A 54,440-nucleotide genomic window follows, 5' to 3' on the forward strand; every position below is an offset into this window, starting at 1 on the left:
GGGCGAGCAGCAAGACTATCCATATGCGCCTGCAGGCGGGCTGCATCGGCAATCTGGTCGACGTTGAAGGCGTGCTGCTGCAAGCCGGGAATGGGCGGGCAGTTCAGACGACTACCGGCGGCCAGCACCAGGCGGTCGTAGTACAGCGTCTGCTCAGCGGAATCGGTACCCGTGCCCACCACCTGCACCTGCTGGTTGGCGACATCGATGTGTTCGACGCGGCCGGCAAGATAGCGCACGCCAACGGCATCGAAGATCGCCCGCAGCGGTGCCGTCATGCGCTCCGGCCCCTTTTCGTAGAGGCGCGGGCGCACATGCAGCTCCGGCGACGGCGCAACCAGCATGATCTCCACATCACGGCGCGCCGCCTGGTCGAGAAGACGGGCGGCGGCGAGCGCGCTCCACATGCCGGCAAAGCCGGCGCCGATGACAAGAATGCGCTGGGACACGGAGGGAAATCCTTCAGGGAATGGGGTTCAGGCGCCCGCCTGAGCGATCGGCATGGGCGTGAGTGATGTGCTGCGTGTGCGCACCACATAACGCGGATCATATTAGTCCGCGTTATGTAGTGCAAGCACCTGACAGCGGCGCGGTTCAGGCCAGCGTCGCCCTACCGCCCCTCCTTTTCCTGCTACAACGCCAATGAAATCAAAGATCTGCGTGAAGCTCCGCTGGGTTGCGGCGGGTAACTCAGGCCCCTATAGTCCGCGTTATATTCTTTATGGACCGGTCCTATGGCCCACATCGGAACGGGCGTCGAGTACGCCCTGCACTGCCTGCTCTGGCTGGTCCCGCCGCTGGAGCAGCGGCCGAGCAGCCGCGACCTGGCCGAGCTTCAGGGCGTGCCTGCGGCCTTCATGGCAAAGATCTTCCCCAAGCTGGAGAAGGCCGGCATCGTCGAGTCCACTGGTGGTATCCGTGGCGGCTACCAGTTGGCGCGTGCGCCCGAAGACATCAGCGTGCTGGATGTGGTCGATGCCGTTGAGGGACAGAAGGCACTGTTCGACTGCCAGGAAATCCGTGGGCGCTGCGCGCTGTTTGATGGTGCCCCACCCCGATGGGCCAACCGTGGCGTGTGCGGCATCCACGCGGTGATGATCAATGCGCAGAAGGCCATGCGCAAAGAACTGGCGCGTTCCAGCCTGGCCTCGATTGCCGAGGGTGTGCAGGGCAAGGGGCGCCCCGCGAGCTTCGCAGGGGATGTGCAGGAGTGGTTTGCGGACCGTCAGGTAGCACGCGAGGAAGCACGCATCACCGGCATGCGTTCGCGCGTGGCGGCGCAGGATGATGATTGATCTTTGCGAGCACTGCCGCGCATAACGAAAAACGCTCCCTTTCGGGAGCGTTTTTCTTGAATCTGGAGCGGGAAACGAGACTCGAACTCGCGACCTCAACCTTGGCAAGGTTGCGCTCTACCAACTGAGCTATTCCCGCTTGGGAGGCGAAATTTTACCTATTCCAAGGATGGCGTCAAGCGCTTTTTTAGGGTCTGCGAGGCACCTTGCATTGCGTATCCACGCCATGCGTGGATAGGCGCATCGATGGGGTCAGAGCCCTTTCCTGCGGAAAGGGATCCGACCCCGGGGCTCAGTTGCCCAGCTTCTTCTGACGCGCACGCTCGCGCGCAGCGCGCTCGTCATCGCGCAGGCTCGGCCAGGCGGCGTGCAGGTATTGCAGGCCCGACCACAGGGTCAGCACGGCAGCAATGGCCAGGGTCCAGTCACCGATGTGGAACACCGGCCAGCCCATCCAGATGTCCTGCACCGGCACGTTCGGCGCCACCGAGTACAGCAGGCACAACAGTGCGACCATCTGCGCGGTGGTCTTGACCTTGCCGATCATCGCCACGCGCACCTTGGCGCGCTGGCCCAGCTCGGCCATCCACTCGCGCAGCGCCGATACCGCAATCTCACGGCCGACGATGACCGCTGCCCAGAACGCCATCCACGGCGTTGGATGGCCCTGCACGATCAGGAACAGCGCCACTGCCACCATCAGCTTGTCCGCGACCGGGTCGAGGAAGGCACCGAAGGCCGACTCCAGCTGGTAACGGCGTGCGATCCAGCCATCGAGCCAGTCGGTGATCGCGGCCAGGCCGAAGATCGCCGCCGAAGCGAAGTTGGTCCAGGTGTAGGGCAGGTAGAACACCAGCACCAGCACCGGGATCATCACGATCCGCAACAACGTCAGCCAGGTGGGCAGGGTCAACTTCATGCTTGCGTGCTTCTCTCTCTACTCGGCCGCATCAGGCGTGGCCAACCCGTGCAGGTTAGCGTAGATACGTGCCGCGAGGGCGTCATTGATGCCTTCCACCTTGGCGATTTCCGCTTCACCAGCGGCTTTCAGGCCGACCAGGCCGCCGAAATGCTTGAGCAGGCTGGCGCGGCGGCGCGGCCCGATACCGGGAATGTCCTCCAGCTTGCTGGTCATCCGCGCCTTCTGGCGGCGGCCGCGGTGGCCGGTGATGGCGAAGCGGTGCGCCTCGTCGCGCACCTGCTGGATGAACTGCAGCGCCGGATTGGCCGCTCCCGGGCGCAGTTCGCGACCGTCGGGCATCACCAGTGCTTCGTGGCCGGCGCGGCGCTCCACGCCCTTGGCCACGCCCACCAGCAGCACGCCTTCCACGCCCAGGTCGGCCAGCGCGGCCTGCGCCTGCGCCAGCTGGCCGGCGCCACCATCGATCAGCAGCACGTCCGGCAGCACGCCCTGCTCTTCCACTGCACGGCGGAAGCGGCGGTCGATGGCCTGGCGCATGGCGGCGTAATCGTCGCCCGGCTCGATGCCGCTGATGTTGAAGCGGCGGTACTGCGCACGCACCGGGCCGGCGGCGTCGAATACCACGCACGACGCCACGGTCGCCTCGCCCAGCGTATGACTGATGTCGAAGCATTCGACCCGCTTGACCGGCTCTGCCAGACCCAGCATGTCGCGCAAGGCATCGCTGCGCGCGTGCTGCGCGTTGCGGCTGTTGAGTTCGGTGGCCAGGGTCAGCTGCGCGTTGCGGCTGGCCAGCTCCACGTAGCCGGCGCGCTCGCCGCGCACGTTCCACTTCAGCTGCACCTTTCGCTCGGCCGAGGCTGAGAGCGCGGCGACCAGCAGGTCGGCGTCGGGAATCTCTCGGTCCAGCAGGATCTCGCGCGGCGGTTCGAATTCGATGTAGTACTGCGAGACGAACGCGGCCAACACCTCTTCCGGGCTCTCTTCGCCATTGGTGCGCGGGAAGAACGGGCGGGTACCGAGATTGCGGCCATCACGAAAGGCCAGCAGCAGCACGCAGGCCTGCGAGCCCTGCATGGCCACGGCCAGCACGTCCAGGTCGGCGGCACGGCCATCCACGTACTGGCGGGTCTGCATGCTGCGCAGCGAAGAAATCAAGTCGCGCAGGCGCGCGGCCTGCTCGAACTCCAGCGCCTCGCTGGCGGCCTGCATCTGCTCGCCCAGTTCGCGGGTCAGCTCGTCGCTCTTGCCTTCCAGGAACAGCGCGGCGCGGCGCACCAATTCGGCGTACTCCGGCGCCGGCACCAGCTCCACGCACGGCGCACTGCAGCGGCCGATCTGGTACTGCAGGCACGGCCGCGAGCGGTTGCGGAACACGCTGTCCTCGCAGCTGCGCAGCTTGAACAGCTTGTGCATCAGGTTCAGCGTTTCGCGCACGGCGGTAACGCCGGGATACGGACCGAAGTAGCGTCCGGGAATGGCGCGCGGACCGCGATGCAGCGCGATGCGCGGCCAGTCCTCTCGGGTCAGCAGCACGTGCGGATAGGTCTTGTCGTCGCGCAACGAGACGTTGTAACGCGGCGACAGCGATTTGATCAGCTGGTTTTCCAGCAGCAACGCCTCGGCTTCCGAGCGCGTCACGGTCACGTCCATGCGCGTGATCTGCGAGATCATCGACATGATCCGCGCGTTCTTCGGGCTGCCGTTGAAGTAGCTGCCGACACGGTTGCGCAGTGCGCGCGCCTTGCCGACGTACAACAAAGTGTCGTCGGCGGCGTACATGCGGTACACGCCGGGGGCGGTGCTGAGCTGGGCCGCGAAGGCCTTGCCGTCGAAGACCGGAGCGGATACGTCGGTCATTCGCTGATCGGGACTTCGCTGAGCACGCCGCTGTCGGGGTCGAAACGCAGCACGGCGTGGGCATCGGTCTCGGCGATCCACACCGCGCCCGCACCGGCTGCCAGACCTGCCGGACCATGCAGGCGGCGCGGCAGCGGCTGGGTGGTCAGTTCACCACCGCCCAGGCGCAGGGTGCGCAGGCGGCCGTTGCCGGTATCGGCAATCCACAGCAGCGGCGCATCCGGGCTCAGTGCCATCGCCTGCGGAAACTGCAGGCTGGCCTGGGTGCGCGGGCCGTCCTCATTGCCGAAGCGCCAAGGCCCCTGCCCGACCAGCGTCTGCACCAGGTCGCCACGCAGCTGCAGCGCACGGATCGAGGAACCCAACGCGTCGGCCACGTACAGCACCTGCTGCACCACGGCCAGTGCGGTGGGCTGGGCAAAGGCAGCCAGGTGGCCGCTGCCATCGCGTTCGTCGATGGAACCGCTGCCGGCGCGCCACTGCAGGCTGCGCTGGCCCAGGTGGTAGCTCCAGATGCGGTTGTCACCGGCCATGGCGATATGCAGCTGGTTGTCGGCGATGGCCAGGCCGACCGGATGATCCAGCGACACCTGCCTGGCCTGTGCGACCGGACCTTCCACCGGTGCACCGGGACGGCCGTTGCCACACAGGGTATCGACGATCCCGGTCAACAGGTTGATGCGGCGCACGGCATGGTTGCCGGTGTCGGCGACGTACAGCGAATCGCGCTCCAGCACCAGCGCCTGCGGGCGGTGGAAGGCCGCCTCGGCGAGGTTGCCATCCATGAAATCGGCGGTGCCCAGCCCGAACTGGCGCAGGATGCGGCCACCGTGGCTGCATTCGAGGATGCGGTGATGGCCGCTGTCGGCGATGTACAGGCGTTCGGTGCTGACCGCCAGGCCGAGCGGGAAGCGCAGCGCGTGGCGCGGCTCCGGATGCAGTTCGCTGCCACCGCGCGGCGGCGCCGACGGCGCGCCCTCGCACAGCGCGTTCAAGGCACGCTCCAGTTCGCCGGGTGCGCCCTGCCCGACCAGCCGTTGTTGCTCGCGCCCCTGCGCATCCAGCAGCACGATGGTCGGCCAGGCGGTGACGCCGAAGCGGCGCCAGCCATCCCAGTCGGCATCAAGCAGCACCGGCATCGTCAGCCCCTGGCGACGCAGCAGCTTCAGTGCGGCGCCGGCCTCACGTTCGAAATCGAAGCGCGGCACCTGCAGCACCAGCGGCTGCAGCTTGCCGGGGTGGCGCGACAGCCATTGGCCGAACTCGGCCAGGCGTTGCGCGCTCCAGGCGGAGGCGGCGTTGACGAACAACAGCGCCACCGGCCGACCGCGCAGTTCGGTCAGGGTGCAGGGGGTGGCATTGAGCCAGGTGGCGAACTCGGGCAGGTCCGGGACGGGCTGGACGTTCATGGCCCGATTATGCCGGAGTCGGCGTCATGCAACAGTCGTGCCACTGCTCGTTTTGCAGCATCGTCGACCAATGTCCAGACCTGTTCGAAATGCTCACTGCCGCCGGTGTACGGGTCCGGGATCGCACCCCTGCCTTGCCCGCCGGACCACGGCAGGTACAGCGCCAGGCGTTCTCGCTGGGCGGGGGTGGCCAAGCGACCGGCATCCCGCAGGTTGGCCTCATCGGCACACAGGATCCAGTCGAAGCGGTCGAAATCCGCGACCTGCAGCTGGCGCGCGCGCAGGCCGCCGATGTCCACGCCATGCCCGGCCGCGCAGGCGATCGCGCGCCGGTCCGGTGGCTCGCCCACATGCCAGTCGCCGGTGCCGGCCGAATCGACCTGCACCCGACCAGCCAGCGGCGACGCGTCCAGGCAGGCGCGCAGCGCACCTTCGGCCATCGGCGAACGGCAGATGTTGCCGAGGCAGACGACCAGCAGCTTCATCGTGCGGCCATTGCCTGCAGCAGCACTTCGGCGCGCTCCAGGTCCTCAGGGGTGTCGATGCCGGGCGGGAACGGTTCCGGCGAGATCGCCACGCTGATCGGGAAGCCCGCTTCCAGCACGCGCAGCTGTTCCAGCGATTCGACCTGCTCCAGCTGGCCCGGTGGCATCGCCGCGAACTGCTGCAGGAAGCCGGCGCGATAGCCGTAGATGCCGATATGGCGCAACCAGTTGTGCCCGGCCGGCAGCGTGTCGCGGCTGCGTGCGAAGCCATCGCGGTGCCAGGCGATCGGCGCACGGCTGAAGTACATGGCCTCGTTGCGCACGTTGCGCACCAGCTTCACCACGTTCGGATCGAACAGGGTGTGCGCATCTTCGACGGTTGTGGCCAGGGTCGACATCGGCGCATTGCCACCGACCAGTGCCTCGGCCACCGCACGAATGCCGGCCGCCGGCGCGAACGGTTCATCGCCCTGCAGGTTGACCACAACGGTGTCGTCGGCCCAGCCGGCAATGCGCGCGCATTCGGCCAGGCGGTCGGTGCCGGACGCATGCGAGGCGGCGGTCATCGCCACCTTCACATCGGCCAGCCCGGACAACGCGTCGGCGATGCGTTGATCGTCGGTGGCGACCCATACCTCGCCAGCCCCGGCCTGCAGCGCGCGGCGTGCCACGTGCAGCACCAGCGGCTCACCGCCCAGCAGGCGCAGCGGCTTGCCCGGCAGCCGCGAGGCGGCATAGCGGGCCGGAATGGCGACGACGAATTCGGTCATGCGGGCGGTACTCGGCAGGCTCGTTACAACGGGAATGCGGCCGGCGGCGCGTGAATACAAGCGCCGCTGCGCCACTCAGTTCGGTCGCAGCTTGTCCAGGCGGTCGGTCAGCGCCACCCAGAACGCGGCAGGCAGCTCGGCGCGCAGCGGAACGGCGTAGTGCCAGTCGTTGCCGAACGCACGGCACTTCACCGCGTCCTTTTCGGTCATCAGCACCGGCAGCTGGCTGCCGAAGGACAGGTCCTGCGGCTGGTACGCCTGATGATCAGCAAAAGCATGCGGCACCACGCCGATGCCACGCGCACGCAGCATGTCGAAGAAGCGCTGCGGATGCGCGATACCGGCCACGGCGTGCACGCGCTGGCCCTTGAAGTACGCCAGCGGGCGCGCACGGCCACCGGCCAGTGGCTGCGCGCTGTCGATGTGCAGCGCCATCGGCCATTGGCCGAAGCCACAGGCCTGCGCCGCGCTTTCTTCGTCGGCCTGGCCGAGATTCACTACACGGAAGTCGCATTCACTGGCACGGCTGACCGGTTCGCGCAGCGGCCCGGCGGGGATCATCCGGCCGTTGCCGTAGCGACGCTGGGCATCGACCACTTCAATCTCGATGTCGCGCGCCAGCCGGTAGTGCTGCAGGCCGTCGTCGCAGACGATCACGTCGCAACCGGCTTCGATCAGGGCCTTGCCTGCGGCCACACGGTCGCGGTCCACCCGCACAGGCACCCCGGTCTTCCAGGCGATCAGCACCGGCTCGTCACCACCCTTGGCGGTCGGCGTGTCGGCCTGCACCCACAGCGGTTTGTCGGCGTCTTCGCGGCCGTAGCCACGGCTGGCCACGCCCGGCTTCCAGCCAGCGGCACGCAGGCGCTCCACCAGCGCGATGGTCAGCGGCGTCTTGCCGGTGCCACCGGCGGTGATGTTGCCGACCACGATGACCGGCACCGGCAGCGTGTAGTGCTTGCGCCAGCCGCGCCGGTAGGCACGCCGGCGCAACGCGGTGACACCGGCGTACAGCGGCGCCAGCAGGCGCATCGCCCACGGAACCGGGCTACCGTCGTACCAGTACGGCGGGGTCTGGGTACCCTTGCCGGCCATCAGTCCTGCCTTTCGCGGAACTGCATGCTGTGCAGATGCTGGTACAGCCCGCCCATGGTCAGAAGTTCCTTGTGAGTGCCACGCTCGACGATGCGGCCGTGATCCATCACCAGCACCTGGTCGGCATGCTCGATGGTCGACAGGCGGTGCGCGATGACCAGCGTGGTGCGCTCGGGCATCAGGCGCTGCAGCGCGTCCTGCACCAGGCGCTCGGATTCGTTGTCGAGCGCGGCGGTGGCTTCGTCCAGGATCAGGATCGGCGCATCGCGCAGGATCGCACGGGCGATCGCCAGGCGCTGGCGCTGGCCGCCGGACAACAGTGCGCCGTTCTCGCCGACCGGGGTCTGCAGCTGCTGCGGCATGCGCTCGATGAATTCCCACGCGTTGGCAGCTTCAGCCGCTGCACGGATCTGTTCAACGCTCGCGTCCATGCCATAGGCGATGTTGGCGGCGATGGTGTCGTCGAACAGCATGACCTTCTGCCCGACCATTGCCACCTGGCGGCGCAGGTCGGCCAACGGATAGTCATCCAGCGCCACGCCATCAAGGGTGATGCGCCCGCCACTGGGTTCGTAGAAGCGCGGCACCAGCCGGATCAGGCTGGTCTTGCCGCTACCGGAACGGCCGACGATGGCGGTGACCGTACCCGGCTTGGCGACGAAACTGATGTCGTCCAGGGCAATGCCGCTGTCCTCGCGGTAGCGCAGCATGACGTGGTCGAACGCCAGTTCACCGCGCACGCGCTGCACTGCATTTCGGCCTTCGTCGCGCTCGACCGGCATGTCGAGGATGCTGAACAGGCGTTCGGCGGCAGCTACACCCCGCGAGATGGAGGTCTGCACGCTGGTCAGGCGGCGCAGCGAGGGAATGATGGCCATCATCGAGGTCATCAGGCCCATGAACTGGCCGGCGTTGAGGCGGCCAGCCAGCGCTTCGCGGGTGGACACCCAGACGATCACCGCCAGCGCCAGCGCCGCCAGGAACTGGACCACGCTGGAGGCGGCAGCACGGGTGACTTCCACCTTCATGTTCAGCGACAGCATGCGGTTGGCCAGGCGCGAGTAACGCGAGATCTCGTGCTGCTGGGTGCCATGCACCTTCACTTCCTGCTGCGCGGCCAGCGACTGCTCGGCGGTCTGCGCCATCGAGCCCATGCCGTCCTGGATGCCACGGCTGATGCGGCGATAGCGCTTGCCCACGTAGGACACGATCACGCCGATCAACGGCACCACCACCAGCATGGCCACGGTGACCTTGACGCTCATCTGCAGCATCACCGCCAGCATGGCGATGATGGTCAGGGTGTCGGCGACCACGGTCTTGAGCGCATCAGCGCTGGCCTGGGTGACCTGTTCGGTATCGAAATTCAGGCGGCTGACCATGACCGGCGTCGCTTCAGTATCGAAGTGCGAGGACGGCAGGTGCAGGTACTTGGCCAGGACCTGTTCGCGCAGGTCGCGCACCACGCTGCGGCCGGTCTTGGCCAGCGCGTAGTCGCTTACCCAGGTGGCGACGCTGCGCATCAGGAACAGGCCGAGGATGGTCAGCGGCAGGATCACCGCCATGCGCGGCTCGGGATTGACGAAGCCACGGTTGACCAGCGGCTCCATCAGCTTGGTGAAGTGATAGCCGGCCAGGGCTTCGACCACCATGGCGATGACCGCAGCCACCATGAACACCCAGTAGGCGCGGGTGTACCCCAGCAGACGTTTGTAGATCGGCCACACCGGCGCGTGATTGGAACTCATGGACGCACCTCGGGTGCTGTTGCAATGGCAATACGGCGGAAACCGAGTTGACCCAGCGCGTCCTGCGCGGTCACCACGGCCTGGTAGGGAGTGCGTGCGTCGGCACGCAGCAGCACGGTCTGCTCACGGTCGCTGCCGGCCACGGCGGCGATGGTCTGCTTGACCGACTCGACGTCGCTGCGCAGCACTTCCTGGTCATTGATGAAATAGCGGCCTTCGGCATTGATCAGCACGCTCAGCGAGCGCGGCGGCTCGTTGGTCTGCTGCTGGCTGGCAGTGGGCAACTGCACCTGCAACGTGGAACGCGCGTCAAACGTGGTGGTGACCACGAAGAAGATGATCAGCACCAGGATGACGTCGATCAGCGGCACCAGGTCGATATGCGGCTCATCCTGGGATCGGTCGTTGCCGATACGCATCGATCAGGCCTTCGCCGTGGCAGCATTGGCCGAACGCGCGGCGGGCGCTGGGTTCAATACCCCGGGGCGGCCGTCGAGCGTATCCAGCAGCGCGCTGGCTTCCTGCTCCATCTCCACCACATAGCCGTGGATGCGGCCCTTGAAGTAGCGGTGGAACATCAGTGCAGGAATGGCCACGATCATGCCGGTGGCGGTGCACACCAGCGCCTTGCCGATACCACCGGCCAGCTGGTTCACATCACCCACGCCGTGGTCGAGGATGCCCAGGAACATCTGGATCATGCCGATCACCGTGCCCAGCAGGCCCAGCAAAGGGCCGGCCGACGCGATGGTGCCCAGCGCGTTGAGGAAGCGCTCCATGCGGTGCACCAGGTGGCGGCCGGTGTCTTCGATGCGTTCACGGATCTGGTCACGTGGCCGGTTGCGCGCTTCCAGCGCAGCTGCCAGCAGCGCGCCCAGCGGCGAGTTGCCACGCAGGGTCTGCAGGTGGGCCGGGTCGAGCTTGCCGCGTGCCGCCCAGTTGCGCACTTCCTGGCCGAGGCCGGGCGGCAGCACTTCAGTGCGCCGCAGGGACCAGAAACGCTCCAGGATGATCGCCAAAGCCAGTACGCCCAACAGCAGCAGCGGCACCATCGGCCAGCCACCGGCCTTGACCAGTTCCCACACGTTTCAACCCTCCGGCCCAACGGCCGCTTGTTCAATCGTCGATAGGATAGCAGCCGACCGCGCCCGCCCAACGGCATCCCACCAGCGGGATGCGTGGATACGCTGTTCACGCAGCTGCATCCCTTGTGCGCCAAGCCATACGCGGATCGCACCGGAATCGGCCGTGGCCAGCACTTCGGCCCCCTGCGCCTGCCAGCGCCGGACCACATCCGGGCGGGGATGGCCGAAGCGGTTCTGGTGGCCGGCCGAAACCAGCGCCAGCCGTGGTGCTACGGCGGCCACCCACGGCGCGCTGGAGCTGCCGCCGCTGCCATGGTGCGGCACCAGCACCACGTCCGCCTTCAATGCCGTTGGGAACGCCTGCAGCAGCGCCTGCTCGGCAGGGTGTCCGATATCGCCGGCCAGCAGCACCACGCCATGGCGGCTGGCGACACGCAGCACGCAGCTGTCCTCGTTCTCGGCGTGGCGGCTGCCTGGCGCCGGATGCAGCACCTGGAAATCGACCCCGTCCCACTGCCAGCGCAGCCCCTGCTGGCACGACCGGGTACCGGCGATGGCGCTGCCCGGCGGCGCCAGCAGCTGCAGCCCCGGCAACTGCCGACGCAGGCTGGGCAGGCTGCCGGTGTGGTCGAGGTGATCGTGGCTGAGCATCACCTGCTGCGGCGGCGCCTGCCCCAGCGCGCGCAGGGCCGGGACCAGGATCCGCTCGTTGCCATCGCCGCCGGTCGGCGGCCCGACGTCGTACCAGAGCGCGTGCCGCGCGGTGCGCAGCAGCACCGCCGTGCCCTGACCAACATCGTGCACCAGCAGTTCCAGCTCCCCTTCCGCCGGTGCCTCACGTGCCGGCCACAGCAGCGGCAGGCACAACAACAGGCCGGCCAGGCCGCCGCCGTTCCCGCGAGGCAGCAGCCACCAGAACACCCCCAGCAACGCTGCGGGTACCGCCCAGCGCGGCGCCTCCGCCAGCCACCACATCGCCTGCGGATGCTGTGCCAGCGGCTGCAGGGCCTGCCAGCTGAACTCGAACAGCCCGGCAGCGGCGCGCCATGCCCAGCGCCCCGCACCGTCGTGCAGCGCATGCAGCCCGGTCCCAAGCAGCGACAGCGGCACCACCAGCAGCGTCCACCACGGGATGATCGGCAGGTTGACCAGCGGCCCCAACCGCGCGGTGCCACCGAACAGCGCCACGCACAAGGGCAGCAGGCCGAGGCTGGCCACCCCCTGTGCGGCCAGGAATCCGCGCAGGCCACCGCCGACGCCCTCCGGCCCGGTCCGCGGCAGGCACCACAGCAGCCACAGCACGCCTCCGAAGCTGAGCCAGAAGCCGGCGGCCAGCACCGACAGCGGCGCCGGCAGCAGCATCACCACAGCAGCCAGTGCCAACCCCTGCCCCGCACCGACCGGGCGACGCCCGGCGCGGGCCAACGCAACCACGCCGATCATCAGCGCGGCGCGCACCGTAGGCAGCGCGCCGCCGGCGACCACCGCGTAGATTACCGCCGCCAATGCGGCGCCCCACGCGGCCGCCTGCGGCCGTGGCCAGCGGCGTGCCAACCATGGGCACAGCCACCACAGCCCCCGGCACAGCATCACGCCAAAGCCGGCAACCACACCGACATGGAATCCGGAGATGGCGACCAGATGGGTCAGGCCCAGTGCGCGCAGGTGTTCCCAGTCTGCATCGGACAAGCCGCGGGTATCGCCCAGTGCCAGCGCCTGCACGAAGCGAGCGGCAGGATGGGCCACCTGGGTGGCGATGGCAGCACTGCTGCGCTCGCGCCAGGCCGGCAGGCCGTGCGCGGCTCGCCGCTCACGCGCACTCGCCGGATCGCGCACCGTACCGGTGCCGGATATCCCCCTCAGCAATGCATGGCGCTCGCCGTCAAAGCCTCCAGGATTGATCCGCGAACGCGGTGCCCGCACCCGCAGCGACAGCTCCCAATGCGCGCCAGCTCGAACCGCATGGCGCCCACCATCGGTGCCGCTCGCAGGCGGTCCACGCCATGGATCGTTCCAGGTGATCTGCAGGCGCCTGCCAGGCAACGAGGGCAGCGCATCGGCCTCGTCGACCTTCAGCACGAAACGGGTGTAGCCGGGGCCACTGTGTGGAAGATCAACCACTCGGCCACGAACCTGCGCGTCCTGCGCGGGCCCTCCGGGTGGAAGCTGGCCCTGCAAGGCCCAGTACCCGTGCAGTGCTGCCCACGACAGGCCGAACAGCGCAGCCGCCCACGCGCGACCGCGCCAAGGCACGATCCAGCCTGCGGCGCTGGCGATGGCCAACGGCACGCACAACCACACTGGCGGAAGCACCGGCAGCTGCACGCAGGCCAGCGCGCCCAGCACCAGACAGGCGGCGCAACCACTGCCAAACAGCGGCGGAGCGGATCGTTCGGCGACCATCACCCCAGCCTGCTGCCGGAGCAGCAGGTTGCCTATCGGGCTTCAACCCGTATTGGCGTCAGCGGCGGACGCTACCGCGATGGAAATTGACCCGGAAACTGGCGCCGCCGCCGATCGCTTCACCCACGCTGACCGACCCACCATGGTGCTGCACGATTTCCTTGGCCAGATGCAGGCCCAGGCCACTACCACTGCCGGCCGCACGCAGCCGATGGAACGGCTCGAAGATCGCCTCGCGGTCACCGAACGGAATGCCTGCACCCTGGTCACTGACTTCCAGCAGGCCGCGCGCGTCCAGCCGTACGCAGATGGTGCCCCGCCCACCGCCGTGGACGATGGCGTTGTGCACCAGGTTGGCGATCACCCGCCCCAGCGCCAGGCTGTCGCCGTGGATCCACACCGGCACTTCCGGTGCATCCACTTCAAAGCCATATCCAGCGCCGACGACCAACGGCGCAAGATCCGCGGCCGCTTCGCGCACCAGCAGCGCCAGGTCCAGCCGCTGCAGTGCGCCGACATTGCGGTCAAGCCGCTGCAGGTCGAGCAGATGCTCGGCGACGTTGCCAAGGCGGGCCACGTCGGTCAGCAGCTGCGACTTCAACTCGCCCTGTGGCAGCTGCGACAAGCGCGCCTGCACCACTGCGATCGGCACGCGCAGTTCGTGCGCGGCGTCGGCGAGGAACTTGTCGCGCGCAGCATAGCCCTGCTGCACCTTGTCGATGGCATCGTTGAAAGCTTCCACCAGCGGTGCGACCTCGGTCGACACCAGCTGTGCATCCAGTCGTGCGCCCGGCTGGCCGATATCCAGCTCCTTGGCCTGCTGCGCGGAACGGCGCACCCCGCGCATCGCGCGATGGATCACCGTCGGCATTACCAGCAACGTGACCACGATCAGCGGCAGGAAGAACCACAGGCCGATCAGGCGCAGCACCATCAGTGCGCCGTCCAGCAGACCACCCTTCGGCGCGCCACCGACCATCACCGTGATTCGGCGACCATCTTCGTTGCGGATCATCACCCGCGCCACGTCCAGGTAGGGTGGCACCAGCGAGCCGAGTTCGGTGGCACCCAGCGTCGGCAGACGCGCCAGCAGCGGTGCGTGGATCGCAGGGATGGTGCCGCGCTCCAGCCAAACGCCCTTGTCATCGACGGCCGCGAACCACAGGTTGCCACCCGCCTCCGCGTCCAGCTTGCGCCAGCGTGCTTCGTCCAGGACCAAATGGCTGCCCTCGCTGTGCACCGCCTTGGCAACCGCCTCGGCCATGAACATGTCCATGCCCCAGGTGTCCTTGTCGCCCCAGGTCAGGATCAGCGCGACCACCGCGAACAGCACGGTGAAGGCCTGCGCGAGGAACAAGCGCCAGGCCAGGCCCAGGGTGATGGAACGGATCGGACGTGCCATCTCAGGCCTCCGCCAGCAGGTAGCCGACACCGCGGATCACATGGATCTCCACGCCCGCCCCGGCCTGCTGCAGTGCCTTGCGCAGCTTGGAGATATGCGCGTCGAGCGCATTGGACTGGATCTCATCATCGAACCCGTACACCGCCGCCTCCAGCGCGCTGCGGGTGACGGTCCGCCCCTGCCGCATCGCCAATGCCTGCAGCACCAGCACCTGGCGCCGTGGCAACGCCAGCGGCTGGCCCTCCACCTGCGCCTGCAGCGATTCGAAGTCGAATTCCAGCCGGCCCAGACGCAGGCTCGGCGTCACCATCGCCGACGGCCGCCGCGACACCGCGCGGATGCGCGCCATCAGCTCCTCGATTGCCACCGGCTTGACCAGGTAGTCATCGGCGCCGACATCGAGCCCTTCAACCTTGTCCGACAACGTGCCCTTGGCGGTCAGCATGATCACCGCCAGATTCGGCCGCAGCGAACGCGCGGTGGCGACGAAACCTGCACCATCACCATCGGGCAGCTGCCGGTCGAGCAGCATCAGCTGGTGCACCGGCTCACGCAACGCGATCGCCGCCTCGGCCAGGCTGCCGACCACGTCGGCGACCACGCCCTGCCGCTCCAGGCCCGATTGCAGGGCACGGGACAGATCGGGATCGTCTTCGACCAGGAGGATGCGCATCAGCGGCTCGGTTGCGGAAACGGTGCAGATCATAGTGCCTGCCGTCGGCTTTTTCCCCTCCGGGCTGCCGATTGCACAGGCGCAATGTTCTGACAATGTTGAGCCCTCACCATGCGCAGCCATCCCCCGCAAAGTGGTTGATCGATGCCGTCGCTGTCCCCGAACCTGCTGCGCCCGTTGCTGTTCTCCGCCGCCATCGGCCTGCCGCTGGCAGCGTACGCCGCCGAGCAGAACCCGGGCGTGCAGGCCGGTATCAGCGCGGGCGCGACCTCTGGTGCGTACGCCCACTATGACGTCAAGCCGCTGGTCGTACCGTCCATTGCCTGGCAGGGCCAGCGCTTCTTCGCCAGCCCCGGCTCGCTGGGCATGTACCTGTACAAGGGCCAGGGCCTGCGCCTGTCGGCTGCGGTCACCCCGTACACGCTGCGCTTCAAGACCGACGACGTGAACGATCCGCAGCTGCGCCGCCTGCACAGCCGGCAGATGTCGGCCATGGCCGGACTCAACGGCGAGTACAGCGCGGACTGGGGCATCGTCGAAGCCAGCGTGATGCGCGAGGTCACCGGCCATGGCGGCGGCATTGAATCGCGCCTGCACTACAGCTACCCGATCCAGGCCGGGCGCTTCACCTGGGTGCCCCGGGTGGGTGTGGTGCATTCCAGTGCACGCCTGCTCGATTACTACTACGGCATCAGCGACGAGGAAGCACTGCGCTCGGGGCTTGCCGCCTACAACCCGGGTAGCGCGACGTCGCCCAGTCTGCAGATCGCGGTCAGCACGCCCCTGGGCACGAAGTGGCGTGCGACCGGCGTGGTCGCCAACCAATGGTTCGGTGATGCAGTGAAGGACAGCCCGATGGCGCGGCGCGGAACACAGACGTCGGCCTTCGTTTCCCTGATGCGCTCGTTCTGATCGAGCGCCCGTTACGGACAAGGACACCCCACATGGCCTCCGTCTCCCCCACCACCGAAGCGCACGCGATCCTGCGTGCGCCCGACCTGGACAGCGCCGAGCGCGCCTACCTCGTCCTCATGCCCGACCTTGAGCACGTGAACGCGCTGGCACGACGGGCGCTGGGCCTGTCCCGCGTGGCCGACGCGGCACGCGGCTACGCGCTGTCGATGACCCTGGTCGGGCTGCGCCTGCAGGAACTGGAAATGGGCGAAGCGACCGCCAAGGAACATCGCCAGGCGACGCTGCGCAGCCTGCGGCAGGCCTTCAGCGCCTGATCGTTGGCGTTCAACGCCGGTGCGTGCACCCGTGCCGCGCCGTGCGGCCTCCACTCAGCGGAAGGTGGTCCAGGCCAATACCGCCGCCAGCAGGGCCACCCAGATCACCGCCTTGAAGGTGCCCTCCAGCATGTTGCCGCCGAACAGCAGTTCGAAAAACGGATTGGGTCTGGAAACCGGGACGTGCTCGCTCATCGCTGAAGGCTCCTGGTGTTGGATGGAAAGTGCCAGCGCATGGCTGCGCACGCGCCACTGTAGTACAGCCACGGCATCGCCGGGCATTCAAGGAACGATTGCTTAACAATCCGCGCGCCAGATCGGGTATGTTCGATCCAACGCTGCGTTCAAGGATGATCGATGCTCAAGCGCGTCCTGTTCCCTGTTGTTGCCCTGCTGCTGTCCGCGCTGATTCTCGTGCTGGGCTGGCAGAACCGCCAGCTGCGCCAGATCAACGATGACATGGCGGCGCAGTTGCAGAACATGCGGGTTGAAGCACACGGCGCAGCGATCGGCGCCCGCCCCGAGCCATTGGCGCTGAAGACCACCCAGCGGGCCCATGTCGACATCGGCGGCACGCGTGCGTTGCCGCAGATCCTCTACTTCTTTTCCACCGCCTGCCGTTACTGCCTGGCTTCGATGCCGCAGCTGCAGTCAATTGATGCGGCACGCGGGCCCAGCGAACTGGTTGGTGTGGGCCTGCCGCCTTACGAGGCACTGGCCGACTACGCCGGCAAGCATTCGATGCGCTTCCCGATCGCCATCGACAGTGAGGGGGACGCTGCCAAGCGCTACGGCATCACCGTTACGCCCATGCTGATGGTGCTCGCTGCAGACGGCAGCGTTGCATACAAGCATGTCGGCCAACTCGACGAAAACACCGTAAAGGCCGCCATCAAGGCGCTGACACCTGACGTCACCCTGCCCTGAGCGAGGGCGCACCTCCGCGCTGCTGCGCTCGGCCCATGCATTCGCGCCACAACCGGCACCCCGGTGCCTTCGGCAACTGCAACACCACACTGCCAACCCAAGGAGATACACATGATCGGAAAGAAAGTGCTTTCGTCCGTCGCTGGTATCGTCGTTGTCGCCGCGCTCTCATTCGGCGCTGCCCAGGCCTTCGCCACTCCGGCCAAGACCGGTTTCGCGCCAGGCTGCGAACCGCATCCGCAGTGCCCGTTCGGCAGCTCGGGCAAGCATGGCCAGGTACTGTGCTGCGATCCGCTGTAATCCACTTCCACGCCGACTCCTGGAGATACCTATGATCGGAAAGAAGCTGTATGCATGGATGGGTGGCGTCGCCATCGTGGCCGCGCTCTCCTTCGGTGGTGCCCAAGCCTTCGCGGCTCCGGCCAAGACGGGATTCGCTCCCGGCTGCGAGTACACGCCAGGTTGCCAGTACGGCGGCAACGGCCGCTGGAGTGGTGGTCGCGTCTGCTGCCAGGTGCCCTGACAACGGCAGAGTCGACAGACCGGACTCCCGTCCACCGAGCGTGGATGTGACGGCCAACCCGCATTGGCCACAACGCCGGGCCGCCTCAAGGGCGGCCCGGCACTTTTGCCCCCACGTTTCATCCTCTCCGGGCCGCATTGGCACGCGCTTTACCGGCTTTCGTCGCATACCGGTTTCACACGGCAGTTGGCAGTGACACGCTGGACTCCCTTCTCCGGAGCACCGTGCCATGCCGATGCTTGCCCTGCTGCTGTTGTGCGCTGGCCTGTTCGGTAGCGATGCCGACACCGGGGATTCCGCCCTGCGTGGCCAGATCCTGCAGGCCGAGGCCGAGCGCGTGGCAACGCCATCGGCGCCGCGCCGGGGTACCGAAGCGCCGACCCTGCAGCTGTATCACCTGCGCCAGGATCGCGTACTGCGCCTGGGCAACCAGCGCCCCCTGCCCGATCCGGCTGGCGGCCCGCACTCGCAAGCGGGCTCGGCGCACGTTGCACAGCTCTGGGAACGGGTGGACGGCCACTGGAAGCTGCAGCGGATGGTCAGCATCGACGATCTGGTCACACGGCACTGATCCACCGAAAGCCACCAGGAACGAAAAAAGCCGACCACAGGGCCGGCTTTCATCGTGATCCACCGCTGCACCGGCAGTGCCGGGAGCCAGGTGGTGGGCGGTACAGGGTTCGAACCTGTGACCCCTACCATGTCAAGGTAGTGCTCTACCGCTGAGCTAACCGCCCATCTTGTTCTTGCCGCCCGAAGGCTGGCCCTGCTACGTAAAAACCCGGCGCCAGGGCCGGGCTTTCCAGTTCACGACAGCCCTCCTGTGAAGGCTTCGTGGTGGGCGGTACAGGGTTCGAACCTGTGACCCCTACCATGTCAAGGTAGTGCTCTACCGCTGAGCTAACCGCCCGTATTGCTTCTGCATTTCCGCGAATGCGTCGGTGCAGGCCGCGTATATTACGGATGGCGGCCGTGAAGCGCAACACTTTTGTGAAGATGATGCTGCACTGCCGCGTTCAGCCGAGGCTGGCCTCCTTCAGCTGCCGGATCTGGTCGCGGACACGTGCGGCATCCTCGAATTCCAGGTCCTTGGCATGCTGGTACATCTTCTGCTCCAGCGCCTTGAGCCGGGCCGCCAACTGGGCCGGACTGAGCGAACGATAGTCGGCCGCTTCCTCGGCCACCCCGGCCCTGCCCTTGCCTTTGCCCTTCTTGGCTTCCTTCTCGGCCGCATCCGACCTCGCACCTTCCAGCACATCGACGATCGGGCGCGCCACCGAGCGCGGCACGATGCCGTGCTCCTCGTTGTACTCCACCTGCTTTGCACGGCGACGGTCGGTCTCGTCGATCGCCGCCTGCATCGAACGGGTGATCTTGTCGGCGTACAGGATCGCCTTGCCACGCACATTGCGCGCGGCGCGACCGATGGTCTGGATCAACGAGCCGGTGGAGCGCAGGAAGCCCTCCTTGTCCGCGTCCAGGATCGCCACCAGTGACACCTCGGGCATGTCCAGGCCTTCGCGCAGCAGATTGATGCCCACCAGCACATCGAACTTGCCCAGACGCAGGTCGCGGATGATTTCCACGCGCTCGACGGTGTCCACATCCGAGTGCAGGTAGCGCACGCGGATGCCATGCTCGGTGAGGTACTCGGTGAGGTTCTCGGCCATGCGCTTGGTCAATGTGGTGACCAGCACGCGATCACCCGCCTTGATGCGCTCGTTGGCCTCGCTCATCAGGTCATCGACCTGGGTACCGACCGGGCGGATCTCCACCACCGGATCGATCAGGCCGGTCGGTCGCACCACCAGTTCGGTGATCTCCTCGCCCGCCTCGCGATACTCGTACGGCCCCGGCGTCGCCGACACGTAGATGCTGCGTGGGCAGCGCTCTTCCCATTCCTCGAAGCGCAGCGGACGGTTGTCCAGCGCCGACGGCAGGCGGAATCCGAACTCCACCAGCGTCTCTTTGCGTGAACGGTCGCCCTTGAACATGGCACCGATCTGCGGAATGGTCACGTGCGACTCGTCGATCACCAGCAGCGCATCGGGCGGCAGGTAATCGAACAGGGTCGGCGGCGGTTCACCGGCGTTCTTGCCGGTCAGGTGGCGGGAGTAGTTCTCGATGCCGTTGCAGAACCCGACCTCGGCCATCATCTCGATGTCGAACTGGGTGCGCTGGGCCAGGCGCTGCGCTTCGACCAGCTTGTTCTGCGCATACAGCTGCTCAAGCCGCTCCTTCAGCTCGACCTTGATGGTTTCCACTGCTGCCAGCACGCGTTCGCGCGTGGTTGCATAGTGGGTCTTCGGGTAGACCGTGAAGCGCATCAGGTTGCGCATCGTCTCACCGGTCAGCGGATCGAACAGGGTGATCTTCTCGACCTCGCCATCGAACAGTTCGATGCGCAGCGCTTCGCTGTCCGACTCGGCCGGGAACACGTCGATCACCTCGCCGCGCACGCGGAACGTACCGCGCTGCAGTTCGTATTCGTTGCGCGTGTACTGCAGCTGGGTGAGGTGATTGATCAGGTCGCGCTGGTCGATGCGCTCGCCCTTGGAAAGGATCAGCCGCAGCGACAGGTAATCTTCCGGCGCGCCCAGGCCGTAGATCGCCGACACCGTCGCCACCACGATCGCGTCCGGGCGCGACAGCAGGGTCTTGGTCGCGGCCAGTCGCATCTGCTCGATGTGCTCATTGATCGAACTGTCCTTCTCGATGAAGGTGTCCGACGATGGCACGTAGGCTTCCGGCTGGTAGTAATCGTAATAGCTGACGAAATACTCCACCGCGTTGTGCGGGAAGAACGCCTTGAACTCGCCATACAACTGCGCCGCCAGCGTCTTGTTCGGCGCCATGATCAGCGTCGGCTTCTGCACGTTCTGGATGACGTTGGCGATGGTGTAGGTCTTGCCCGAGCCGGTCACGCCAAGCAGGGTCTGCTTGGCGATGCCCGCTTCGAAGTTGCTGGTCAGCTTCGCGATGGCATCAGGCTGGTCGCCCGCCGGCGAGTACGGCGAGACGAGTTCAAAACGGTCGCTCATGAGGGGGCCAGTTCACGGGAAAGGTAAGTATACGAGGCAAGGGGTGACGGCCGGCTGAGGGGTTATCCGGCGCTCCGGGACGGCAATGCCCGAGGGCGCACCCAGTGTCGGGCGGGGACGCTGAGCACATGAGCGCGCCCTCCCCCCCCTGCACCCACGGATCGCGTGGCATGCACCTGGTCGAGCTGCTGGCGGTCGTGGCGGTGCTGGCCGTGCTGCTGGCGGCCGGCTGGCCCTCCCTGCAGTCCCTGCTGCTGCGGCAGCGCGCAGATGCCCTGCAGTTGAGCCTGCATGCGGGTCTTTCCAGTGCCCGCAGCGAAGCCCTGAAGCGGCGGGAGCTGATCGGCGTGTGCGCCAGCGATGATGGACTGCACTGCACCAGCGACTGGAGCACCGGCTGGATCGTCTACCGCAGCGGCACCCGGCGAGGACCGCCGTCATCATCCGACGTGGTACTGACGCACCAGCGCGGGCGTTCCGATGTCCTGATCCTGGCCCAGGCCAGCAGTGGCCGCCCGCAGCTGTTCTTCCAGGCCGACGGGCGCAGCCCCGGCGCCAATCTCACCCTGCGCATCTGCGCCGGCAGCCAGCTGCATGGCAAGCTGGTGGTCAACAACGGCGGGCGCACACGCAGTGAACGCGTGGACCGCGGCATGCCTTGCTGAACATGCGCGAAAAAAGCAAAAGCCGCGATTTCTCGCGGCTTTTGCAGTATCTGGCGCCCGAAGTTGGACTCGAACCAACGACCCCCTGATTAACAGTCAAGTGCTCTAACCGGCTGAGCTATTCGGGCGGGGAGGCGCATTGTACTGACCGTTTACCGGAAGATCAACACCCGATTCACCAACAGTCCGAAAGGGTCGCTTCAGCCGTCTTGCGGTTGGCCTGGTCCAGGCTCAGCTTGCCGCAGCTGTCCTTGGTCTGCGTGCCCTGTGGCGTGGCGGTGATGGTGAAGGTTGTACCGTCCCCCTTGTACGCCAGGTTGTAGCGGGCCGTTCCGCCTTCGCGTGGCGAGACCTTGCTCGGCAGCGCGAATCCGGAATAGGAATTGTTGCTTGAGTGGTAGCGCTCGGCACGCTGCGCATACTCGGCCAGGTCCGCCTTCACCACCGCGCGATGCGATCGCCTCACGTAGTTCTGATAGGACGGAATTGCGATTGCCGCCAGGATGCCGATGACGATCACCACGATCATCAGCTCGATCAGCGTGAAGCCAGCCGCACGACGAGGCGAGGAGACAGCAAGCATGTGATGGGTTCCTTGCATCGGAATCATTGGAGCTGGCGCCAGGATTGGCGACCGCAGGGATAAGGCAGATACAGCGACTGGCTGCCGGCGGCACCGGCGGCCATCCAGCACGAACTGCCGCCAGGTGGGGACTTGTCCGTCGGACGCGGCAGCACCGACAAGGAGACATCACGCACTGGCGCAGTGCCTCCCGTCTTCAATGCAATGGCTGCCGTACCGGAAGCAGGCCGGCTACCGGTCGGTGATCCATAGCGTACGTTCTCCAGCATTGGCGCACCGCTGATCGAGGACAGTCCGAACAGCCAGTTCGAGCCACTGGTCGAACAGCCGACCGACTGCATGTTGGGCACGTAGGTCGGCATGAAGACGATGCCGCTGACCAGCAGTGGATTGCCGACAACACGCTCACCGTTGCCGGCCGGCAACTGGATCATCCAGCCTCTCGCACTGGCCGGGGCCGTTCCTGCACTGATCTTGCGCTCATCGCTGTTCGCGGCCGGCGCCGCTGCTGTGTAGGGAACCAGATTGGCAGCGGTCAGCGTCGAGGTCACACTCTTGCCGGACAGGTCGTTGACCGCATACAGCGCCTGCTGCGCCTTGTCATCCTTGTCACTGGTGAACGAGAAGCTGCCGGTACCGAAGTAGAGCATCACCCCGCCCGACGGACCGGTTGCAGCAGTCATACCACCTGTGATCGGCTGCCGATAGCTCTTGCCAGAGGAATCCTGGCTGAGCTGGCTGGTGAACACCGGCACGGTCAGCGTGGTGTTGGCACTGCTGGTCAGGTCGAACTTCCACAAGGCACCGCGCTGGTCCGCCGCATAGACCGTGTCCGCCAATCCGTCACGACCACGTACATCCTGACCCGCACCCGTCCAGCGATCGACCACGACCACGTTGCCCAGGCCGTTATCACCGGACACGGTGGAGCCGGTGGCACCTTCCACAGCCTCGATCATCCGGATGTCGCCACTGGCCATGTCGACCACGAACAACACAGCCTTTCCGTTGGCGCTGCCATAGCCGTTGCCGAAGATCGCCTTCCACGCCACACCCGTTCCGCTCTTCACAGGCACGATCACTGGCTTGCCAAGCACGAATCCGATGCTGTTGCGCACCTCGTCCTTCAGCGAAGAATTGATGTCACTGATTTCCCAAAGCACGTTGCCGGTGCCGAAGCTGCCCGGCGCACTCACATCCAGCGCGAATACCGAGCGACCACCCGCACCGGTGGTGCCAACCAGACTGGTCTGCCAGGAAGTGCCATTGAAGGTGTCGGATACGGCAACCGGGCCATCGACGTAATAACGATGACGGAAGGTCTGGTCAGACGTATCGGACTTGTAGGGAAACAGCAGGTTGGCCATGTGACCAAGCGCCGTGGCCGGAATGTAGGCAAAACTCTCGCTGCCACCGGCACCGTCCTGCTTGGCATCGGCCCCCATGCCGCCGTCGAAGGCGTGCAGCATGCCGTCGTTGGCGCCGACATAGACCATGTACCGGCGCGATTTGGCTTTGGCAGCAAGGTAGTCGGTGTAGCTCTTGGCCAAGGTCCCGCCCAGCTGGCGGTAACCAAAGTCGTCCAGCGGCGAACTCACCACCGGCGCCGAATTGACGATGTCGCCCAGCGGTGTTGTCCGGTCACGGTACTTGCCGCCGTTGCGGACCTCGGTTGAACTGTCCGCACTGAGATAGTTGATGGCACTGGCAAGATCGGCCTTGATCGTCGTCAGCTTGTCCGTCGAACAGACCAGCATCGATGCGTACTTGCCGCTGGGCTTGCTGCACAGATCCTGCAGGCTGATCCGGGCACTGTTGAAGTCCACCGGCGCACCGGCCTTGTTTGCCACAATCCGCCGTCCAGACGGGGAAAGACGACTGGAGGCCTCCCATACCTCGGTGAACTCCGCCACCTGATCCGCGTTAATCTTGACGCTGGCAGCGCTCAGCTTGCTCGACCAGTCAGTGCCACTGTTGGTGATGTCATAGCGGGGCGTGACCGCCAGCGAGCCTGCGCCGATGCGCGCGCCACTGATACCGATCGTGCCCGACGGCGATGCACCACCGGTGATCGAGGACAGCACGCGTCGCATGGCCTCGGTCACATCAGCCGGCGTCTGCGCGTTGATGAACTCACCGCGGGTGTTGACAGCGGCATGCCACAGCTCATCGATGACGGTACCGTCATCGACATCCAGCGGATTGCCGTTGCCGGCCCAGTTTGGCGCGTTCTTGTACGGGTCCTCGGTTGCGGACTGGTTGACACCGTAGATGCGTCCCTGCGCACCGAGGGTCACGCCATAGAAGTTCATGTGCAGATCGGTCTGGCAGTCCAGACGCTTCCAGTCCGGACTGCCCTTGTCCAATGTGTTGCACTTGTCACTCACCGGCACCTGACCGGCCGGGAAGCTGGTCCCGGTGCGAAGTGGCGTACGGGCACCGGCATAGGCGGCCGCCGCGATGTCGGCAATGGTGTTGCTGTAGCCATCGGCGAAAGGAATGGATGGCAAATGGGTCGAGTTCACCGAGTCAGCGTCACCGAAGGACCCATTCGGCGCATTGCCGGAGTTGGTATAGCCGTCGGTGAACAGCATGCCGCCATTTCGCTGGCAGGCCAGCTGCACAGGCGCGTCGGTATCGGTCCGCCGGAACTGGTCGACCAGGTACTCCACTGCGCGCCGGTTGGGCGTGCCGCCATTGGCGGTCAGGGCGTAGATCTGCTTGTACAGGTCAGCTCGGTTGGTAACCATGTCGTACATGGTCGCGTTGCTGAGCTTGTTGATGGTGAAGTAACCCACGCGCATCGTATCCACGCTCACCAGCGCGGCGGTCGAGGAGCCGACAATGGCCAGCACACGGTTGCGGTGATACTGGAACCAGTTGGCGAAATTCTGGATTGCCGCGTTGTAGGCCGCCGGGCTTGTGTAATTGCCCGACTTGATCTGGTAGCGGCGCATGTTGCAGCCCGGGCCACAGGCACCGCTGATCACCGGACGATTGGTGTCATCGGTCTTGTATCCGGCGGGTGCATCCGCGGCAGCAGGCAGGTAGAACGTGGCCGGGAAATAGTTGATCGCATAAGTGGTGTTGCCGGTGTTGCTGATCCCAGCAGTCTTCCATCCACCGTCCCACCAGCTGTCGACATAGTACTCATTGCCAGTACCACTAAGGTCGGGAATCCGCATGCCGTTGACGAACTGGAACTTCTCGGAAGTATCAGCGCGATTGACCGTCATGTTGTAGACGGCGTTGTAGCCGCGCTGCCCGGAACGCGGATCGGCGCGGGTCTGGGTGATCGTCGCGTCGGCCCATAGCGTGCCATCGGCGTTCGTCCACGGCCTATAGGTCACACCCGGATTGAAATAGCTGGCGTTATAGATATGCGAACGAGCAAAGCCGTAGATATCCAGCGGCGGAATGGCGCGCCCTGGGCTGTACTCCTTGTTGAAATCCGCATGTGGGTAGAGGTAGAGGTAGCAGTCTACCGAGTTGTTGGCGCATGCCGAGCCAACGCTGAAGAAGCTTCCATCGTTGTTGAAGAAGCTACTCGTATTGCTGTTCCAGCGCATGCGCCCGTCACCACCTGGGAACATGCGTTCGAAGTTCATCGAACCTGAATCATCCACCGCCATGATGAAGGCCGGCGTCGCACGCGTCTGCACGTTCATCGGCTCCTGTGCCAGCACACCCTGAGCCTGGGCGGCAAGCAGGGTATGCGCCAGATAGCCACCAGCGGCCAGAACAGCAAGGCCGATGCCTGCCAGGATTCTGCGATTGCGCGTTTTCATGGGTTCCCCACCCTCACAGCTTGAATACGGTATCGATCGCCGCACGCGACGTCGCATCACCGGTTGAGTCACCGGCATAGGTGGTGATCTGGTAAACCGGCGTTGGCTTCTCCACCGACCTGCCCATGTCCAGAGCACCTTCCCCCTGGATGCACCCCTGGATTTCACGAACATTGACGGCAGGCTTGCTGCCCAGCTTGGTCTTCGCTACCCACCCGGACGGATCGAATCCATCGTCGCACTGCTGGCTGATGTCAGAGGCTGACACCGCTGGGTTGTCCCCGGCATCCTTCCGGTTGGCGATGTTCTCCACTGCATTCTCGACACTGCGCGCTGCACCCTCGGCGTTCTGGAATGCCAGGCTGCCAGCGCGGTAGCCCGATGCCATGCGCTCCTGCATGCCTGCCACCTGCATGCCTATCACTCCCAGCAGGGCCAGCAGAATCAACAGGATCAGCGAGATATACAGCACCGCACCACGCTGGCGGGCAGGACCAGAGAAGGAACGACGCGGAAAGCGAGTAATTGGACGCATGGTCGTCAGTTCCCGAACAGGCGGTTGCGAAGCGCAACGGAGACTTCATAGGCCCCGCGATGACGCTGATCATAGGGATCGCCCGGCGCGATGGTCACCCCGAGCACGCCCAGATAGTTGTCGGCCGTACCCGGTGCTTCGGCCGAAGCGCGCTGCGGGCTCCTGGCCAGCAGGCCGACCTGCACCATGCCGACGCGCCGCCACGCGGCGGTTGCCGTCGCATCGGTAGCGGTACTGACACTGCTGGCTACACGTTGATCGACGATGCGCCCGGTGGGCGGCGTAGCCAGAGCGATGTCGGTCGTCGCATCCAGGCCGTACAGGACCTGCATGTTCTCGATGCCCTCCACCAGCTCCTCACCGGCACCGTAACCACCCGCGCCATTGGCACGTGCCCGGAACAGCGATGGCTCGTTGTTGCCGTTGGTCGCGATGTAGTACACCAGGCCATCAGCGCGGTACAGCATGGTCATCGCGTTGTTGACCGAGTAACCCGTGAGGTCGACCTTGTCGACCTTTACCGTAGAACCAGTGATGGCGCCCGAGAACACGTCGGCACGGGTGCAGTCTGCAAGCGCGAATACGGTGGGAGTACCCGCGGCATTGGCCTTGAGACGCGCCATGCCGTCGCTGGATACGGTCAACGTGGTGGCGGTGCCGTCCACGCTTGCCGATGCGAGCACGGCTCCCTCCGGGCTCAGCAGCCGCAGCACGAGAATGTCGCTGCCGGGCAGCGGCTTCGGCTTCAGATCGGTGATGCTTTTGGGCACCGAGCCTGCGGCACTCCATGCCCGACCCAGGGTCAGGGTGTTGGTCGGCGCGGTGCCGGCAGCTTCATAGCCCTGTACCGGTACAGAGAAGTCCAGAGGATCACCGCTGCCGGAAGCGATTCCCAGGTTGTAGCGGACATCGCCCGTGTTCTTGATCACATGTGCCTGGTCGTTCACGCAACCGAAATGACCGGCCATGCGCAGGTCGCGCTGCAGGAAATCCAACGCGAAGCGGGCATTCTCCTGGGTGCGGGCAGCGCCCTCGGACAGGCGCGACGCCGCGCGGGACGCAATGAATATCTGGGTGATGCCCAGCATCAACACCAGGCCGATGACCATGGCGATCATCAGTTCGATCAGCGACAGGCCGCGGATTCGCGAAGACGGACTCATGGGCACGTTCACAGGAAAGTGGTCAAGCCAAAGGTGGTGAGGCTGTCGGGATTCTCGGGGTCCCAGCGCTGGTCTCCCCAGGTGATCGCGACACTGACCTGACCGGTGCTCTGGGTGAACTTCACCTCCGCACTGGCCTTTTCGCCAAGCGTTTTGACGACCTCGCACTGCCAGCGGGCCACGTTGGTCTTCGGCGTCACTGCGGCGCCGGTCGGCCAGGCGCAGGCGCCCTTTGCGGTCACCGAGCCGGCCGAGAACGAAGCGGCGGAGTAAGCACCTCCAGCCAGGGTATCGGTGCGCTGGGCGCGCATCAGTTCGATCAGGTCATTGGCCAGATTGGTGGCCTGGGTACGGTAGTTCGCACTCTGCACGAAGCGGACATTGGTGGTCTGCAGCAAGGCGAAGCCCAGCAGTCCGAAGGCAAGGATCAGCACGGCCACCATCACCTCGATCAGGCTGAAACCGCCCTGCGAGGAACGCGGGCGGGCAAGGTTGCGTCGGCTCATGAGCAGGTCCCCTTGGTCGCCCGGACCTGGCCGGACTGGTTGATCGTCAACGTACTCTTGGGCTCACCGGTCTTGCAGCTGTCCGGCGACAGCACCAGCGTCTGGTCCGCAGCCGCCCTGCGCCGGCCGCGACCGTCGAACGCGATGGTCGCGCCCGCAGGCCCCACCACGCTCAACTGAGAGTTGCCCTGCGAAAACCGCAACACGGTGTCACTGCTCCCCAACTGGCCATCTCCATCGAGATCCGACCATGCCAGGACGCCCTTGGACCACTCGCCATCGCAACCGGTGCCATCGGTACTGCCACAGACGCCACCACCCCGGCTGTTGCGGATGCCTTCGCTTCTCGCCAGGCCGGTCAGCGCAATCAGTTCATTGTTGGCGGTCGCCAGGCGGTTCGAGCGGATCATGCCGCGGAAACTGGGATAGGCGATCGACGCCAGGATCACGAAGACGGTCAGCGTGACCATCAACTCAATCAATGTGAAGCCGTTTTGCCGGCGCAAAGACATTGGACGCTCCCCAGCGTGTTGATGGCCACGATGGGCCATCGCCCTGCCACCGGCAAGCGGCGGCAGGATGAACGGTCAATCCGGGGTGACCGGCGTCAAAGGGTTGACAGGCCCTGCCCTGTCGGCCGCCCGGGGCGGGGGTCGGAGCCCGATGGGATCCGACCCCGGGCCGATCAGGCCAGCACCTGGTAGCAGGGCTGGTATTCGCCGGAGATCTTCATCCGGCGCTGCTCGACGAAGGCACGCAGCAGCCCATCCAGGGCCTGCATCATGTCCGTATCGCCATGGATCTGGAACGGCCCGAACTGCTCGATGCGGCGCATGCCATCTTCCTTCACGTTGCCGGCCACGATGCCCGAGAACGCCCGGCGCAGGTCGGCCGCCAGCGCGTGCGGCGCACGCCCGTGGTGCAGGTCCAGCGCGGCCATCGCCTCGTGGGTCGGCACGAACGGCTGCTGGTATTCCCACGGAATCTCGATCGACCAGTTGAAGAAGAACGAGTCCTTCTGCGCCAGGCGGTGTTCGCGCACACGCTTGATGCCGTTGGCCATCTTCTTGGCTACCGCCACCGGATCACCGATGACGATCTCATAGCGCTCGGCGGCCGCATCGCCCAGGGTCAGGCGGATGAAGCGGTCGATCTGCTCGAAGTACGGCGCCGCCACGGTCGGGCCGGTCAGGATCAGCGGGAACGGCAGGTCCTTGTTTTCCTCGCGCAGCAGGATGCCGAGCAGGTACAGGATCTCCTCGGCGGTGCCGACGCCACCGGCGAACACGATGATGCCGTGGCCGATGCGGACGAAGGCCTCCAGGCGCTTCTCGATGTCCGGCATGATCACCAGGTGGTTGACGATCGGGTTTGGCGACTCGGCGGCAATGATGCCCGGCTCGGTCAGGCCGATGTAACGCGTCACGGTACGGCGCTGCTTGGCGTGGGCAATGGTGGCGCCCTTCATCGGGCCCTTCATCGCGCCCGGGCCGCAGCCGGTGCAGATGTCCAGGCCGCGCAGGCCCAGCTCGTAACCCACCTGCTTGGTGTACAGGTATTCGTCGCGCGAGATCGAGTGGCCGCCCCAGCACACGACCAGATTCGGGTCGCCCGGGTTGAGGATGCGTGCGTTGCGCAGCAGGCCGAACACCGCGTTGGTGATGCCTTCGGACGACTCCAGCTCGGCCGCGTAGGCCGGGCCCATCTCGATGGCCATGTAGGCCAGGTCTCGCACCACCGCGAACAGCAGTTCGGCGACACCGCGGATGATCTCGCCGTCGACAAAGGCCATTGCCGGCGCATTGACCAGGTCGATACGCACGCCGCGATCCTGCTGCGCCACCTGGATGTCGAAATCGGGATACAGATCGCGCGCCGCGCGCGGATCGTCAGAGGCACTGCCGCTGGTCAGCACGGCCAGCGCGCATCGGCGCAGCAGCTCGTGCATGCCGCCGGCAGATGCATCGCGCAGGCGAGCCACTTCGGCCCGCGACAGCACATCCAGCCCACCGCGCGGGTAGATCCGCGCGTCCTGCACCGGCAGTGCACGGGCTGATTTTTCGTTCGTGGTCATGTCCAATTTTTCGCTTCCTTCAAGGTTTCCGACTGTACTGCCGCCCCCTTAAAAAGCAAAACGGCCGGGAAGCCCGACCGTTGGATGTGTGCTTCCCGCGTTCGCCTTTCCGGGACCGCATCGGCGGCGTTGGCACCGCGCACATTTCTGGATGCTACGCCGATGCCAGGTGACCTGCAAGGACTTTCGACCACACAGGAAAACGGCCGGGTTTCCCCGGCCGTTTTCACTTACTGCTTCAGGCTCTGACGGATCAGAACTTGTACTTCACGGTCAGCTGCATCGACCAGCGCGACACGGCGGTGTTGCCCTTGTCGTTGTTGTTTTCCTGGATCGAGGAATCATCAGCACCGGTGAACGAGTACACGTACTTGCCGGTAGCCGGATCGATACCGGCGAAGTTACCCACGCGACGGGTGGCATAGAAGCCGTAGTCGTCGATCAGACCCCACTTCTTGTTGAGCAGATTGCCGACATTCATGATGTCCAGCGCGATCTCACCCTTGTGGGTCTTCGCGAAGCCCGGGAACTCCTGGCTGATGCGGACGTCGAAGCTATTGACCCACTTGGCGCGGTGCGAGTTCGCCGGCACCGTGCTGCCGCGGTATGCCTCGAGTTCCGGATTCTGCGCCAGCCAGTCGAAGAACTTCTGCTCCATCGCCGCGCCGCCAACGAACAGCACATCACCCGGGCCCTTCGGCACGTAGAACAGGTCGTTGCCGATCGCGCTGTCGCCGTTGGCATCGTTGTAGAACACATAGCTGTACGGACGGCCCGAGCGACCTTCATAGAACAGACCGATGCGGGTGGCGTTGTCACCGAAGAAGTTGTGCTTCCACTCCAGGGTACCGGTGATACGGTCCTTGATCGCATAGCGCGAGTTGTACGCGATGTTCTCGTTGGCGTTCAGGATCTGGGTGTTGTTCCAGTTCGAGGTGTTCTGCGAGCTGGTCAGCGGGCTCACTTCCTTCGACTGGGTGTAGGTGTAGCCCAGCGACCAGCCCCAGTTCTCGGTCAGCGGCTTGGCCAGCGAGAAGGTGGCCTGCGAACCGCGGCCCTTGTCAGTGTTGCGCAGCAGCAGCACGTCACCGATGTTATTCGGACGATAGTTGCGGTTCAGCACACCATTGGTGCCGTTTTCCATACCCAGGTTGTCGCCGGAACGGTTGTCGATCTTGCTGTTGGCCTGGTTCAGGCCCTTGTCGTTCCAGTAGATCTCACGCCCGTCCTGTGCGGACACGAAGGTCGGGCCGTTGCCCTTGCCATTGGTCAGGTCCAAACGCTCGAAGTACAGGCCATCCTTGACCTTGGTGAACAGCAGTTCGGCCGACGCCACGATGCCGTACCACGGCAGTTCGTGATCGAAGGCCAGGTTGGCCTTCCACACCGACGGCAGGCGGGTGCCCGGGGCGATGATGTCGACGTTCTGTCGAGCAATGATCCTCGACGGATCCGGGATGAACGGATTGTCGGCGTCGACGCTGAAGCCACCCGGGTTGCCCGGAACGTTGTACTCAACGTAGTTCAGGCCGGTGTTCTGGTAGGCGCCCGCCAGCCACACGTTCGGAGCAGCACCACCGAACAGGCCCACGCCACCGCGCAGCTGGGTCGGGCGATCGCTGTCGAAGGTGTAATTGAAGCCGACACGCGGCTGGATCAGACTCTTGTCCACCAGCTTGGTGTTGTTGTAGCCATAGAGCGCCTGGATGTCGGCGTTGTACTTGGTCTGGCTGGTGAAGTCCGGAATGTCCACGCGGACACCGAACATCAGGCTCAGGTTGTAGTTGATCGCCCAGGTGTCCTGGATGAACAGGCCGGTGTTCTTCAGGTGGAACTTGGCCGGGATGTCATCCAGGCTGCCGCCCGCGCGCGGAACGCGCAGCTGGTAACCGTTCGCGGTGCCCTTCAGGAACGAAGCCAGATCACGGAAGTCATACGCGCCGTAGAGGTTGCGGCCGTAGAAATTCATCAGGTTGTTGTCGGTGTAATCGAAACCGAACTTGATGGTGTGATCACCGACATACCAGGTACCGGCACCGAAGGCGCTCAGCTCCTTCGACTCGACCAGGTTGGTGTGCGTGTTCTGCTCGGTACCCAGGTACAGCGAGTTGTTGCCGAAGCGCACGCGCATCTGCGGCAGGTGCGAGGCAGCGACACGGTTGGACGAGTAGTCCTTGTGCGAGACCTTGAACTCGGTCGAGAAATTCTCGGACCAGTCGCTGAACAGCTCACCCATCCAGGTTTCGTACTGGGTCGGCTGGGTGTACCAGAAATCACTCAGCGACAGCGCGCTGCTGCTGACCTGCGGGAAGCGGACGACGTCCTGCTTCATCTTGTTGTAGCGCAGGGCCGCACGGTGGTTCTCGTTGATGTTCCAGTCCAGCTTGACCGCGTATTCTTCGATCTCGGTCTTGTTATTCAGGTCGCTGACGCTGCCTACAGGATGGCCCAGTTCCGCCATGCGCTTCTGCACGGCCGAGATGTCGGCATCACTGATACCGCCCTTCGACGGATCCTTGTTGTACGGGCTTTCGCTCAGGCTGACGCCGCCGCCGCTACGCTCGTACTTCTCGTAGTTGGTGAAGAAGAACAGCTTGTCCTTGACGATCGGGCCGCCAAAGGTCATGCCGTAGGTCTTCTCGTCCTTGAAGCCGTTGAAGTCCGTACGGTCACCTTCCAGGCGCGAACGGACCATGTCCTTGTCGCGGTACGAACCGTACACGGTGCCGTGGAATTCGTTGGTACCCGACTTGGTCACGGCATTGATCACCGCACCGGTACCACCGGCGATGGTGGTGTCGTAGTTGGCCAGGTCGATGTTGATTTCCTGGATGGCATCCATCGACACCGGCTGACGCTCGGTCGGCAGGTTGTTGGAGCCCAGGCCGAACGGATCGGAGGCGCTGATGCCGTCGATGCGGATGGCGTTGTAACGGGTGTTCTGGCCACCGGCCGAGATCGCGCCGTCAGCCTTGCTGACCTGCGAGATGCGCGGGTCCAGGCGAATGTAGTCCTGGATGTTTCGGTTGGCCGACGGCAGCGCGTCCATCGTCTCGCGGGTGACGTTGGTGCCGGTGCCCATCTTGGTGGCGCTGAACAGGTCCAGGCCACCCGCGGTGGCGACGACGTTCACGGCATCCAGATTGGTAGCGGCCAGGTCGCCGCCCAGGTTGGCATTGATCGTGTTGACCTGGTTCAGGTTCAGGAAGACACCTTCTTCGGTCTTGGTGCCTTCACCGGACTTGGTGATGGTGATGGTGTACGGGCCACCCACGCGCAGGCCGCGCGCGTTGTAACGACCCGACGCATCGGTGGTAGCACGCGAAACAGTGCCCGACTCGGTGTGGGTGATGGTGACTTCAGCGCCGGCAACAGGCTGGCCTGCAGCGGACATGACCTGGCCGCCGACACCGGCAGAGGTGCTCTGGGCGAAGGCAGGAGCGGCAGCAAGTGCAGCCACGAGACCAAGGGTAAGCTTGGACATCCGGAGTGGGTGAGTCATTTTTCGGTAGCCTCGATGCGAGTTGGCGATGGCGGAAAAAAAGCGCATCCAAGCAGCCTTGCGGGCGGCTGTTCGGACATTTATCTGGGGTTCCCTACCGTGAACGGCAGCTGCCGAAACGGTTAACACTAGATTAACACGCTACGCCACGGATGTGACGGTTGTGCGACAAACGGCACCGGATCGCAACGCAATCGTGACGGGTTCTTCACTCCGTCTTTCCCCGGGACTTACTCGACCGGGTTCATTCCACTGGCGTCAAGGACCTGCCCGCGCCACGCGCCCCCTGCGCTCGACAGCAGGGTCACGGCCGCCGCCGCGGCCGCTTCCGGGCCCTGGGCAGCAGGATCCTGGTCAACGGAATAAGCCCGGGCCCGCAGCGCCGTGCGTAGCGGGCCGGGATACAGGCCGCTGACCCGCACCTGGCTGCGGCCGAGTTCGTCGTGCAGGCTGGCGATCAGGCCGCGCAGGCCATGCTGGGCCACGCCGTAGCCGCCCCAGTAGGCCTGCCCGACCCGTTCCGGCGCATCGACGGCGAATACCAGCGCCGAATCCTCACGCTGCCGCAGCAGCGGCAGGCAGGCCTGGGCCAGCCAGGCCGGCGCGGTCAGGGTGACGTGGACGGCGCGGGCGAAGCTGGCCGGATCGGCCAGCTCGAACGGGGTCAGCCCCGGAAAGTGAGCGGCGCAGACCAGCAGGCCGTCCAGGCGGCCCAGCTCGCGCTGCAGGGCCTGGGCCAGTTCGGCATAGTCGTCGGGGCCGGCCCCCTCAAGGTCCAGCGGGTACAGCAGCGGCTCCGGGCCGGCGGCCTGGACCTGCGCATAGACGCGATCCAGCCGGCGCGGCTTGCGCCCCATCAGGACCACCGTGGCCCCGGCGGCAGCCGCTGCGACCGCTGCGGCACTGCCCAACCCGCCACCAGCGCCGGCAACCAGCACCACACGGTCCTGCAACGGGCGGCCATCGAGCGCCCCGTCCGTCGGTGACGTCGATGGCCAGGCGCTCATCCCTGGGTCGCCTCTTCGACGATGCGCTTGAGCTCGCCGGCTTCGAACAGTTCCATGACGATGTCGCAGCCGCCGATCAACTCACCATTGATGAACAGCTGCGGGAAGGTCGGCAGGTTGGAGAAGCGCGGCAGATTGGCGCGGATTTCCGGCTCTTCCAGCACGTTGACGGTGCGCAGGGTGACGGCGCCGGCAGCCATCAACGCCTGTACGGCGCGGCTGGAGAAGCCACACATCGGGTATTGCGGGGTGCCCTTCATGAACAAGACGAGCGGGTAACGATCGACCTCGGCCTGGATTTGCTGCATTACCGCCACAACCACACTCCTTGCTTCGCCGGACAAACCGACCGCGATGGTCGGCTAGACTGCCCAAGGTAGCCGCCATTGTAAGCCGATGGAACCGGCCGCCGCCGCCCCTTGCCACGAACCCGTCCATGCCCGTCGAATTGCCTGCCCTGCCCTACCTCTCCGGCTCCCTGCTGCCGCACCTGTCCGCGCAGACCGTGGAACTGCACCACGGCCGCCACCATCGCGCCTATGTCGATGCGGTCAATGCCGGGATCCTCGGCACCGAGTGGGAGGAAGCGTCACTGGAAGAGATCGTCCGCCACACCCAGGGCCGGCTGTTCGACGCTGCGGCCCAGGCATGGAACCACGGTTTCTACTGGCAATGCCTGCGCCCACGCGGCGGCGGCGAGCCACAGGGCCGGCTGGGCGAACTGGTCAAGCGCCAGTTTGGCGACGTGCAGCGCCTGCGTGAGGAGTTCAACCGTACCGCACTGGGGCTGTTCGGCTCCGGCTGGGTGTGGCTGGTGCAGCATCCCGGTGGCCAGCTGGGCATTCAAGCCACCCGCAATGCCGGCACGCCGCTGACCGGCGAGAGTACGCCACTGCTGTGCTGCGATGTGTGGGAACACGCCTACTACACCGACTACCAGAACGACCGCGCGCGTTATCTGGACGCGTTCTGGCAGCTGGTCAACTGGGAATTCGCCGAAAGCCAGCTGCGCTGAGGCCATCCGCCGGGCATGGCCCGGCGCTACCACACCCATACCGGTAGCGCCGGGCCATGCCCGGCGACACGGTGGACCTCACGCGCTCTCGTGCGCGGCCACGGCATCCATCACCCGCGCCGAATAGACCAGCGCCGCACCGGCATTGAGCGACACCGCCACGCCCAGCGCTTCGGCGATTTCCTCGCGGCTGGCGCCGTGCTTCAGCGCTGCGTCCACATGTACGGTGATGCAGCCATCGCAGCGGGTGGTGACCGCAACCGCCAGCGCGATCAGCTCGCGGGTCTTGGCATCGAGATGGTTGGTCTGCGCGCCGGCATTGGCCAGCGTCGCGTAGCCCTTGACCGTATCCGGTGAAAGCTTGCCGATCTCGCCGATACGGCCCTTCAACTCCTTGCGGTAGGCATTCCAGTCGAGCATGGCGGTGACTCCAGTGAAAGGAGTTCCACGCTACCACCGGGAGTGTTGCGCCGATGCCTGCACCGGCGCGCCACACCGTTGCATTGCCGGCCAGCGGCCGGCACTACCGGGCTCAGCGGCTGCGCAGCGCGTGTACCGCCGGCGCCACCTGGGCTTGGCGATCCAGCTCCAGGCCGACCTGCTCCAGCGCATCGGCCAGCGCATCGGCATCATCGTCGCGCAGGGTGGCGTGGCCAACCTTGCGGCCATCGCGCGCTTCCTTGCCGTAGTCATGCCAGTGGCCGCTGGCCTGGGCCAGCACCGGCAGCGGGTCGGGCATCGCCCCCAGCCAGTTCAGCATGCAGGCATGGCCGAGCATGCGGGTGCTGCCCAGCGGCAGGCCGAGCACCGCACGCAGGTGGTTCTCGAACTGCGACGTCTCGCTGCCCTCGATGGTCCAGTGGCCGGAGTTGTGCACGCGCGGTGCCATCTCGTTGGCCAGCAGTTCGCCATCGCGGCAGAACAGCTCCAGCGCGAACACACCGACATACTGCAGGTGCTCTGCAATGCGGCGGGCATTGCCGATCGCGGCCTCATGCTCGGCGGCCGACAGCACGGCCGGGGCCACGCTGGCCGACAGCACGCCGTCGACGTGCCAGTTACCAGTGACCGGCCAGGCCTCGAAGCTGCCATCGCGGCCACGCACGGCAACCACGCTGACCTCGCGCTGGAAGGCGACGAAGCCCTCCAGGATCAGGCCGGTGCGTTCAACCTGGGCGCCCAGCGCATCCCATGCCGCGTCGATGTCGGCTTCGCTGCGCAGCCGGAACTGGCCCTTGCCGTCATAGCCGAGGCGGCGCGTCTTGAGGATGCACGGCAGGCCGAACTCGGCGGCCTTCGCGGCCAGCTCGTCACGACTGCGGATGTCGGCGAAAGCCGGCAGCGGGATGCCCAGCTTCTGGAACAGAGTCTTCTCACTCAGCCGGTCCTGGGCCACGGCCAGTGCGGCCGGCGGCGGGTAGACCGGTACGCGATCAGCCAGGAACTGCGCGCTGTCGGCAGGCACGTTCTCGAAATCGAAGGTGACCACGTCGACCTTGGCGGCGAAATCCGCCAGCGCCTGGCGATCATCGAAAGCGCCGACGGTGAGCGGCGCCAGCGGGCCACTGCAGGCGTCGGCCGCCGGGTCATACAGTTCGAATCTCAGCCCCAGCGGCGCACCGGCCAGAACCATCATGCGGGCGAGCTGGCCGCCGCCCAGGATGCCGACGGTCAGGCTCATTGGCGCGGATCGTCGTGGGCCATCACGTCTTCGGTCTGGCGCGCACGGAAAGCGTCGAGCGCCTGGCCGATCACCGGCTGGTCGCTGGCCAGCATCGCCGCGGCGAACAGCGCGGCGTTGGAGGCGCCGGCATTGCCGATGGCGAAGGTGGCGACCGGGATGCCGGCCGGCATCTGCACGATCGACAGCAGCGAATCCATGCCGTTGAGGGCCTTGGACTGCACCGGCACGCCCAGCACCGGCACCGCGGTCTTGGCCGCGATCATGCCCGGCAGGTGCGCGGCCCCGCCGGCACCGGCGATGATCGCGCGCAGGCCACGCGGGCCCGCCTGCTCGGCGTAACTGAACAACACATCCGGCGTCCGATGCGCGGACACTACCTTCACTTCGAACGGAACACCCAGGGCTTCAAGCTTCTGGGCGGCGTGCTGCATGGTTTCCCAGTCGGAGCGGGAACCCATGACGATGCCGACAAGCGGCGCGATCGGGTTGGGGGTCATTGGCCGTCACCTGCCTTAAAGACGTATTCTAGCCATCTTCCACGCAAGACGAAGAACCATGGATCGCAAGCTGCTCGACCTGCTGGTGTCGCCGGACACCCGCCAGCCCCTGTCCCTGCTGGATGGCAAGGGCCTGGAAGCCCTCAACAAGGCCATTTCCACCGGCGCGGTGAACAAGGCCGATGGCAACCCGCTGGCGCAGCCGCTGCGCGAGGCGCTGGTCACCCGCGACCGCAAGCAGGTGTTCCGCGTCGACGATGGCATCCCGGTACTGCTGGCCGAGGAAGCCATCCCCACCGCGCAGATCGCCGACTTCCCGGCCGCATGAGCACGCTGCCGACGCCGGATGCGGCCGTGGTCGCCGCCGATGTCGCACGTGCGCTGGCCGAGGACCTCGGCAGCGGCGACGTCACAGCCGCGCTGTTGCCCGACCAGGCCGACAGCGCCTACCTGCTGTGCAAGCAGGATGCGGTGATCGCCGGCCGCCCCTGGTTCGACGCCACCCATCGCGCACTCGACCCCGATGTGCGCATTGAATGGCGCGTTGCCGACGGCGATGCAGTCACCGCCGGCACCGTACTGGCCCTGCTGCATGGCCGCAGCCGCAGCCTGGTCAGCGCCGAGCGCACCTCGCTGAATTTCCTGCAGACGCTGTCCGCCACCGCCACCACCACCGCCCGCTACGTGGCGGCCGTGGAAGGCACCGGCACGCGCGTCCTCGACACCCGCAAGACCCTGCCGGGCCTGCGCCTGGCGCAGAAGTACGCAGTGCGCTGCGGCGGTGGCGAGAATCACCGCTTCGGCCTGTACGACACGGTGATGCTGAAGGAAAACCACATCCGTGCCGCCGGTTCGCTGGCTGCCGCCGTGGCGGCTGCGCGCCGGCAATGGCCGCAGCTGCCGCTGGTGGTCGAGGTCGAGGATCTGGAGCAGTTGCGGCAGGCACTGGAAGCCGGCTGCGAGCGCATCCTGCTGGATGACTTCAGTCCCGATCTGCGCCGCGAGGCGGTGCGCATTACGGCCGGACGCATTCCACTTGAGGTCTCCGGCAGCGTCGGCCTGGGTGGCCTGCGTTCGATCGCCGAAGACGGCGTGGACTGCATATCGATCGGTGGACTGACCAAGCACGTGCAGGCCATCGACCTGTCACTGAAGCTGGGCCCGCCACCGGGCTGAGGCCGGGGCTGGGGTCAGATCCCTTTTCCTCGGGAAAAGGGATCTGACCCCGATCTCACACCCGGCGTTCACGACGGCACTGCGACGCTGCGGCCATCCCCCACAGGAGCCGCGCATGCGCCGGATGCTCTTGCCTGCCTGCCTGCTGCTGGCAGCCGCCCCCTTGTCCGCGGCTGCCGCCGAAGCCTGCGATGTGCCGCCACGCTTTGGCCTGAGCCCCTTGGCGGTGGCCGTCCGCAACACCGCCTGCAATGAGCATCGGCTCTGGTACCGGCCCTTCATCGACCGCGATGGGCGCGCCGCCAGCCTCAGCGTCACCGAAGCAGAAAGCGACCACCTTGCCGACAACGGCCTGATCGCCTGGCGGCGCGTGGCCGGCTACTGGCGTGACAGCGGCACGCTCAACGCGATGGGCAGCATCGCCGGCGCCAGCAGTTGCCTGGCCCCGCTGGGTACGCGCTACACCGACAGCGACTGCCGCGCCTTCCTGGTCGACAATCCGTGGTCGGCGGCGTTCATTTCCTGGGTGATGGTGCGTGCCGGCGTCCCTGGCTTCAACACCTCGCCGCGCCATATCGACTACATCCGTGCCGCCTACCAGGGCGGCCCGTCAGGCGTGCCCTACCGGCTGGTCGACCCGGCCACGGCCAAGCCAGCGCCGGGCGACCTTCTGTGCTTCCTGCGCGACCGCAGCAGCACGCTCAGCTACAGCGGGCTGGTACAGGCACTGGGCAATGGCTCGGTCGGCCACTGGAAGTCGCATTGCGAAGTGGTGGTCGCGGCCAATCTCGGCGGCGACCAGACGCTGTACCTGGTCGGCGGCAATGTGATGAACACCGTGGCGATGCGCCTGCTGCCGCTGGACCGCACCGGCCTGATCCAGCTACCGCCGGCGCGTGAGCGCAACAGCACCGGCATCGATCCCAGCTGCACGCCGGGCCGCGAGGACGAGTGCAGCTTCAACCGCCAGGACTGGGCGGCACTACTGCAGCTGACCGCAACCGCGCCGTTGGTGATGCCCACACCAACAGCAACGCCGATGCAGCCCGCACCCGCGCCGCAGCCGGTCGTCATGCCGCCGCAACCGCTCTCGGGCGGCGCGCAGCCAACGCGTTGAATCCCGCGCTTGATCCAGCGCGCGTTCGCCGCCATCTTTGCGGGATCGACATCTGACGGCTGACCCCATGCCCACCCTGCTGCTGTTGCTGATTGCCGGCGGAATCATCTATTTCTTCTGGAACGCTGCGCGTTCGGCTGCCGAGCGCGCGGTCGAACTGGGCCGCAACGCCTGCCGTGCCGCCGACGTGCAATGGCTGGACCAGGCGGTGCACGCTACCGGCCTGCGCCTGTCGCGCGGCGAGGACGGCCGGCTCGGTTTCGAGCGCACCTTCAAGTTCGAGTATTCCTACGATGGCATCGACCGCCATGTCGGGCGCATGGTGCTGCGCGGCGATCAGCTGATTTCGTTCACTGGACCGGGTGCAGCACGGATCAGCCAGATCCGTGCGGACGTGGATGATGCCGAGGACATCTAGGCGGTAGCGCCGGGCCATGCCCGGCGAGCGCAGCGGCATCGGTGTGCCGACCAACGGTCGGCACCCACCCCATCTCGCCCCCACAACCTGACGGCACCCAGCGCTACGCCATCAAACGAAAAACGCCGCCCTTGAGGGGCGGCGTCGGCTAGGTTACTTGACCACGCGCAGGTTCGGGCGCCCCTTCGGCGGCGGGTTGGCCGGCGGCGTATCGTCCGGCGGCGTGTCCTCGTCGTGCAGCAGTTCGTCGCTGGTCGGCGCGGTCTCGGCGCCGGGAATGTCATCCGGCAACGCCATGCCCTGCCCGGTCTCGCGGGCGTAGACGGCCAGCACGGCACTGATCGGCACCTGCACCGGATAGCTGGTGCCAGAGAAGCGCGCCGAGAAGCTCACCATCTCGTTGTCGATCATCAGCCGCACGACGGCGCGCTCGGCGATGTTGAGCACGACCCGGCCATCCTTGACCGCCGAAGGCGGGACCTGCACGCCGGGGACGCCGGCGTCGACCAGGATGTGCGGGGTCAGCTGGTTGTCGTTGATCCATTCCACCAGCGCCCGCAGCAGGTACGGGCGGTGGCTGGTCATGTGGAAGAAGTCTTCGGTCATGCGTGAAGTGTACGCGCCCGGCGCCCTGCCGGGGCAGATCGCCTGCACGCCGGTCGGCGTGCAGACGGGTAATCCCGCACGGGATCAGACCGGCAGATCGCGCAGTTTCTTTTCCTGATCGGTCAGGCTGCGGATGAAACCAGGGTGACGGAAGATGCGGTTGCCGTAGTCCTCGATCGCCTTGCCGTCCTTCGGCAGCGGCACATCCAGCGACTGCAGCCGCCAGATGATCGGGGCCATCGCGCAGTCGGCAAGACTCATTTCCGGGTTGAGGAAGAACTTGCTGGCCTTGAACAGTGGCAGCGAGGCCGTCAGCAGTTCTTTCAGGCGCTTGCGCCCCGCTTCGGCCTGGGTCTTGTTGCCCAGCTGGATGGCCTGCACCTGCGGCACCCAGTCGTGCTCGATGCGCAGCATGGCCAACCGGATGCGGGCACGCGACAACGGATCAACCGGCATCAGCGGCGGATGCGGATAGCGCTCATCGAGGTATTCGCTGACCACCGACGCCGCGTACAGCACCAGCTCGCGCTCGACCAGGGTCGGCACCGAGTGGTACGGATTGAGGTCGATCAGGTCTTCGGGTGGGTTCTGCGGATCGACCGGAACGAAATCGAAGCTCACACCCTTGGCCGCCAGGACCAGGCGTACACGGTGGCACAGTACGTCGTCGTTCGAGGAAAACAGCGTCAGTGTATTGCGCATGCGTACGCTCGCCGCCATCAAAGGCTCTCCCACGACAGGAGACCGCCTGCCGCATCGGCGCCGCCGGCACCGTGCCAGCGATCGACTCCTCCCCGAGTGTGCAACCGACCATCACAAAAGCCAATAGGCCCGTGCGATGGCCGGCGGCAGAATCAGTGAACGTCCTTCCAGTATTCCTTCTTCAGCAGGTACAGCAGGAAGGTCAACAGGGCCAGGAACAGGATCACCCACACGCCCAGCTGCTGGCGCTTGAGTGCGGCCGGTTCACCGGCATATTCGAGGAAGTTGGTGATGTCCCGCACGGCCTGGTCGTACTGGCCGGCATCGACCGAGCCGGGGCTGTCGATGCGCAGGCCGGTCACCGGCGGGTCCATGCCGGGGGCCTCGGGCTTGCCGTGCACGGCGTGCTGCAGGCCCTGCATCTCCCACAGCGGATTGGGCATGGAGGCGTTGGCGAACAGCGCGTTGTTCCAGCCCAGCGGCCGGCTGCTGTCCAGATAGAACGACTTGAGGTAGGTGTAGACCCAGTCGCTGCCACGCACGCGCGAGATCAGGCTGAGGTCCGGCGGCATCTTGCCGAACCACTTTTCGGCGTTTTCCTTGGGCATTGCCACCGGGATCGGGTCACCGATCGCCGAACCGGTGAAGTTGAGGTTGTTCATCACCTCCTCTTCGGTCAGGCCCAGGTCCTGCGCCATCCGCGAATAGCGCAGGTACTTCAGCGCATGGCAGCCGGAGCAGTAGTTCATGTACAGCTGCGCGCCGCGCTGCAGCGAGGCGCGGTCACCGAGGTCGTTGCCGGCCTGCAGCAGTTTGGTGCCGCCTTCGGCGGCGGAGGCCAGGAAACTTCCCAGCATCAGGGTGGCCGCCAGGGCCAGCCGGACCATCCAGCGCTCAGTCATGGGTGGTCACCCTCTCCGGTACCGGCTTGGTCTTGTCCAAGCGTGTCCATAGCGGCATGGTGATGAAGAACGCGAAATACAGGAAGGTCAGCACCCGCCCGATGTAGGTCTCATGCGCGTCGGTGCCCGGGCCGGAGCCGATCACGCCGAGCCAGACGAAGCACACCGCGAATACGCCCAGCAGCACCTTCGAGAGCACGCCGCGGTAGCGGTAGGACTTCACCCGCGCGCGGTCCAGCCAGGGCACCAGGAACAGGATGGCGATGGCCGAAAACATCACCAGCACGCCACCCAGCTTGTTCGGCACCACCCGCAACATCGCGTAGTACGGGGTGTAGTACCAGACCGGCTTGATGTGCTCCGGGGTCACCAGGCGGTTGGCCTCGGTGAAGTTGTCGTGCTCCAGGAACAGGCCACCGAATGCAGGTGCGAAGAAGATGATGAAAGCCGCGATGATCAGCAGGAAGCCGGCGCCGACACCGTCCTTGAGCGTGTAGTACGGGTGGAACGGGATGCCGTCGGCCGGTGCGTTCGGCGACCAGCGGTTGCCCTTCGGCCCCTTCTTGATCTCCACCCCGTCCGGGTTGTTCGACCCCACTTCATGCAGCGCGCCCAGGTGCAGCACCACCAGCAACAGCAGCACCAGCGGCAAAGCGATGACATGCAGTGCGAAGAAGCGGTTGAGCGTGGCATCACTGGGCAGGTAGTCGCCCATGATCCATTCGGTCAGGCCGTTGCCGATCACCGGGATGGCGCCGAACAGCGAGATGATCACCTTGGCGCCCCAGAACGACATCTGGCCCCACGGCAGCACGTAGCCCATGAAGGCTTCGGCCATCAGCACCAGGTAGATCAGCATGCCGAGGATCCACACCAGCTCGCGCGGCTTCTGGTAACTGCCGTACAGCAGGCCGCGGAACATGTGCAGGTAGACCACGATGAAGAACAGCGAGGCCCCGGTGGAGTGCATGTAGCGGATCAGCCAGCCCCACTCCACGTCCCGCATGATGTATTCGATGGAGCCGAACGCCTCGGCGGCGTTGGTCTTGTAGTGCATCGTCAGGAAGATGCCGGTGACGATCTGGTTGACCAGCACCAGCAGCGCCAGCGAACCGAAGTAGTACCAGATGTTGAAGTTCTTCGGCGCGTAGTACTCGCTGACGTGCTTGCGGTACACCGGCATCAGGCCCGGTGCCCGGGCATTGACCCAGTCGGCCACGCCGCTGGCGGTACGGCTGAGGATATTGGCCATCAGGCAGCCCCCTGCGGATCGACACCGATGATGATGGTGTTGTCGTCCTGGTAGTGGTGCGCGGGCACCTTCAGGTTGATCGGCGCCGGCACGTCCTTGAAGACACGGCCGGACATGTCGAAGCGCGACTTGTGGCAGGGGCAGAAGTAGCCGCCCTTCCACTGCGGGTCGTAGGGTTCAGGCCGGATCTCGGCGACCATTTCCGGTGAGCAGCCCAGGTGCGTGCACAGGCCGACCAGCACGGAAATGTCCGGCTTGATCGAACGCAGCTCGGGGTTCTGCTTCAGCACGTAGTCCGGCTGCTGGTCCTTCTCACCGGACTCGGGGTCCTTGAGACGGCCATCCAGCCCATGCAGCGCGTCGAGGATGGCCTTGGACCGCTTGACGATCCAGATCGGCTGGCCACGCCATTCCACGATCAGGCGTTGGCCTTCCTGCAGCGCGCTGATGTCGGCCACCACGGGTGCACCGGCAAGCTTGGCCCGCGCACTGGGATTCCAGGATTTGATGAAAGGGACTGCGGTGAATCCGACGCCGACGGCGCCCACCACGGCTGTGGTGGCAGAAAGAAAACGCCGACGTCCGGTGTTGACTGGATCGTGTACCCCATCGTTTGCCATCCGGCACTCCGATATTGATTAGGTAGCTTTAAGGCTGCCAACGGTTCCGGTGGGGGCCAGAGCCGCATTGAATCATGGCCGAGTGTAGCGGAACCGTCGCGCGCCACACAACGCATTGCAACAACATTGATTGCGGGGTTGCCGGCCAGCGGCCGGCACTACCTTTCAAATGAGTGCCGACCAACGGTCGGCACCCACCCGTTAACGGCACCTACTGGTGACTCAGGGCGGTGCGGTAACGCTCGGCCAGCTGGCCGACCCGGCGCACGTAGTACTGGGTTTCGCTGTAAGGCGGCACGCCACCGTGGCGGTCGACCGCACCTTCGCCGGCGTTGTAGCCGGCGGCGGCCAGGGTCAGGTCGCCATTGAAGCGTTTCAGCAGCCACGCAAGATACTGCACGCCGCCGCGGATGTTCTGCCCGGCATCGTAGGAATCACCGACCCCGAAGCGGGCGGCGGTGGGGGGCATCAGCTGCATTAGGCCCTGGGCGCCGGCGCGGCTGAGCGCGGTCGGGTTGTAGGCCGACTCGGCATGGATGATCGCGCGCACCACCGCCTCGTCGACGCCGAACTCGCGTGCGGCCGAGGTGATCTCGCTCTGGAACGCGGTGGTGTTCAAGCGCACCGTGCCAAAGTCCACGCGCGGGTTGACCCCGCAGGCGTAGCAGCGCTCCATGAAGCTGTAGCGGATGGTGCGCACCGGGCCGAGATTGGCCACCTGGGTCGGCCGGGCGCTGGTGTAGTGGCGCACCCCATCCTTCATGAAGGAATAGACCTGCCCGCTGACCATGCGGCCGCCACGTGGGGTGGCCTGGGGCGCGGGAGCAGCTGCAGGTGCTGGCCCAGCCACGGCCGGTGCTGCCGCACTGGCCGCCACAGCGACCGGATTGCGCTCGATGCTGGCCACGGTGGCCGGAGACGGTTTCGGCGCGGAAACCACCGGGCGCGGTGCCGGGCGGGTATCGCGGCTGTAGCTGATGGTGCTGCAGCGGGCCCCGGCTACACGCTTGCTGACATAACTGGTGACGCCGTCGGCACCCTGGCACTTGTACAGGCTGCCGGCGCTGGCCGGCGCAGCGGTCAGCGCAGCGATGATGATCGCCGTTGTCCCCAGTATCCCCTTCATGGCGGCGAGTGTCCCAGCTTCGCCGGAGCTTGCCAAGCGATGCGGCTCAGGCTGTGACCGGCGCCACAGCCAACACCTGCCCCAGCCCAGCCAGGCGCTGCGCCAGCTCGTCGCGCAGACCCGGTGGCGTGGTCCACAGCGCCACCGGCACGCGGTCCAGGCTGAGGATCTGCGCCAGCATCATGCCGCGGCTCTCGGCGCCCATGCGCAGCAGGCAATGGTCGGCGCCATCGGCCTCCAGCACGCCGCACCACGGCGGAATGCGCCCTTCCAGCTCGGCGCGGCTGCCGGCCAGGCGCAGGATCGCCTGCAGCGCGAACGGGGCCTGGCTGACTGCCTGCCGCACCATTACATCCGGCGGTGCCGGGGTGCGTCGGTGCATGCCCGGCTCGGAGCATTCGCGTACCGCGCCCATCCGGTCCACGCGCAGGGTGCGCCAGTCCTGGCGCCCCAGATCCCAGGCCAGCAGGTACCAGCGCCGACCGTAATTGACCAGATGCTGGGCCTCGACCTCGCGCTGGGTCACCGCGTCCTGCGCACTGCGGTACTCGAAGGCCAGCCGCGCCGCCTGCCGGCAATGCAGGGCCAGCCGGCCCAGCAGGCGTGCATCGGTTGACGGAAGATCGGACAGGGTAGCCGTCGCTGCATGCACCTCGCCCGCCTGCTGGCGACGGCGGGCCGGCACCAGCGGGTCGAGCTTGGACAGCAGCCCACGCGCGGTGTCGTCGATCCCGGCGACGGTGGCCGAGGCCGCACGCAGCGCGATGGCCAGGGTGGTCGCCTCCTCCTCGTCCAGCAGCATCGGCAACACCGGCGCGCCGGACCCCAGCTGGTAGCCGCCACCAACGCCGGCCGAGGCCTGTACCGGGTAACCCAGCTCGCGCAGGCGCTCGATGTCACGGCGGATGCTGCGCCGGTCCACACCCATGCGCTCGGCCAGTTCGGCCCCGGACCACTGGCGGCGGGCCTGCAGCAGGGCGATCAGGCGCAGCAGTCGATGGGCGGTATGGCGCATGAAGGATCGAGGACAGAAGTCGTCCGCAATAGTGCCCCAGGATGAGCTCCAGTTCACCACCCACCGCAAGGAGCAATGCCATGACATCCCGCCAGATCACCCTGTACCACGCCGCCCGTTCACGCTCGAGCGGCGCCGTGGCCCTGCTCGAAGCGCTGGGTGCCGACTACCGCATGCAGGTGCTGGACCTGAAGGCCGGCGCCAACCTGGCCCCGGCCTACCTGGCCATCAACCCGATGGGCAAGGTGCCGGCCATCGTCCACAACGGCGCACTGGTGACCGAACAGGTGGCGATCTACCTGTACCTGGCCGACCTGTACCCGGAAGCCGGGCTGGCCCCGCCGATCGGCGACGCCCTGCGCGGCCCCTACCTGCGCTGGATGGCCTTCTACGGCGCCTGTTTCGAGCCGGCGATGATCGACAAGGCAATGCACCGCGAGCCGCCGCCGCGCCTGATGTCGCCCTACAACGACGCGGAGACGGTGCTGCAGGTGATCGAAGCCCAGCTGGCACAGGGGCCGTACCTGCTCGGCGAGACGATGAGCGCCGCCGACGTGCTGTGGGGCAATGCGCTGGCCTGGACCACCGCCTTCGGCCTGGTGCAGCCGGCGCCGGCCACGGCTGACTACATCGCGCGAATGAGTGCGATGACCGCCTTTGACCGTTCGCGTCAGATTGATGCGGAGCTGGCAGCGGCGTAAGCGCACCCGCCGGGCACGGCCCGGCGCTACCGAACGGGGCGGGATGCAGGTAGCGCGGGGCCATGCCCCGCGAGCGCGCAGCGCGGTGCCGTTGGCGTTGCACCGGGCGGACGCTCCGGGATGCGGGTAGAATTGCCCGCTTTCCCGCCACCCGAATGGATTAAGCGCCATGACCGGGACGCCAGACGTCTTTCCGCCCGCCACGCCGGGCGGTACCCCGCTCGTTGCCCTGCCCGCCGGTCCGCGCAAGCCCGACCAGGTGAAAGGCAAGCTGTACATCAAGACCCACGGTTGCCAGATGAACGAGTACGACTCGGCCAAGATGGCCGACGTGCTTGCCGCCAGCGATGGCCTGGAACTGACCGACAGCCCGGACGACGCCGACGTCATCCTGGTCAATACCTGCTCCATCCGCGAGAAGGCGCAGGAGAAGGTGTTCAGCCAGCTGGGCGTGTGGAAGAGCCTGAAGAACAAGGGCCGTGAAGTCATCATCGGCGTCGGCGGCTGCGTCGCCTCGCAGGAAGGCGAAGCGATCATCAAGCGCGCGCCGTTCGTCGACCTAGTGTTCGGCCCGCAGACCCTGCACCGCCTGCCGGAACTGATCCGCGCACGGCGCGAGCAGAAGCGTCCGCAGGTGGACATCAGCTTCCCCGAGATCGAGAAGTTCGACCGCCTTCCCGAGCCGCGCGCCGACGGTGCCTCGGCCTTCGTCTCGATCATGGAAGGCTGTTCCAAGTACTGCTCGTTCTGCGTGGTGCCTTACACCCGCGGCACCGAGGTCAGCCGCCCGTTCGAGGACGTGGTGGTGGAAGTGGCGCAGCTGGCCGCGCAGGGCGTGCGCGAGATCAACCTGCTCGGCCAGAACGTCAACGCCTACCGCGGCCCGTATGGCGACGGCGAATTCGCCGACCTCGGCCTGCTGATCCGCACCATCGCCGAGATCGATGGCGTCGGCCGCATCCGCTTCACCACCTCGCACCCGCTGGAGTTCAGCGATTCGCTGATCGATGCGTTCCGCGACGTCCCGCAGCTGGCCAATTTCCTGCACCTGCCGGTGCAGGCCGGCAGCGACCGCGTGCTGTCGGCGATGAAGCGCGGCTACACCGCACTGGAATTCAAGTCGAAGATCCGCAAGCTGCGCGCGGTGCGACCGGACATCTCGATCAGCTCGGACTTCATCGTCGGCTTCCCCGGCGAGACCGATGCCGACTTCGAGAAGACCATGAAGCTGATCGAGGACATCGGCTTCGACCACAGCTTCTCCTTCATCTATTCGCGTCGCCCGGGCACCCCGGCTGCGGACCTGGAGGACACGATCAGCGACGCCGAGAAGCACGCACGCCTGTCGCGTCTGCAGGAACGCATCAATGCGCATGCCGCCGGCATCTCCGAGAAGATGGTCGGCACCGTGCAGACCGTGCTGGTGGAAGGTCCTTCGCGCAAGAACCCGAACGAGCTGACCGGCAAGACCGAGAACATGCGTTCGGTGAACTTCCCGGCGCCGGCACGATTGATCGGCCAGTTCGTGGATGTTGTGATCACCGAAGCGTTGACCAATTCGCTGCGCGCGCGCGTGGTGGCTGAATAAGGTGTGCCGACCGACGGTTGGCACCTACCGGAATTGATGCCGGCCGACGGTTGGCACCCACCGCGGTAGTTGTGGATGCCGACCGTTGGTCGGCAGGCCTTAATCCAGCCGCTTGCGGAAGCGCAGGATCGCCAGCGTCATCATCACCACGATGAAGGCCAGCAGCGCCAGCGCGTCGTGCCACAGCTCCCACAGCGAGGCGCCGCGCAGCATGATGCCGCGCACCAGGCGCAGGAAATGAGTCAGCGGCAGCACCTCGGCCAGCCACTGCACCGGCCGCGGCATGCCGGCGAACGGGAACATGAAGCCCGACAGCAGGATCGACGGCAGGAACAGGAACAGGGTCATCTGCATGGCCTGGAACTGCGAGCGTGCGCGCGTGGAAATCAACAGGCCCAGCGCCAGGTTGGCCAGCACCAGCAGCACCGCGGCCAGATAGATGTCCAGCAGGCTGCCGCGGATCGGCACCTGGAACAGCCAGGTGCCCAGCACCAATACCAGCGTGGTCTGCAGCAGACCGATGGCCGCATAGGGCAGCACCTTGCCGACCATCAGTTCGCTGCGTGACACCGGCGTGGCGATCAGCAGTTCCATGTTGCCGCGCTCGCGTTCGCGCACCACCGCCACGGCAGTGAACATCACCAGGGTCATGGTCAGGATCACCCCGATCAGGCCCGGCACGATGTTCACTGCCGAACGCCGCTGCGGGTTGTAGAAACTGGTCACACTGATCGGACCACCGGCGATGCTGCCTTCGCGTAGTGGCCGCGTGTTGCTGGTCGGTCGTGTCTCCAGCGGCACCTGCGCCAGCTGGATCGCCGCGCTCTGCACCACCGTGTCACTGCCATCGACCAGTACCTGCACTGCCTCGCGTCCATCGAAGCGACGACGCTCGAAGTCGGCCGGCACCACGATGCCGACACTGATTTCGCCTCGGCGCAGCGCCTGCATCAGCTCATCAGGCGTGTAGGTGTCGCTGCGCGGCGTGATCACACCGGTGGCGACCATGTCCTGCACCAGCGCGCGTGACGCCGCACTGTTGGCCTGGTCGGCGACACCGGCGTCGAGGTGGCGCAGATTGAGATTGATCGCATAGCCGAACAGCAGCAGCTGCATCACCGGAATGCCGATGATCATCGCCAGCGTGATGCGGTCACGGCGCAGCTGCCGCAGTTCCTTGAGCATGATCGCCCACAGCCGGCGCAGGTTCATGCCGCCGGCTCCCGGCCGCGGCCGCGGGTGGCGGCCACGAAGACGTCTTCCAGGTTCGGCGCCACCGGCTCAATGCTGGCCTGCGGATCGGCACCGGCCAGTGCATGGCGCAGCTCAGCGACATCTGCCATCTCCTCACTGCACAGTACGCGCAGCTGAGTGCCGATCTGCGCCACGCTCAGCACGCCAGGCAATGCGGCCAGCGCGCGGCTGGCCTGGCGCGGCTGCGTCGAGGTGACCTGCAACGTGCGGCCTTGCAGCTGTGCACACAGCTGGTCCGGCGTGCCGTCGGCCACCAGTGCGCCACGGTCGAGGATCGCCAGCCGGTGGCAACGCTCGGCTTCGTCCATGTAGTGGGTCGACACCAGCACCGTAGTGCCCGCGTCAGCCAGCTCGAACAGGGCCTCCCAGAAGTCGCGGCGCGATTCCGGATCGACCGCACTGGTCGGCTCGTCCAGGAACAGCAGTTCCGGCCCATGTATCACCGCACCGGCCAGCGCCAGGCGCTGCTTCTGCCCACCACTGAGGGTGCCGGCCAACTGCGGCTGCCGGTCCTGCAGGCGGTACTGCTGCAGCAGCGCTTCGATCCGCTGCCGCGCCTGCGCACGTGGCAGGTCCTGGATGGCGGCGAGGAATTCCAGGTTCTCGCGCACCGACAGGTCTTCGTACAGCGAAAAGCGCTGGGTCATGTAGCCGATGCGCCGGCGCAGCGCCTCTGCCTGCTCCGGCACCGCCAGGCCCAGCACCTCGATCTGCCCGGCGCTGGGTTCCAGCAGGCCGCACAGCATGCGGATGGTGGTCGACTTGCCAGAGCCGTTCGGGCCCAGGAAGCCGTAGACCTGGCCGCGCGGCACGGTCAGGTCGACGTTGTCCACGGCCAGAAGTTCGCCGAAGCGACGCGTCAGCCCTCGTGCGCGGACCGCGATGTCCTCACTGGTGTTCAGAAGCGCACCTGCACCGGCAACCCGGCCGGGAGCTTGCGCATGTCTGCAGCCTCGTCCACTTCGATCTCGGCCAGATAGCTCAAGCGCGCGACGTCGTCGCCGGTCAGTGCGTAGTACGGCGTGAACGAGGGCTCGCTGCGGATCGAACGCACGCGCCCTTTCAGCACGGTGCCGCCCCCTTCCAACTGCACCTGTGCGGCCTGCCCAACGGTGACCTGCAGGCGCAGCGGCTGCGGCAGGTAGACACGCGCGTAGGGACGCTCGCCGACCAGCATCACCGCCAGCGGTGCGCCGATGGGGGCCTGGTCACCCTGCCGGTACGGCAAGGCATCGACCACGCCATCGCGTGGCGCGCGCAGCTGCAGCTTCTGCAGGTTGACCCCCTGCACGACCTGTTGCGCCTGTGCGGCTTCGGCGGCGGCCTGGCCCTGGGCGATGTCCTGCGCGCGGCTGCCGTGCACCAGCTCCAGCCAGGCCTGCTCGGCAGCACGCACGCTGGCCTCGGCATTGCCGGCGGCGGCGCGCGCGCGATCCAGTTCGGCGGCGGCGATCAGGCGCTGCTGCGCCAATGGCTGCACCCGGAGGTAGTAGGCACTGGCCTCGGCCGCCTGTGCGCGCAATGCGGTCAGCTGTGCCTGTGCCTGCGCGATCTGCTCCTGGCGCGGCCCGATCTTCAGTTCTTCCAGCTGCGCCTGCGCACGCGCCGTGTCGGCCTGAGCGGCAGCGAACTGCGCGTCGCCGCGGGCCGGGTCGAGCTGCATCAGCACCGCGCCGGCCTTGACCTGCTGGCCTTCGTGCACGTCCACCGTGGCGATTACTTCGGCTGCCGGCGCCGGCACCGTGATCCGGTCCCATTCCAGCGTGCCCAGTGCGGTGGGCGGTGCCTGCCCACACCCTGCCAGCAGACCGACGCCTACCAGCCCAAATCGACGCATGCCATTGCCCATATCCGTGCCAGCCCCTCCTGCGACGGCGCTACGGTGCCATGTGCCCCGTGCACCCACAATGATCCCGATCAGCCCTGGCGGTTTTTTCACCACGGCGTGGCGAAGCCCTTGCGACAAGGGTCTGAACCACCTATCCACAGGTTGATTCAGCATCATTCCACAGCGGGTGTGGAAAACCGGCTCGGCACGGTCCCGTTGCTCGCCTGGCAGTGGAACCTGCGCTGCCATCACGATGAATCCCGGAGTGCATGGCGGAACGCTGCGATGTGCCCTCCTCACGACGCGCCCGTCCTGTCGATGCGGGAGCCCTTACGGCCGTGACGATTTTTTCACCAGCTTCTCATGAGGCTTGTGGCACAAGCACTGCAGAGGTCTATCCACAGGTTTCCTCAGCTCCCGTCCACACCGGGTGTGGAAAACGCTGTATCGCCCTCCTTCTGGCCGTGCGCCCCGTGCGCGCGCTACCCTTGTCCTCCCTGAATACACTGCGGTGGAAGGCTTCCGCCCCACCCAAGGCAATGAAAAGCATCGATCATCGAGACTTCACCCTGTCGCCGGAAGACAACGAGCGATTGGCCAACCTGTGCGGCCCCTTCGATGGCCACCTGCGCCAGATCGAGCTGAAGCTCGGCGTGGAGATCGCCAACCGTGGCTTCGTGTTCCGCATCAGCGGGCCGAACGAGGCCATCGCCGAGGCGCAGAAGCTGGTCGAGGCGTTGTATGCCGAAGCCGGCGAGACCACCTTCGACAACCACGCCATCCATCTGCGCCTGGCACAGGCCAATGTCGAACAGATCGCAGAGCGCTCCTACGAAGCACAGGACGTGGCGATCAAGGTCAAGCGCGGCACGGTGCGCGGACGCGGTGCCAACCAGAGCCGCTACCTGCACCAGATCGCCAGCCACGACATCAACTTCGGTATCGGTCCGGCCGGCACCGGCAAGACCTTCCTGGCCGTGGCCAGCGCGGTCGAAGCTCTGAATGAATCGAGGGTGCAGCGCCTGATCCTGGTGCGCCCGGCGGTGGAAGCCGGCGAGAAGCTGGGCTTCCTGCCCGGCGACCTCAGCCAGAAGGTCGACCCCTACCTGCGACCGCTGTACGACGCCCTGTACGAGATGATGGGTGTGGAAAAGGTGGTGAAGCTGCTCGAGCGCAACGTCATCGAGATCGCACCGCTGGCCTATATGCGGGGCCGCACGCTCAACGATGCATTCGTGATCCTGGACGAAGCACAGAACACCACCATCGAGCAGATGAAGATGTTCCTGACCCGCCTGGGCTATGGCTCCACCGCGGTGGTCACCGGTGACCTGACCCAGACCGATCTGCCCAAGCATGTGAAGTCCGGCCTTCGCGATGCCATCGATGTGCTGCGCGAGGTCGAGGGCGTGAGCTTCACCTTCTTCGAATCCCGCGACGTGGTCCGTCATCCGCTGGTGGCGCGTATCGTCAGTGCCTACGACCGCCGCGACCTGCATCAGATCCAACCTGGAGCGACTCCATGACCCGTGGTCCCGTGCGACTGGACGTCGCCGTCAGTTATGCCCTGCCGCGTGCCGGCCTGCCGGCGGCCGTCAGCTTCCGCAAGTGGGTGGCCGCTGCGCTGAAGGGCCGCATCCGCGAGGCCGACCTGGCCATCCGCGTGGTCGATGCCAAGGAAGGGCAGTCGCTGAACCGCCATTACCGTGGCAAGGACTACGCCACCAACGTGCTCAGCTTCCCGGCCGACGTGCCCGAAGGCCTGCCCAAGGGCGTGAAGTTCCCGCTGCTGGGTGACCTGGTGATCTGTGCACCGGTGGTGGCCCGCGAGGCCGACGAACAGGGCAAGGCGCTCAACGCGCACTACGCGCACCTGACCGTGCACGGCGTGCTGCACCTGCTCGGCTGGGACCACGAGGACGACAAGGAAGCCGAGGCGATGGAACAGCTGGAGCGCGAGATCCTGGCCGAGCTCGGCATCGCTGACCCGTACGCTGGCGAGCGCTGAGCGGGACACGCCCGTCGCCAAGAATCACGAGAGGAACAAGGATGACCTTGGGAAACGGCTCAATGATGTTTGTGATCGGCGCCAGCTTGTTCGCCATGCTGCTGGTGCTGGGCGCGTATGCCGTGCGCTGCATCAGCACCCGCGATCCCGCCGGCAGGCACTGGCTGCCGCGCAGCCTGGCCCTGCTCTCGCCCGTGTGCCTGCTGGCCGGGCTGGCGATCGGCATGATCGGCCCGCACCT

The 54,440-nt window shown here is 66.1% G+C and carries 56 protein-coding genes and 4 tRNA genes (2 of these 60 cut by a window edge); 18 read left to right on the plus strand and 42 right to left on the minus strand.

The window, feature by feature from the left end:
* On the minus strand, positions 1-449 hold the start of the coding sequence (locus tag AC0Z6F_RS05250; RefSeq protein WP_485617797.1) for an NAD(P)/FAD-dependent oxidoreductase. The gene continues 763 nt to the left of window position 1, outside the view; the window shows 449 of its 1,212 coding nt (coding positions 1-449); it begins with the start codon at positions 447-449; the stop codon falls past the left edge of the window.
* A gap of 285 nt (positions 450-734) precedes the next feature.
* On the opposite strand from AC0Z6F_RS05250, the gene AC0Z6F_RS05255 reads away from it, so the two are divergent.
* Positions 735-1,295, plus strand: coding sequence for an RrF2 family transcriptional regulator (locus AC0Z6F_RS05255; protein ID WP_485617799.1), 561 nt, complete (start codon positions 735-737; stop codon positions 1,293-1,295).
* A gap of 63 nt (positions 1,296-1,358) precedes the next feature.
* On the opposite strand, the gene AC0Z6F_RS05260 is transcribed toward AC0Z6F_RS05255, so the two are convergent.
* The 13 genes from AC0Z6F_RS05260 to AC0Z6F_RS05320 all read right to left on the minus strand — a co-directional run bounded on the left by AC0Z6F_RS05260 (position 1,359) and on the right by AC0Z6F_RS05320 (position 15,147).
* A tRNA-Gly gene (locus AC0Z6F_RS05260) sits at positions 1,359-1,434 on the minus strand.
* Between the two features lie 153 nt (positions 1,435-1,587).
* Complete coding sequence (gene pgsA / locus AC0Z6F_RS05265; RefSeq protein ID WP_004152330.1) at positions 1,588-2,214, minus strand: CDP-diacylglycerol--glycerol-3-phosphate 3-phosphatidyltransferase; 627 nt, start codon at positions 2,212-2,214, stop codon at positions 1,588-1,590.
* A gap of 18 nt (positions 2,215-2,232) precedes the next feature.
* Positions 2,233-4,077 carry an excinuclease ABC subunit UvrC gene (gene uvrC / locus AC0Z6F_RS05270; RefSeq protein ID WP_485617801.1) on the minus strand — a complete coding sequence of 615 codons (1,845 nt, stop codon included), beginning with the start codon at positions 4,075-4,077 and terminating at the stop codon, positions 2,233-2,235.
* Positions 4,074-5,486 carry a hypothetical protein gene (locus tag AC0Z6F_RS05275; protein WP_065722335.1) on the minus strand — a complete coding sequence of 471 codons (1,413 nt, stop codon included), beginning with the start codon at positions 5,484-5,486 and terminating at the stop codon, positions 4,074-4,076. Before AC0Z6F_RS05275 ends, uvrC begins: the two co-directional genes overlap by 4 nt.
* Positions 5,483-5,971, minus strand: a complete 489-nt coding sequence (locus AC0Z6F_RS05280) for a low molecular weight protein-tyrosine-phosphatase (RefSeq protein ID WP_004152327.1) — start codon at positions 5,969-5,971, stop codon at positions 5,483-5,485. The genes AC0Z6F_RS05275 and AC0Z6F_RS05280 overlap by 4 nt, the downstream gene beginning before the upstream one ends.
* The gene (gene kdsB, locus AC0Z6F_RS05285; RefSeq protein ID WP_485617804.1) at positions 5,968-6,741 is read right to left on the minus strand and encodes a 3-deoxy-manno-octulosonate cytidylyltransferase; all 774 of its coding nucleotides are present in this window, start codon (positions 6,739-6,741) and stop codon (positions 5,968-5,970) included. Before kdsB ends, AC0Z6F_RS05280 begins: the two co-directional genes overlap by 4 nt.
* 75 nt (positions 6,742-6,816) lie before the next feature.
* Positions 6,817-7,836 carry a tetraacyldisaccharide 4'-kinase gene (gene lpxK, locus AC0Z6F_RS05290; protein ID WP_004152325.1) on the minus strand — a complete coding sequence of 340 codons (1,020 nt, stop codon included), beginning with the start codon at positions 7,834-7,836 and terminating at the stop codon, positions 6,817-6,819.
* A complete protein-coding gene (msbA, locus tag AC0Z6F_RS05295; RefSeq protein WP_004152324.1) occupies positions 7,836-9,584 on the minus strand; it encodes a lipid A export permease/ATP-binding protein MsbA in 1,749 nt (582 codons plus the stop codon). Before msbA ends, lpxK begins: the two co-directional genes overlap by 1 nt.
* Positions 9,581-10,003, minus strand: a complete 423-nt coding sequence (locus tag AC0Z6F_RS05300; protein ID WP_004152323.1) for an ExbD/TolR family protein — start codon at positions 10,001-10,003, stop codon at positions 9,581-9,583. Before AC0Z6F_RS05300 ends, msbA begins: the two co-directional genes overlap by 4 nt.
* Positions 10,004-10,006: 3 nt before the next feature.
* Entirely contained in the window at positions 10,007-10,669 is a 663-nt protein-coding gene (locus tag AC0Z6F_RS05305) for a MotA/TolQ/ExbB proton channel family protein (protein ID WP_100468127.1), read from the minus strand.
* Positions 10,670-10,672: 3 nt separating this feature from the next.
* Positions 10,673-13,072, minus strand: coding sequence for a DNA internalization-related competence protein ComEC/Rec2 (locus AC0Z6F_RS05310; protein WP_485617807.1), 2,400 nt, complete (start codon positions 13,070-13,072; stop codon positions 10,673-10,675).
* A gap of 58 nt (positions 13,073-13,130) precedes the next feature.
* Complete coding sequence (locus AC0Z6F_RS05315; RefSeq protein ID WP_485617809.1) at positions 13,131-14,474, minus strand: sensor histidine kinase; 1,344 nt, start codon at positions 14,472-14,474, stop codon at positions 13,131-13,133.
* Between the two features lies 1 nt (position 14,475).
* Positions 14,476-15,147 (minus strand): response regulator transcription factor, encoded by a 672-nt coding sequence (locus tag AC0Z6F_RS05320; protein WP_485617811.1) that lies wholly within the window; start codon positions 15,145-15,147, stop codon positions 14,476-14,478.
* Between the two features lie 144 nt (positions 15,148-15,291).
* On the opposite strand from AC0Z6F_RS05320, the gene AC0Z6F_RS05325 reads away from it, so the two are divergent.
* Both AC0Z6F_RS05325 and AC0Z6F_RS05330 read left to right on the plus strand, forming a co-directional pair.
* Positions 15,292-16,059 carry a MipA/OmpV family protein gene (locus AC0Z6F_RS05325; RefSeq protein WP_485617813.1) on the plus strand — a complete coding sequence of 256 codons (768 nt, stop codon included), beginning with the start codon at positions 15,292-15,294 and terminating at the stop codon, positions 16,057-16,059.
* Between the two features lie 32 nt (positions 16,060-16,091).
* Positions 16,092-16,376: a hypothetical protein gene (locus tag AC0Z6F_RS05330; RefSeq protein ID WP_004152241.1), complete on the plus strand. Its 285-nt coding sequence runs from the start codon at positions 16,092-16,094 to the stop codon at positions 16,374-16,376.
* Positions 16,377-16,430: 54 nt separating this feature from the next.
* Here AC0Z6F_RS05330 and AC0Z6F_RS05335 read toward each other — a convergent pair whose 3' ends face one another.
* Positions 16,431-16,571: a hypothetical protein gene (locus tag AC0Z6F_RS05335; RefSeq protein ID WP_004152240.1), complete on the minus strand. Its 141-nt coding sequence runs from the start codon at positions 16,569-16,571 to the stop codon at positions 16,431-16,433.
* A gap of 162 nt (positions 16,572-16,733) precedes the next feature.
* Here AC0Z6F_RS05335 and AC0Z6F_RS05340 point away from each other — a divergent pair, with 162 nt between their 5' ends.
* The 4 genes from AC0Z6F_RS05340 to AC0Z6F_RS05355 all read left to right on the plus strand — a co-directional run bounded on the left by AC0Z6F_RS05340 (position 16,734) and on the right by AC0Z6F_RS05355 (position 18,397).
* Positions 16,734-17,303: a TlpA family protein disulfide reductase gene (locus tag AC0Z6F_RS05340; RefSeq protein ID WP_004152238.1), complete on the plus strand. Its 570-nt coding sequence runs from the start codon at positions 16,734-16,736 to the stop codon at positions 17,301-17,303.
* A 111-nt stretch (positions 17,304-17,414) separates the two neighbouring features.
* Positions 17,415-17,603, plus strand: a complete 189-nt coding sequence (locus AC0Z6F_RS05345; RefSeq protein ID WP_012510606.1) for a hypothetical protein — start codon at positions 17,415-17,417, stop codon at positions 17,601-17,603.
* A 31-nt stretch (positions 17,604-17,634) separates the two neighbouring features.
* Positions 17,635-17,826, plus strand: a complete 192-nt coding sequence (locus AC0Z6F_RS05350) for a hypothetical protein (protein ID WP_012510605.1) — start codon at positions 17,635-17,637, stop codon at positions 17,824-17,826.
* A 229-nt stretch (positions 17,827-18,055) separates the two neighbouring features.
* Positions 18,056-18,397, plus strand: coding sequence for a hypothetical protein (locus AC0Z6F_RS05355; RefSeq protein ID WP_004152220.1), 342 nt, complete (start codon positions 18,056-18,058; stop codon positions 18,395-18,397).
* Positions 18,398-18,488: 91 nt separating this feature from the next.
* Here the strand turns inward: AC0Z6F_RS05355 and AC0Z6F_RS05360 are convergent.
* The 3 genes from AC0Z6F_RS05360 to uvrB form a co-directional block, all read right to left on the minus strand.
* Positions 18,489-18,563, minus strand: a tRNA-Val gene (locus AC0Z6F_RS05360).
* A gap of 98 nt (positions 18,564-18,661) precedes the next feature.
* A tRNA-Val gene (locus tag AC0Z6F_RS05365) sits at positions 18,662-18,736 on the minus strand.
* 106 nt (positions 18,737-18,842) lie between these two features.
* Positions 18,843-20,867 carry an excinuclease ABC subunit UvrB gene (uvrB, locus tag AC0Z6F_RS05370; protein WP_012510603.1) on the minus strand — a complete coding sequence of 675 codons (2,025 nt, stop codon included), beginning with the start codon at positions 20,865-20,867 and terminating at the stop codon, positions 18,843-18,845.
* A gap of 170 nt (positions 20,868-21,037) precedes the next feature.
* Here uvrB and AC0Z6F_RS05375 point away from each other — a divergent pair, with 170 nt between their 5' ends.
* Complete coding sequence (locus tag AC0Z6F_RS05375; protein WP_100434384.1) at positions 21,038-21,532, plus strand: GspH/FimT family protein; 495 nt, start codon at positions 21,038-21,040, stop codon at positions 21,530-21,532.
* A gap of 51 nt (positions 21,533-21,583) precedes the next feature.
* Here the strand turns inward: AC0Z6F_RS05375 and AC0Z6F_RS05380 are convergent.
* The 11 genes from AC0Z6F_RS05380 to grxD form a co-directional block, all read right to left on the minus strand.
* Positions 21,584-21,660: transfer RNA gene (locus tag AC0Z6F_RS05380), tRNA-Asn, on the minus strand.
* Positions 21,661-21,707: 47 nt separating this feature from the next.
* The gene (locus AC0Z6F_RS05385) at positions 21,708-22,115 is read right to left on the minus strand and encodes a type IV pilin protein (protein WP_004152186.1); all 408 of its coding nucleotides are present in this window, start codon (positions 22,113-22,115) and stop codon (positions 21,708-21,710) included.
* Positions 22,116-22,138: 23 nt separating this feature from the next.
* Positions 22,139-25,903, minus strand: coding sequence for a pilus assembly protein (locus AC0Z6F_RS05390; protein WP_485617818.1), 3,765 nt, complete (start codon positions 25,901-25,903; stop codon positions 22,139-22,141).
* 13 nt (positions 25,904-25,916) lie between these two features.
* Positions 25,917-26,438: a pilus assembly PilX family protein gene (locus AC0Z6F_RS05395; RefSeq protein ID WP_153675232.1), complete on the minus strand. Its 522-nt coding sequence runs from the start codon at positions 26,436-26,438 to the stop codon at positions 25,917-25,919.
* Between the two features lie 5 nt (positions 26,439-26,443).
* The gene (locus tag AC0Z6F_RS05400; protein WP_004152183.1) at positions 26,444-27,601 is read right to left on the minus strand and encodes a PilW family protein; all 1,158 of its coding nucleotides are present in this window, start codon (positions 27,599-27,601) and stop codon (positions 26,444-26,446) included.
* Between the two features lie 8 nt (positions 27,602-27,609).
* On the minus strand, positions 27,610-28,107 hold the full coding sequence (pilV, locus tag AC0Z6F_RS05405) for a type IV pilus modification protein PilV (protein ID WP_004152182.1): 498 nt from the start codon (positions 28,105-28,107) through the stop codon (positions 27,610-27,612).
* Positions 28,104-28,619: a GspH/FimT family pseudopilin gene (locus tag AC0Z6F_RS05410; protein WP_485617821.1), complete on the minus strand. Its 516-nt coding sequence runs from the start codon at positions 28,617-28,619 to the stop codon at positions 28,104-28,106. Before AC0Z6F_RS05410 ends, pilV begins: the two co-directional genes overlap by 4 nt.
* Positions 28,620-28,792: 173 nt before the next feature.
* Positions 28,793-30,181, minus strand: a complete 1,389-nt coding sequence (ppnN, locus tag AC0Z6F_RS05415; RefSeq protein WP_004152180.1) for a nucleotide 5'-monophosphate nucleosidase PpnN — start codon at positions 30,179-30,181, stop codon at positions 28,793-28,795.
* Between the two features lie 253 nt (positions 30,182-30,434).
* Entirely contained in the window at positions 30,435-33,683 is a 3,249-nt protein-coding gene (locus AC0Z6F_RS05420) for a TonB-dependent receptor (protein ID WP_485617822.1), read from the minus strand.
* 230 nt (positions 33,684-33,913) lie between these two features.
* A complete protein-coding gene (locus AC0Z6F_RS05425) occupies positions 33,914-34,690 on the minus strand; it encodes an SDR family NAD(P)-dependent oxidoreductase (protein ID WP_485617823.1) in 777 nt (258 codons plus the stop codon).
* Positions 34,687-35,007 (minus strand): Grx4 family monothiol glutaredoxin, encoded by a 321-nt coding sequence (gene grxD, locus AC0Z6F_RS05430; RefSeq protein ID WP_004152129.1) that lies wholly within the window; start codon positions 35,005-35,007, stop codon positions 34,687-34,689. The genes AC0Z6F_RS05425 and grxD overlap by 4 nt, the downstream gene beginning before the upstream one ends.
* A 119-nt stretch (positions 35,008-35,126) precedes the next feature.
* Between grxD and AC0Z6F_RS05435 the strand changes: the two genes are divergently transcribed.
* Positions 35,127-35,705, plus strand: a complete 579-nt coding sequence (locus AC0Z6F_RS05435; protein ID WP_012510600.1) for a superoxide dismutase — start codon at positions 35,127-35,129, stop codon at positions 35,703-35,705.
* 78 nt (positions 35,706-35,783) lie between these two features.
* Here AC0Z6F_RS05435 and AC0Z6F_RS05440 read toward each other — a convergent pair whose 3' ends face one another.
* The 3 genes from AC0Z6F_RS05440 to purE all read right to left on the minus strand — a co-directional run bounded on the left by AC0Z6F_RS05440 (position 35,784) and on the right by purE (position 37,886).
* Complete coding sequence (locus AC0Z6F_RS05440) at positions 35,784-36,125, minus strand: carboxymuconolactone decarboxylase family protein (RefSeq protein ID WP_004152082.1); 342 nt, start codon at positions 36,123-36,125, stop codon at positions 35,784-35,786.
* 112 nt (positions 36,126-36,237) lie between these two features.
* Positions 36,238-37,386, minus strand: a complete 1,149-nt coding sequence (locus AC0Z6F_RS05445; RefSeq protein ID WP_485617825.1) for a 5-(carboxyamino)imidazole ribonucleotide synthase — start codon at positions 37,384-37,386, stop codon at positions 36,238-36,240.
* Positions 37,383-37,886: a 5-(carboxyamino)imidazole ribonucleotide mutase gene (purE, locus tag AC0Z6F_RS05450; RefSeq protein ID WP_004152080.1), complete on the minus strand. Its 504-nt coding sequence runs from the start codon at positions 37,884-37,886 to the stop codon at positions 37,383-37,385. The genes AC0Z6F_RS05445 and purE overlap by 4 nt, the downstream gene beginning before the upstream one ends.
* A 58-nt stretch (positions 37,887-37,944) precedes the next feature.
* Here purE and AC0Z6F_RS05455 point away from each other — a divergent pair, with 58 nt between their 5' ends.
* The 4 genes from AC0Z6F_RS05455 (at position 37,945) to AC0Z6F_RS05470 (ending at position 40,597) form a co-directional block, all read left to right on the plus strand.
* On the plus strand, positions 37,945-38,214 hold the full coding sequence (locus AC0Z6F_RS05455; RefSeq protein WP_032128883.1) for a Trm112 family protein: 270 nt from the start codon (positions 37,945-37,947) through the stop codon (positions 38,212-38,214).
* Positions 38,211-39,062 carry a carboxylating nicotinate-nucleotide diphosphorylase gene (gene nadC, locus AC0Z6F_RS05460; protein ID WP_485617827.1) on the plus strand — a complete coding sequence of 284 codons (852 nt, stop codon included), beginning with the start codon at positions 38,211-38,213 and terminating at the stop codon, positions 39,060-39,062. Before AC0Z6F_RS05455 ends, nadC begins: the two co-directional genes overlap by 4 nt.
* A 115-nt stretch (positions 39,063-39,177) precedes the next feature.
* On the plus strand, positions 39,178-40,179 hold the full coding sequence (locus tag AC0Z6F_RS05465) for a DUF2272 domain-containing protein (protein WP_012510595.1): 1,002 nt from the start codon (positions 39,178-39,180) through the stop codon (positions 40,177-40,179).
* Positions 40,180-40,246: 67 nt separating this feature from the next.
* Positions 40,247-40,597: a DUF3301 domain-containing protein gene (locus tag AC0Z6F_RS05470; protein WP_012510594.1), complete on the plus strand. Its 351-nt coding sequence runs from the start codon at positions 40,247-40,249 to the stop codon at positions 40,595-40,597.
* Positions 40,598-40,750: 153 nt separating this feature from the next.
* Here the strand turns inward: AC0Z6F_RS05470 and AC0Z6F_RS05475 are convergent, their stop codons facing one another.
* The 7 genes from AC0Z6F_RS05475 to AC0Z6F_RS05505 all read right to left on the minus strand — a co-directional run bounded on the left by AC0Z6F_RS05475 (position 40,751) and on the right by AC0Z6F_RS05505 (position 46,820).
* On the minus strand, positions 40,751-41,203 hold the full coding sequence (locus AC0Z6F_RS05475; RefSeq protein ID WP_004152036.1) for a ClpXP protease specificity-enhancing factor: 453 nt from the start codon (positions 41,201-41,203) through the stop codon (positions 40,751-40,753).
* An 84-nt stretch (positions 41,204-41,287) separates the two neighbouring features.
* On the minus strand, positions 41,288-41,923 hold the full coding sequence (locus tag AC0Z6F_RS05480) for a glutathione S-transferase N-terminal domain-containing protein (RefSeq protein WP_004152019.1): 636 nt from the start codon (positions 41,921-41,923) through the stop codon (positions 41,288-41,290).
* Positions 41,924-42,057: 134 nt separating this feature from the next.
* Positions 42,058-42,807 carry a cytochrome c1 gene (locus AC0Z6F_RS05485; RefSeq protein ID WP_153675224.1) on the minus strand — a complete coding sequence of 250 codons (750 nt, stop codon included), beginning with the start codon at positions 42,805-42,807 and terminating at the stop codon, positions 42,058-42,060.
* Entirely contained in the window at positions 42,800-44,059 is a 1,260-nt protein-coding gene (locus AC0Z6F_RS05490; protein ID WP_012510592.1) for a cytochrome b, read from the minus strand. The genes AC0Z6F_RS05485 and AC0Z6F_RS05490 overlap by 8 nt, the downstream gene beginning before the upstream one ends.
* Entirely contained in the window at positions 44,059-44,679 is a 621-nt protein-coding gene (petA, locus tag AC0Z6F_RS05495; RefSeq protein ID WP_004151998.1) for a ubiquinol-cytochrome c reductase iron-sulfur subunit, read from the minus strand. Before petA ends, AC0Z6F_RS05490 begins: the two co-directional genes overlap by 1 nt.
* Positions 44,680-44,890: 211 nt before the next feature.
* The gene (locus tag AC0Z6F_RS05500; RefSeq protein WP_012510591.1) at positions 44,891-45,805 is read right to left on the minus strand and encodes a lytic transglycosylase domain-containing protein; all 915 of its coding nucleotides are present in this window, start codon (positions 45,803-45,805) and stop codon (positions 44,891-44,893) included.
* A gap of 46 nt (positions 45,806-45,851) precedes the next feature.
* Positions 45,852-46,820 carry a helix-turn-helix transcriptional regulator gene (locus AC0Z6F_RS05505; protein WP_012510590.1) on the minus strand — a complete coding sequence of 323 codons (969 nt, stop codon included), beginning with the start codon at positions 46,818-46,820 and terminating at the stop codon, positions 45,852-45,854.
* A gap of 80 nt (positions 46,821-46,900) precedes the next feature.
* Between AC0Z6F_RS05505 and AC0Z6F_RS05510 the strand changes: the two genes are divergently transcribed.
* Together AC0Z6F_RS05510 and miaB are read left to right on the plus strand one after the other, a co-directional pair.
* A complete protein-coding gene (locus AC0Z6F_RS05510; protein WP_012510589.1) occupies positions 46,901-47,521 on the plus strand; it encodes a glutathione S-transferase family protein in 621 nt (206 codons plus the stop codon).
* 169 nt (positions 47,522-47,690) lie between these two features.
* A complete protein-coding gene (miaB, locus tag AC0Z6F_RS05515; RefSeq protein ID WP_012510588.1) occupies positions 47,691-49,109 on the plus strand; it encodes a tRNA (N6-isopentenyl adenosine(37)-C2)-methylthiotransferase MiaB in 1,419 nt (472 codons plus the stop codon).
* A gap of 99 nt (positions 49,110-49,208) precedes the next feature.
* Here the strand turns inward: miaB and AC0Z6F_RS05520 are convergent, their stop codons facing one another.
* From AC0Z6F_RS05520 to AC0Z6F_RS05530, 3 genes are all read right to left on the minus strand, one after another.
* Positions 49,209-50,321: an ABC transporter permease gene (locus tag AC0Z6F_RS05520; protein ID WP_485617833.1), complete on the minus strand. Its 1,113-nt coding sequence runs from the start codon at positions 50,319-50,321 to the stop codon at positions 49,209-49,211.
* Entirely contained in the window at positions 50,318-51,196 is an 879-nt protein-coding gene (locus AC0Z6F_RS05525) for an ABC transporter ATP-binding protein (protein ID WP_004151963.1), read from the minus strand. The genes AC0Z6F_RS05520 and AC0Z6F_RS05525 overlap by 4 nt, the downstream gene beginning before the upstream one ends.
* 65 nt (positions 51,197-51,261) lie before the next feature.
* On the minus strand, positions 51,262-52,212 hold the full coding sequence (locus AC0Z6F_RS05530) for an HlyD family secretion protein (RefSeq protein WP_485617834.1): 951 nt from the start codon (positions 52,210-52,212) through the stop codon (positions 51,262-51,264).
* A 518-nt stretch (positions 52,213-52,730) separates the two neighbouring features.
* On the opposite strand from AC0Z6F_RS05530, the gene AC0Z6F_RS05535 reads away from it, so the two are divergent.
* The 3 genes in view from AC0Z6F_RS05535 to AC0Z6F_RS05545 are tightly spaced (at most 41 nt apart) and all read left to right on the plus strand, a layout consistent with a single transcriptional unit that may run on beyond the window.
* On the plus strand, positions 52,731-53,717 hold the full coding sequence (locus AC0Z6F_RS05535) for a PhoH family protein (RefSeq protein WP_012510584.1): 987 nt from the start codon (positions 52,731-52,733) through the stop codon (positions 53,715-53,717).
* Positions 53,714-54,199 (plus strand): rRNA maturation RNase YbeY, encoded by a 486-nt coding sequence (gene ybeY, locus AC0Z6F_RS05540; RefSeq protein WP_004151960.1) that lies wholly within the window; start codon positions 53,714-53,716, stop codon positions 54,197-54,199. The genes AC0Z6F_RS05535 and ybeY overlap by 4 nt, the downstream gene beginning before the upstream one ends.
* A 41-nt stretch (positions 54,200-54,240) precedes the next feature.
* A protein-coding gene (locus AC0Z6F_RS05545) for a hypothetical protein (RefSeq protein WP_485617835.1) crosses the window boundary here: on the plus strand, positions 54,241-54,440 show its 5' end (the start). It continues 409 nt past the right edge of the window; the window shows 200 of its 609 coding nt (coding positions 1-200); it begins with the start codon at positions 54,241-54,243; the stop codon falls past the right edge of the window.

The sequence above is a fragment of the Stenotrophomonas sp. 1L-E-5-B-C3 genome (assembly GCF_057292075.1).

Excerpts from the sequence above, each read along its gene's own strand:
- AC0Z6F_RS05255 (WP_485617799.1), top strand. The coding sequence starts at position 735 with ATGGCCCACATCGGAACGGGCGTCGAGTACGCCCTGCACTGCCTGCTC.
- pgsA (WP_004152330.1), bottom strand. The coding sequence starts at position 2,214 with ATGAAGTTGACCCTGCCCACCTGGCTGACGTTGTTGCGGATCGTGATG.
- uvrC (WP_485617801.1), bottom strand. The coding sequence starts at position 4,077 with ATGACCGACGTATCCGCTCCGGTCTTCGACGGCAAGGCCTTCGCGGCC.
- AC0Z6F_RS05275 (WP_065722335.1), bottom strand. The coding sequence starts at position 5,486 with ATGAACGTCCAGCCCGTCCCGGACCTGCCCGAGTTCGCCACCTGGCTC.
- AC0Z6F_RS05280 (WP_004152327.1), bottom strand. The coding sequence starts at position 5,971 with ATGAAGCTGCTGGTCGTCTGCCTCGGCAACATCTGCCGTTCGCCGATG.
- kdsB (WP_485617804.1), bottom strand. The coding sequence starts at position 6,741 with ATGACCGAATTCGTCGTCGCCATTCCGGCCCGCTATGCCGCCTCGCGG.
- lpxK (WP_004152325.1), bottom strand. The coding sequence starts at position 7,836 with ATGGCCGGCAAGGGTACCCAGACCCCGCCGTACTGGTACGACGGTAGC.
- msbA (WP_004152324.1), bottom strand. The coding sequence starts at position 9,584 with ATGAGTTCCAATCACGCGCCGGTGTGGCCGATCTACAAACGTCTGCTG.
- AC0Z6F_RS05300 (WP_004152323.1), bottom strand. The coding sequence starts at position 10,003 with ATGCGTATCGGCAACGACCGATCCCAGGATGAGCCGCATATCGACCTG.
- AC0Z6F_RS05310 (WP_485617807.1), bottom strand. The coding sequence starts at position 13,072 with ATGGTCGCCGAACGATCCGCTCCGCCGCTGTTTGGCAGTGGTTGCGCC.
- AC0Z6F_RS05315 (WP_485617809.1), bottom strand. The coding sequence starts at position 14,474 with ATGGCACGTCCGATCCGTTCCATCACCCTGGGCCTGGCCTGGCGCTTG.
- AC0Z6F_RS05320 (WP_485617811.1), bottom strand. The coding sequence starts at position 15,147 with ATGCGCATCCTCCTGGTCGAAGACGATCCCGATCTGTCCCGTGCCCTG.
- AC0Z6F_RS05325 (WP_485617813.1), top strand. The coding sequence starts at position 15,292 with ATGCCGTCGCTGTCCCCGAACCTGCTGCGCCCGTTGCTGTTCTCCGCC.
- AC0Z6F_RS05330 (WP_004152241.1), top strand. The coding sequence starts at position 16,092 with ATGGCCTCCGTCTCCCCCACCACCGAAGCGCACGCGATCCTGCGTGCG.
- AC0Z6F_RS05335 (WP_004152240.1), bottom strand. The coding sequence starts at position 16,571 with ATGAGCGAGCACGTCCCGGTTTCCAGACCCAATCCGTTTTTCGAACTG.
- AC0Z6F_RS05340 (WP_004152238.1), top strand. The coding sequence starts at position 16,734 with ATGCTCAAGCGCGTCCTGTTCCCTGTTGTTGCCCTGCTGCTGTCCGCG.
- AC0Z6F_RS05345 (WP_012510606.1), top strand. The coding sequence starts at position 17,415 with ATGATCGGAAAGAAAGTGCTTTCGTCCGTCGCTGGTATCGTCGTTGTC.
- AC0Z6F_RS05350 (WP_012510605.1), top strand. The coding sequence starts at position 17,635 with ATGATCGGAAAGAAGCTGTATGCATGGATGGGTGGCGTCGCCATCGTG.
- AC0Z6F_RS05355 (WP_004152220.1), top strand. The coding sequence starts at position 18,056 with ATGCCGATGCTTGCCCTGCTGCTGTTGTGCGCTGGCCTGTTCGGTAGC.
- uvrB (WP_012510603.1), bottom strand. The coding sequence starts at position 20,867 with ATGAGCGACCGTTTTGAACTCGTCTCGCCGTACTCGCCGGCGGGCGAC.
- AC0Z6F_RS05375 (WP_100434384.1), top strand. The coding sequence starts at position 21,038 with ATGCACCTGGTCGAGCTGCTGGCGGTCGTGGCGGTGCTGGCCGTGCTG.
- AC0Z6F_RS05385 (WP_004152186.1), bottom strand. The coding sequence starts at position 22,115 with ATGCTTGCTGTCTCCTCGCCTCGTCGTGCGGCTGGCTTCACGCTGATC.
- AC0Z6F_RS05390 (WP_485617818.1), bottom strand. The coding sequence starts at position 25,903 with ATGAAAACGCGCAATCGCAGAATCCTGGCAGGCATCGGCCTTGCTGTT.
- AC0Z6F_RS05395 (WP_153675232.1), bottom strand. The coding sequence starts at position 26,438 with ATGCGTCCAATTACTCGCTTTCCGCGTCGTTCCTTCTCTGGTCCTGCC.
- AC0Z6F_RS05400 (WP_004152183.1), bottom strand. The coding sequence starts at position 27,601 with ATGAGTCCGTCTTCGCGAATCCGCGGCCTGTCGCTGATCGAACTGATG.
- pilV (WP_004152182.1), bottom strand. The coding sequence starts at position 28,107 with ATGAGCCGACGCAACCTTGCCCGCCCGCGTTCCTCGCAGGGCGGTTTC.
- AC0Z6F_RS05410 (WP_485617821.1), bottom strand. The coding sequence starts at position 28,619 with ATGTCTTTGCGCCGGCAAAACGGCTTCACATTGATTGAGTTGATGGTC.
- ppnN (WP_004152180.1), bottom strand. The coding sequence starts at position 30,181 with ATGACCACGAACGAAAAATCAGCCCGTGCACTGCCGGTGCAGGACGCG.
- AC0Z6F_RS05420 (WP_485617822.1), bottom strand. The coding sequence starts at position 33,683 with ATGACTCACCCACTCCGGATGTCCAAGCTTACCCTTGGTCTCGTGGCT.
- AC0Z6F_RS05425 (WP_485617823.1), bottom strand. The coding sequence starts at position 34,690 with ATGAGCGCCTGGCCATCGACGTCACCGACGGACGGGGCGCTCGATGGC.
- AC0Z6F_RS05435 (WP_012510600.1), top strand. The coding sequence starts at position 35,127 with ATGCCCGTCGAATTGCCTGCCCTGCCCTACCTCTCCGGCTCCCTGCTG.
- AC0Z6F_RS05440 (WP_004152082.1), bottom strand. The coding sequence starts at position 36,125 with ATGCTCGACTGGAATGCCTACCGCAAGGAGTTGAAGGGCCGTATCGGC.
- AC0Z6F_RS05445 (WP_485617825.1), bottom strand. The coding sequence starts at position 37,386 with ATGAGCCTGACCGTCGGCATCCTGGGCGGCGGCCAGCTCGCCCGCATG.
- purE (WP_004152080.1), bottom strand. The coding sequence starts at position 37,886 with ATGACCCCCAACCCGATCGCGCCGCTTGTCGGCATCGTCATGGGTTCC.
- AC0Z6F_RS05455 (WP_032128883.1), top strand. The coding sequence starts at position 37,945 with ATGGATCGCAAGCTGCTCGACCTGCTGGTGTCGCCGGACACCCGCCAG.
- nadC (WP_485617827.1), top strand. The coding sequence starts at position 38,211 with ATGAGCACGCTGCCGACGCCGGATGCGGCCGTGGTCGCCGCCGATGTC.
- AC0Z6F_RS05465 (WP_012510595.1), top strand. The coding sequence starts at position 39,178 with ATGCGCCGGATGCTCTTGCCTGCCTGCCTGCTGCTGGCAGCCGCCCCC.
- AC0Z6F_RS05470 (WP_012510594.1), top strand. The coding sequence starts at position 40,247 with ATGCCCACCCTGCTGCTGTTGCTGATTGCCGGCGGAATCATCTATTTC.
- AC0Z6F_RS05475 (WP_004152036.1), bottom strand. The coding sequence starts at position 41,203 with ATGACCGAAGACTTCTTCCACATGACCAGCCACCGCCCGTACCTGCTG.
- AC0Z6F_RS05480 (WP_004152019.1), bottom strand. The coding sequence starts at position 41,923 with ATGGCGGCGAGCGTACGCATGCGCAATACACTGACGCTGTTTTCCTCG.
- AC0Z6F_RS05485 (WP_153675224.1), bottom strand. The coding sequence starts at position 42,807 with ATGACTGAGCGCTGGATGGTCCGGCTGGCCCTGGCGGCCACCCTGATG.
- AC0Z6F_RS05490 (WP_012510592.1), bottom strand. The coding sequence starts at position 44,059 with ATGGCCAATATCCTCAGCCGTACCGCCAGCGGCGTGGCCGACTGGGTC.
- petA (WP_004151998.1), bottom strand. The coding sequence starts at position 44,679 with ATGGCAAACGATGGGGTACACGATCCAGTCAACACCGGACGTCGGCGT.
- AC0Z6F_RS05500 (WP_012510591.1), bottom strand. The coding sequence starts at position 45,805 with ATGAAGGGGATACTGGGGACAACGGCGATCATCATCGCTGCGCTGACC.
- AC0Z6F_RS05505 (WP_012510590.1), bottom strand. The coding sequence starts at position 46,820 with ATGCGCCATACCGCCCATCGACTGCTGCGCCTGATCGCCCTGCTGCAG.
- AC0Z6F_RS05510 (WP_012510589.1), top strand. The coding sequence starts at position 46,901 with ATGACATCCCGCCAGATCACCCTGTACCACGCCGCCCGTTCACGCTCG.
- miaB (WP_012510588.1), top strand. The coding sequence starts at position 47,691 with ATGACCGGGACGCCAGACGTCTTTCCGCCCGCCACGCCGGGCGGTACC.
- AC0Z6F_RS05520 (WP_485617833.1), bottom strand. The coding sequence starts at position 50,321 with ATGAACCTGCGCCGGCTGTGGGCGATCATGCTCAAGGAACTGCGGCAG.
- AC0Z6F_RS05530 (WP_485617834.1), bottom strand. The coding sequence starts at position 52,212 with ATGGGCAATGGCATGCGTCGATTTGGGCTGGTAGGCGTCGGTCTGCTG.
- AC0Z6F_RS05535 (WP_012510584.1), top strand. The coding sequence starts at position 52,731 with ATGAAAAGCATCGATCATCGAGACTTCACCCTGTCGCCGGAAGACAAC.
- ybeY (WP_004151960.1), top strand. The coding sequence starts at position 53,714 with ATGACCCGTGGTCCCGTGCGACTGGACGTCGCCGTCAGTTATGCCCTG.